The organism is Corynebacterium sp. MSK019, assembly GCF_030232425.1.
Lineage (GTDB): Bacteria > Actinomycetota > Actinomycetes > Mycobacteriales > Mycobacteriaceae > Corynebacterium > Corynebacterium jeikeium_D.
The window spans coordinates 1-57,475 of record NZ_JASPJT010000009.1; the positions used below are offsets into that span (position 1 = coordinate 1).

Below are 57,475 nucleotides of genomic sequence, written 5' to 3' on the forward strand. Positions count from 1 at the left end.
ATCCGGAAAGGGCCCATGAGATAAAAAGGGCCCACCCGGCGACACACCGAGCGGACACACTTTTTGTCACTTAACCCGCAAGAACGCCGAGTTACTGACTGCGTTTATGTCAAAAATGGCCTGAAAAATGGCTTGAAAGTGTCATAAACTCGCACAGTTTCACATTTGCAGCCCGTCTTTCTGAAGTTGTCAGGTTTGCTGCTTAACCAAAAACGCCCGACCGCCTGCGCATCTACTGCACAGAACGATCGGGCGTGAAAAGGCTTTTGGTTATATAACCGCCTATTTACTTCTTACGAGCCTGACCCGGCTTCGGAGCTGGCTTGGACGGCTTGGAAGAGATCTTCTTAGCGTCCTCAGCGTTCTTCTTCTCGGTCTTGACCTCGTCGACCTTGATCTGAGCCTGCTTGGAAGCCTCAGCAGCCTTCTCCTCAGTAGTCTTCTTGGCTTCAGCAGCCTTGTCCTTGGCCTCGTCGGCCTTGTCAGCTGCCTTGCCCTTTACCTCTTCAGCCTTTTCCTTAGCCTCGGAAGCCTTCTCCTCAACGGTCTCCTTGACCTCGGAGGCCTTTTCTTCGACCTTGTGCTTAACTTCCTGGGCCTTCTGCTGGTACGGAGCCGGGTCGACCGGGAGCTTGTCGTCCTTGCGTAGCTTCCAGACGATGACGCCGACGATTGCTGCAACAACAGCGAAGACCAGGGAAGCGGTTGCAATGCGGCCGTTCTTGGCGCGCTGCTCTTCCTTACCGGTTACCTTGTCGATAGCCTTCTGGGTACGCACCTCGAGGTCCTTGCGAGCCTTCTTGGCCTTCTTTTCCGCCTTCTTAGCTTCGCAGCGAGCCTTGCAACGGGTCTTCTTGCCCTTGCGCTTCGCGTCCTTCTCGGCCTGCTTCGCGGCCTTCCTAGCCTGCTTCTTGGTCTCCTTGGACTTCTTCTCAACCTTGCCGGTCAGTTCTTCAGCCTGCTCAGCGAGCTGATCGCGAGCGTCGGAAACCTTTTCCTTAACGTCTTCTGCCCAATCGGATGCCGCGTCCTTTGCGGCCTCGTTCTGTGCAGCTGCCACCTTCTTAGCCTCCTGCATCGTGTCGTAGAGCTCTGCAGCCTTCTTGTCCCGGTAATCCGAGTAGCTGTCGTAAGCGGACTTCAGTCCCTTGACAGCCAGCGAGATTGCGTTGGGGTTCATGACTCTCCTTAATTAGTGCATCGCCAACAGGCATCGCCTTTAATTTTCAATCAATGATTAATACTGCTGCAGCGCCAGTGCCTCTGAGACCAAGATGCTTCTAAGTCCAAGAGCTAGGGCCCAGTTAGGTCTAGCACCAAAATATTTGCAGCAGGCTCACATTCCAGCTTAGGCACTATTTGGCCTCCATGGGGGTCAACGAAGAACTCTTTTCCTTATCTTGGGAAAACATTTTCGCTGGTTTCTGCCACGGAGAAACTCACCAGTAGGAGCAATTGGCCACCAAGGTCGGTATCCTAAGGAACGTGACTATTAAGACTGCTACTGCAACTGTGCACACCAACCATGGCGATATCGTGATTGACCTGTTCGGCAACCACGCGCCGAACACTGTCGACAACTTCATCGGCCTGGCAGAGGGCACGAAGGAGTACAAGGGTCAGAACGCCTCTGGCACCGAGTCCGGCCCGTTCTACGATGAGGCCATCTTCCACCGCATCATCGCCGGATTCATGATTCAGGGTGGTGACCCGTTGGGCACCGGCACCGGCGGCCCGGGCTACATGTTCGACGATGAGATCCACCCGGAGCTCCAGTTTGATCGTCCGTACCTGCTCGCTATGGCAAACGCCGGCAAGCGTGGCGGTCGTGGCACCAACGGTTCCCAGTTCTTCATCACCGTGGTTCCGACCCCGCACCTCAATGGCGCTCACACCATCTTCGGTGAGGTCGCTGATGACGCCTCGAAGAAGGTTGTCGACGAGATCGCTCGTGTGGCCACCGATCACTGGGATCGCCCGCTGGAGCCGGTCGTGATTACCTCCATCGACATCGAGAAGTAATCCACTAGCTTCTACGCTATTTAACCCGTCCGGTTGTTCCGGGCGGGTTTTTTCATGCCCATTTTCGCTTTACGACAGCCCGTAGCTTCAATGTTGTGTTTAGGGGTAGCGGGGGTAGTAGCAAATTGGGTTGATTCTCCACATGTCCACAGCCCTGTGGACAAAATGCTCCACTGTTCACCTAGGTGAACACGGGCCAAGAAGCACGTTACGGGCCCCAATTTTCACAAATTACAAGAATCCACAGTTGTCCACAGACTTGTGCACATGTGTGGATAATTCCATTCTTGTAATTTACGAACCAGCGTTCGAAAGTGGTCGAACTCCGCAGAATATTGGAGTTACGCACAACTTGACTTGCAACTATGTTACTTGTTCACAGAGTTATCCACAGGCTGTGGATACTGTGGACACAGGGGATAGAACCAAAGTTGTCATGCTTTACGGTTTCTGTCACGTAACCCGTGAGAAATTTGGGACGAAATCTCTCCACAGTTATCCACAAATTACATGATTGTTACACAGGTTTCTGTGGATAACTTTTTGCGAGATCAGTAGGAGGGAAAACCTCATTCTCCGAAAAACGTGTGGGAAACGGGTGTATTGGCGGGGGTGTATTGACCTGGGTTTTTAGGTATGAAAAAGGCGCATCCAAAAGTGGATGCGCCTGAGGAGTGCGGTGTATTAGAGCTGACTAACGCCAACCCATAGTCATCAGCAGACCAACAATGAAAAGACCAAAGCCGATGACGTAGTTCCATGCGTTCAAAGTCACCATGAACGGAATATGCGGACCCGCGATGTAGTTGACCAGCAGCCAGCCCAAACCAATCAGCATGAACCCGAACATCAGCACCTTGTACCACACCGGTGTCTGAGTGCTGTTGATCTTGACCGGGGTACGGCTGACGGAGGAGCCACCGGATTGTGGTGAATTAGTGCTTTCAATCTTTGCCTTAGGCATAGCGCTTTAAACTCCTTAGGTTGTGGTCAGCAGGTTGCGATCAGCGCGGTATCTACACTCCCGCGATATATGCATAATTGTAAACTTTGCATCCGAACTTACCAGTGAAGTTCGCAGGCAGTAGAATTCCCAGTTATGCAGATTCTCGTCGTCGATAACTATGACAGCTTCGTATTCAATCTGGTCCAGTACATAGGCCAGCTCGGCGAAACGGTGACTGTCTGGCGCAATGATGATGCGCGTCTCCGCGATGTTGACGACGTCGTAAAGCAATTTGATGCAATCCTACTGTCGCCCGGTCCCGGTGAGCCGTCCAATGCTGGATGGACAGAGGACATTATTCGCGCGGTGAGCAGGCAGGACGATCCGACACCGGTGTTGGGTGTGTGCTTGGGTCATCAGGCGATTGGTGAGGTCTTTGGTGCGCAGGTCGTACGTGCCGACGAGCTCTTGCACGGCAAGACCTCCCCGGTCACTCATGACGGCACGGGTGTGCTGGCCGATGTGCCCAGTCCTTTTATTGCCACGCGCTACCACTCGTTGACGGTGAATCCGAAGACACTGCCGGAGGAACTCATTGCCACGGCATTCACCGATTCGGGAATGCTGATGGCGATGCGCCACCGCGACCTGCCGATTCACGGCGTGCAGTACCACCCGGAGTCGGTGCTCACCCAGTACGGGCACCGCATGCTGGTCAACTGGCTGCGCCTGGCCGGTGGCGAGTACTCCGAGGAACTCCTGGCGGAGTTGGAGGAACAGCAGGCCGTGTACCAGCGCGCCTTCTCAGATGTGCTGGCACACTAGCCGTTAGTTAGGCAGCAAATCCGGCAGCCTTAGGGGAGGTTCCGGCGCAGGCTCGTCCTCAGAACCCTCCGGAGCAACCCCAAGCCGGTAGACACGCAGGGTGACCTCGCCGTCCTTGTTCAGCTTAGACCCGGCCGACGGATTGGCCTTCTCCACGTGGTCGACCTTGGACAGATCCAGCGTGGTGACTTCCTCGGTGCGGATAGTTCCCTCGAATCCGGCATCGGCGAGTGCCTTCTCCGCATCACTGAGGGTCTGTCCTTCAACCCGTGGCATCTTAATTTGGTTACCACGCGAAACGTGCAGCTCAACCGTCGTACCGACAGTGAGCTCCGAGCCCTTCTGCGGAACCTCAATGACGGTTCCCTGCTTCTCAGCGGAGTCCACCTCTACCACTTCGACAACGAAACCAGCGGATTCGAGGGTCGTGCGGGCGGAATCCAAAGTCTGACCAGTGACATCCGGAACAGTCTTGGTCTCGATACCGGAGGAGACAGTCAAGGTTACGCGGGTTCCCTTCGATACCTGAGAACCGGCAGCTGGAGACTGCTCGATAACATTGCCGCGCGGAACGTCCTCATTCGGTTCCTCTTGTAGCTTTGGATTGACGACAAGCCCCGCCTCCTCGAGCAGGCGGCGAGCTTCCTCGGCCTGTTTGTCGCGCACATCCGGCACATTGGTCAACTCCGGGCCCGAAGATACGCGCAGCTTGATGCGAGATCCCTGCGGCAACCCCGATCCGACACCCGGTTCGGTGGCGATCACCGTGTCTCGGGGGACATCTGGGTTCGGCTCATCGACGCGGTTGACTACAAAACCAGCCTCCTCGAGAACCTGCGTTGCCTCATTGACATTTAGACCCTCGACCTGCGGAATGGCAACGGTCTCGACCTCGGTGGACGAGTTGAAGAGCTGGTAGGCGCCGTAGCCGACACCGCCGAGAGCGACCAGTGCAGCAGCCACTAGCGCGACAGTTTTTCCTGCGCCGCCCTTCTTTTTCTCAGGCTCGTCAGTGTTAGCGATCTGAGCAGGGGCTTCCGGCTGGGCAGCTGCTTTCTCCGGTTCCGGCGTCGGTGCAGGAGCAGGGACAGGGGCCGGAGTTGCCTGCTGTGCAGGGGTCACCCGAGTCTCAGCATCCGACGGAGCTGCCGGAAGGAATTCGGTGGTCTTCGCGTCGTCGTCATGCGCGCCGTGGTGCGCCAGCGCCAACGGATCCTCGCCGCGTGCAAGACGACGCAAATCCTGGGCGAAGTCCTCTGCGGTGTCGTAGCGCTCCATCGGATCCTTGGCCATCGCGGTCAACAGCACCGCGTCGAGGCCCTGAGCCGTGTTCGGGTCGGTGTTGAGCTTCCCCGAAGGGCGCGGCGGCTGATCCTGAACATGCTGGTAAGCGACAGAAAGAGGGGTTTCACCGGTGAATGGCGGGGCGCCCGTGACGGCCTCGAAAAGTACGCAACCGACAGCGTAAATATCAGAACGTGCATCGGCGGTCTTACCGCGCGCCTGCTCCGGCGAAAGGTACTGCGCGGTACCCAGCACGGCCGCAGTCTGCGTCATCGTGGTGGAATCACCGAGCGCGCGAGCGATGCCGAAGTCCATCACCTTCACCTTGCCGGTGTTGGTCAGCATGATGTTCGCCGGCTTGATGTCACGGTGAATGATGCCGGCATGGTGGGATGCCGTCAGTGCGTCACACACCGATGCCATTATCGACGCGGCTTTCTTCGGGTCGAGCCGCCCCTCACGACGAACAACGTCACGCAGCGTCTCACCCTGAATCAGCTCCATGACAATGAAAGGCACGCGCCCCATCGGGCTATCCGTCTCGCCGGTGTCATACACCGACACGATAGACGGGTGATTCAGTAGTGCTGAGTTTTTCGCTTCACGACGGAACCTTGCGAGGAAGTTCTCATCCCTGGCAAGGTCGGCCCTCATCATCTTGACCGCGACAGAGCGACCGAGAACAGTATCTTCAGCGCGGTAGACATCGGACATGCCGCCAACGCCAATGAGCTCGCCGAGCCGATAACGGCCGGAGAGGAGATCGTCATTGCCAGACATTGTTCGTCAGTCCCTTCGGAAGGATTTCCACCAAAACATCTTGTACCTGAATATTACTGTGCATCTGGAGTCCCCAAGGTATTACCGGAGTCATTTCCCAGGGGCAATTGAATACCGGGCAGAACGCCGCCACTGGAGTCGTTGCCATTGTCGTTGCCCGAATCCTGGGTCGGTTCGGACGTATCCGGAGCGGTCTCGCTGGTGTCCTGCTCAGTGGAGCTGTCAGAGGCACCGTCATTGTTGCCGCCGTAGTTTTCCCCAGAGTTGCCGCCGTCGTTATTTCCCCAGTTACCGGAATTGTCGCCCGACCAACCGTAACCAGAACCGTCGTTGGGGTCGGTGTTTTCCTCTGTGGTTTGCTGCTGTGACTGGTTCGGAATGTACTGCTCCAAGTTCGGAATGGTTGGTAGTGAACCGGTAGTCGACAGCGAATAGACGACTGCGATAGCACCGGCCAGCAACACTAGCAGCACCAACAGCACAATGCTGCCGCAGCCACAACCGCAGCCACTGCGCTTCTTTGCCGGCTTACGCTGTCGGGCGGGTTGCTGCGGTGGTCGCTGCGGTTGCTGCGGTGGCTGCGACACCGGCATGGGCGGTCGCGTCATGGCACCGAGTTCGGTGGTCGCCGGGTTGGCAGCGTTGGACTGGCGGTGCACCGTTGGGGTCACACCACGCGGCTGCGGTGGGCGGTGCCCCGCGCGCACTCGCAAAACAGCCTGTGCCAGCTCACGGCCATCGGCATAGCGACGCTGCGGATCCTTGCGCAGCATAATGCCAATAAGTTCGCGGATATGCGGATTGACCGTCGGCGCCAACGCAGGTGGTGCCTCGTTGATGTGTGCCACGGCAACCGCAACGGTGGAGTCGCCCTGGAAGGGCCGGGCGCCGGCCACCATTTCGTAGGCGACACAGCCAAGCGAGTAGATGTCTGTCGCCGGACTCACCTGTTTGCCCTGCGCCTGCTCCGGTGAGACATACTGCGCGGTGCCGACGACCATGCCGGTACGCGTCAGAGGCACCGCTTCAGCGGCTTTGGCAATGCCAAAGTCGGTAATCTTCACGGTGCCCTCCGGCGTCACCAGGAGGTTGCCTGGCTTAATGTCGCGGTGGACAAGGTTCGCAGCGTGAATTGCCGACAGGCCGTGTGCAGTCTGCTCCAGCACGTCGAGCATCAGGTGCTCTGGCAGGGTGCGACGTCGCTGCAGCACCTGCGACAGAGATTCGCCACGGATGTACTCCATGACGATGTAACACGCGCCGTGGCTGCCGATGTCGCCTTCCTCGTAGGTGACAATCTTCACCACGTTTGGGCTGTTGACGCTGCGCGCAGCGGCGGCTTCGTTCTGGAAACGCTGCCGGAACTCGTAGTTGTCCGAGTACTCCTGGTTCAGAAGTTTGATTGCAACCAGTTCGCCGCTGGTGGCGTCGTCGGCAAGCCAGACGGTGGACATGCCGCCACGGCCGAGCAGACGGCGAACGTGATATCGGTCGCCAACGATGTCTTGAACTTGGTGGGCATCCATGCTTATCGACCCGCCTGTTCGACCGCGTCAATGAGTGCACGGCCAATCGGGGCAGCAACGGAGGCGCCGGTAGCGCCCTGGCCTTGGCCGCCACCGTTTTCCACGACGACAGCCACGGCGACATCGGAGTCCGGCGCGAAGGCGATGTACCAGACGTGCGGTGCGTACTCGCCGCGGACGGCACCGTGTTCGGCGGTACCGGTCTTGGAGGCAATACGCGAACCGTTACCGCCCGAGTGCGACTCGGAGCCGCGCATCAGCTCAGTTACGGTCTCCGCGACCTCCGGCGAAATCGCCTCGCCGGCTTCAATCGGCTTAAAGGACTTGATTTCGGAGAGGTCGGCACCGCGCACCGATTTGATGATCTGGGGTTCCATGCGCACGCCGCCGTTGGCAATCGTGGCGGCGATGATGGCGTTGTCTAGCGGCGTGAAAGACACGTCGCGCTGACCAATGGAGGTCTGACCCAGCGAGGACTGATCCGGAATATCACCGACAGCGGAGGGCTGAATCGGCAGGCCCGCGTCGTCGTGGGTCTCACCGATGCCGAATCGCTTAGCGACGTCCTTGAGCGCATCGGCCCCGTACTGCATACCGAGCTCAGCGAATGCCGTATTACAGGACTGCGCGAAAGCCTGGCGGAGAGTTGTAGTAGCCCCACCACAGGTCGAGCCACCGTAGTTCTCCAACGTAGTGGTGGTATCCGGCAGCGTAATCTGCGGTGCGCCAGTGACCGAGGTGTCCGGGGAAGCGCCTTGCTCCAGTGCCGTGACCGTGGTCAACACCTTGAAAGTGGAACCCGGCGGCAGCGGACGCTGAGTGGCGTGGTTGAGCAGCGGTGCGCCCTCATTGTTATTGACGGACTGCCAGGTACTCTCGTCGCCGGCAGCGATGTCATTCGGGTTGAACGACGGTGTGGAGGCCATCGCGAGAATTTCACCCGTCGATGGGCGAATGGCGACGGCGGAGCCGACGTAGCCGCGTTCAGCGAGTTGTTGGTACGCAGTCCGCTGAGCGTTCGGCAACAGCGTCAGCTCCGTGGAGGCCCCAGAGGGTTCCTTGCCCGTGACCATGTCGAGGGCGCGGGAGGTAAACAGCGAAGGGTCGCTGCCGTTCAAGATCTCGTTCTGAGAGCGTTCGATACCGGCGGAGCCGTAGATGTCCGACAGGTATCCGACCACCGCGGCATATGCCTCCGGGTCGGTGTCGTAGCTGCGGTCATAGAAGCCGCTCTCGCCCTTGACCGAGTGGGCCAGAATGTCGCCGTCAGTGGTGATTTGGCCGCGAGGTTTGGACTTTTCCTCCAGGAACTGGCGGCTATTCAGCGGATTGTGGGCGTACTTATCCTGCTGGAAACCCTGGATGTAGGTCAGGTTCGCCAGTAGAAGAACGAAGAGTCCGAGAACGACAACAAAGATTTGGCGAATGGTCTTATTCATCTACTGGTTCACCTCCTGAGATGCGGTGGCATTGTCGTTGAGGCCCGAAGGGTTGCTTGGAATACCCCAGGGGCGGTTGGCCTCGTCAGAGACGCGCAGCACGATGGCCAACATGATGTAGCTGGCCAGCAGTGAGGAACCACCGGCTGACATGAACGGAGTAGTCAGACCGGTCAGCGGCATCAGCTTGGAAACACCGGCTGCAACCACGAACAGCTGAATGGCCATCGAGAATGCGACACCGGCCGCCAGCAGCTTGCCAAAGGAATCACGTACCGCCAAGCTCGCCGAAATACCGCGGGAAATCAGAATCGCGAACAGCAGGATGATGGCACTCAGACCGGTAAAACCTAGCTCTTCACCAAAGGCCGAGAGGATGAAGTCAGAGTGTGCCACCGGAATGTTCTGTGGGTAGCCCTGGCCCAGACCGGTGCCACCGATGCCACCCCAGCTCATGCCGAACAGACCCTGGGAGAGCTGATAGCCGCCCTCGTCGTAGGAGCCCAACGGATCCAGGAAATGCGTGACTCGCGCCTGAATCTTGTCCGAAACCATGTAGACACCGACAACGCCGACGGTCACCAGCACCATGCCGATGATCAGCCAGGAACCACGACCGGTGGCAGCGTAGAGCATTGCCAGCACAGTGCCGAAGAGCACCAGCGCCGGGCCAAAGTCATTCTGCAGAGCCATGATGACGGTAGCGATGCCCCAGATCAGCAGAATCGGACCCAGGTCGCGAACACGCGGGAAATCAATGCCCAGGAAACGCTTGCCCGCCACATTGAACAGCGAGCGCTTATTCACCAGCAGCTGAGCAAAGAAGATCAGCAGCATGACCTTGGCAAACTCACCCGGCTGCATGGAAAACGGGCCGATGGAAATCCAGATGCGGGCATCAGCATTAATCGACGACGGCCACACCAGCGGTAGCGCCAACAGAATCAAGCCGCCGAGACCCAGCAGATACGAGTACTGCGACAGCGAGTGATGGTTGCGCAGCAGGACAATCACGCCGATAAACAGTGCGACACTAAGTACGGTCCACATGATCTGGTTGCGCACCAACGAGGTGTCATTGGCCAGGTCGAGGCGGTGAATCATCACCAGCCCCAAGGCATTGAGCGTGGCTGCAACCGGCAGCATCACCTGATCGGCGTTGGGCGCCACAAAGGTCAGCGCGATATGCGCCACTGCAAAAATCACAAAGAATCCGCCAATGATGTAAAAGACATCTCCGGTCAGAGAGTTGCCCTGAGCCAGTTCCAGCGAAATTAGTGCCAAAAGCAACAATCCTGCCGACAGCAGCAGCAGGAGCATTTCCTTCATCCGAAGCTGTCGCTTCGTGGTAGTTTCACTCATTTTCGCACCTGCCTACAGTTGACTCCTGGCTTCGAGCCCAGCTTTTCATCCTTCTTGTCATCGTCGGAAACGGACAGACATACCGGCAGTGCCGACTCCGCCAAACGTCCAATCTGGTCGCTGACACCGTCGTAGGAATCAGCCGGCAGACCTTCCAGCGAATTGCGTGCCGCCGGTGAGAGATCTTCCGGCGTCATGATGTGGCAGTCGACCTTCTCCTTCGGCGTCCCAGCCGGAGGTAGTTGAACTTTATTGTCATCGGTCAAACAGATGAACTGATGTGGCTCTTGCAGATCGAAGCCCAGCAAACTACCGGGCACGCCGTGCATCAGCTGCACCTGCCCGTCGACCACCGCGAGATGGTACATCGACTCCTTCTTCTGCCAGCCCCAAATACCAAGGCCGACCAACCCGGCCACCAGCACCAGCACCACAGAAATAACTAGCCACTTGCCCTTGGAAGCTTTCTTCTCCGGCGCCGAAGTCACTGCAATTTCCTGCGACTTCCGCGGGCGGAGTGCCGCCGCGCGTCCCGCTGACGTATTGGGGCGGGGGAGTTCCTCCTCCGCACTCTGTAGGGCACCGGCCAGGGCGGGCTCGTAAGGCGTGCGTGCCGACGAATCGACAACATCGGCAACCACCACGGTGATGTTATCCGGACCACCGGACTTCAACGCGTAGTCAATGAGCTTGGTAGCGGCCTCGTCCGGAGTGCCCTCCGAGAGCACATCCTTGATGGTGTCCGCGGACACTGGATCGGATAGACCATCCGAGCACAGCAGGTAGCGATCGCCCTCGTGAACATCGCGATAAGACAAAGTAGGCTCCACCGGGCGACCGGTGAGAGCCTTCAAAATCAGTGAGCGCTGAGGGTGAATTGCCGCTTCTTCTTCGGTGAGATTGCCCTCATCCACCAGGGACTGCACATAGGTGTCATCCCGGGTAATGCGGATGAGCTCTCCGTCGCGCAGCAGATAGCCACGCGAGTCACCGACATGGCACATGCCCAGGCGGGTGCCGTCGAAAAGCAGAGCAGTCAGCGTAGTGCCCATGCCTTGCGTAGAGGGGTTCTGCTCAATTTCATCCGCAATGGAGTTATTGCCCTCCATGCAGGCGCTGCGCAGGGACTCGAGCAAATCGGGGCCGGGCTGATCATTGTCCAGCCGAGAGACGGCCGCAATCATCAGCTGAGATGCGATTTCTCCGGCGGCGTGGCCACCCATGCCGTCGGCAAGCGCGAGCAGACGCGAACCCGCATAGGCGGAGTCCTCGTTGTTCTGTCGGATGAGGCCGCGGTCAGAGCGGGCCGTGTAATTCAGAGCAAGACTCATGGTTGCAACCTCAAAGTTGTACGGCCAATACGAAATTCCATACCCGAAGCCAGGCGTTCCGGCTGTTCCACGCGCTGGCCATTGAGGAATGTGCCATTGCGGGAGTCCAGGTCTTCCAGGTACCAGATGCCGTCGCGGTTGATGACGCGAGCGTGCTGGCCCGAGGCGAAGTCATCGTTGAGGACGAAGGCATTCGACTCTGAACGGCCAATAGTGATGTCGCGTTGGTTGTTTAGGTTCATGCGCGAACCCGCCAGCGGCCCGGAGGTGACAAGGAGCTGATGTGGAGTCTGCGAGCGCTGGAAACGCTTGGCCGGAGCACTGCTGGCCTGCCGAAGTGGGCGCAGCGGAGCCGAGCCTGTTGTTTCTGTACGCAGGGTGCGAAGCGTCATCCAAATGAAAAACCACAGGACGACCAGCACGCCGATGCGCGAAAGCAGAAAAACGATAGCTTCCACGTCCGAGGAACCTCCTTATGTAGAGCTGGTGGGTCCGCAAACCGAACACACGGACGTAATTATTCCAGGAATGTGTCGGCAAACCTAGGGCAGTGGCATGTGAACCTGGTGAACCTCACTACTTAGCGGATCTGAATCAGCGAATCTGAACTTCGAGAACAGAATGTCCCAACGAGATTTCGTCGCCGTCGGCCAGCAGCCAGTTCTCAATGGGTTCGCCATTGACAATGGTGCCGTTGGTCGAATGCAAATCGACGAGCACAGCGTCCTGGCCGTCCCACGTGATCTCGGCATGCTGGCGGGAAACACCAGTATCCGGGAGACGGAAGTCGGAAGCGGTGCCGCGGCCGATGATGTTCGAACCATGGCGCACCTCAAATACGCGCGAGGAGCCGTCCTGCAACAGCAGGGTGACGGTCTTTTCCTGGGACTGGTCTTCGCCCACGGTCGCGCTGCTCAGCTCAGTTGCAGCCTCTGGGTCGACCGCGGGGATGGGGCGGGAAGCGGTGGGGAACTGCTCAGCTTCAGGCTGCGGGTGGTAGGCGGCAGAGGTCTCTGCAGCTTGGGGTTCATCATCGCTTTGCGACGGGGCTGCGTCAGTGTTGGCATCATCGGCACTGTCCTCGAATGGGGCGAACTCCGAGGTGCCCACGGTGTCCTCGGTGAAAGTGCTGGCCGTCTTCAACTGGCCGGTGTGGAGAGACTCCACTGCCTGCAGGTGGACGCTAATGGAACCGGTGAAGCCCCAGCCGTTGTTACGGCAGTAGCGTGTCATGCGGTCAGCCAACTGATTCGGCAGGTTGGGCTCGGACGCAGAAAGGTTCTTGTAGTCGGCAGCGCTGATGCCAATGCGGAAATCATTGGGTGCCAAGTACTGACCGTTGGCGTCCTGCATCAGGAAGTCTTCAATTTCCTGCTTCAGGCATTCTTCTAACTCATTCGGGACAACCTTGCCGCCGAACACGCGCGCAAAGCTGTTATCGAGCCCGCGCTGAAGCGAGCTATCGAGCTTGCGGATGCGTCCTAGGAAATCCATCTGACTAAAGAAATTCGCCTTCTCCCGCCAACCCGCGGCGGGTTACGTGAAAAAAATGTGCACAAAAATTATCGATACTTAAGCAACAGTATAGAGCCCTACACCTTCAGTTAAGGGCTAGGAACTACTGAGGTTTATCAAATAGTGACGACGGTTGTGGAGGAAGTTGCTATTGCTAAGTGCTGAAAAGTGATGGAAAACGTGCGCTGGCCTGGGGATTTGGTGGTGTATTAGCGCGGGGTGTTATAGTTCTATTCGTTCCCACGGGCGAGTGGCGGAATGGCAGACGCGCTGGCTTCAGGTGCCAGTGTCCTTTACGGACGTGGGGGTTCAAGTCCCCCTTCGCCCACAGCGAAGATCCTCGGAAGTGTAAAAGCTTCCGAGGATTTTTTGTTTGTGGGGTTGGGGTTTGGGGTGGGGCTTGGGTTGAAGCAGAGGCAGATGCTGAGCTGAGGTTGTTGGCTTGTCCTTTACCCCCCCCTTTAACCCTGTCCGGCACTTATGGCCAGGTTTCGGGGACTTATCGATGTATTCTCGACTTATCGATGCTTTTTCGGCACTTATGCGCACGCTGTGGGCCAGGCTCTTTCACTTGTCGATGCGCTATTCACTTGTGGACACGCTGTAGCGCATCGATAGGTGAATAGCGTGGCCATAAGTCGTCGGATGCGTGGGCCAGCGAGCATTGCAGCCAGCTCGCGAGAAGAAATGTAGAAATCTCAAAACTCATTTTGTATTGAAAGTAGAAGAAAACTTGAATAGTTTTGAGATGAGCATGAGGGCGGTCGGCCCCCATCTGCGACATTGGTATAGCGGTGTTCAGTCATGAATTTGGCTCACGGCCATATTTTAACGATTGTTTGGTACCTGTTTATATCGTGAAAAATCAACTCAAGAATGTGTAAGAAATATTAAGAGAGAGCTTGCATGGTGAGGAATCTTCTTCCGAGGAAAGCCTGTCAATTCATAGTCGGAATGTAGGCATGAAAATTATATTTAGAGCAATTCTGGTTACCGCAATTATTCTTGAAGCAGTTCTTTTCCTTCTTATGAATGTGGTATCTGGTTTGCCGGGTTGGGTATTCCTGTTACCACTTGCCGTGGTGGTTGCGGCTTTTCTCTTACTGTTTGGAGGTATGTGGCAAGACTATCTCAGAAATGGCAGGTCATGGGCTGCTTCGCTGTCCGAGACGTCAAAGAAATTTGGCGTACCTCGAAAAATACTAGCGTTACTCGTTTCGGAAGTTGGTTCGCTGCTAGCTGCTTTCACCTTTTTTAAGCCTCAGAGAAATGTCGACAGTGAAGTCAGATCCTTCACTGTACATAGAAACCTTCGAACTGTTGTTTTTATGATACTGGCGCTGAGCGTTGCAGAAATAAGCATAGTGCATTTTGCTATTTCTAATGCATTTTGGCGATATTTATTTCTGGTAATTAGTGTTTATGCCGTAGTTCTTTTATCTGGATTTTACGTAACTGTTCGGGACCATCCCCATCTAATAACACCGCAAGGACTCGTACTGCGAAATGGGCGAAGGCTTATTTGTGAAATTCCGTGGTCACACTTACGTCATGCGAGCTCCGTAACGGCAGGTGAAGGAGGGGACGTAGCAATTGACGAGCACGGCAATCTCAGGGTGCCTGTTTTGAGTGAAGTGAACGTCAGGTTAGAAGTCGATTCGCAGGTCGTGGCAGAAGATCTTTACAAGGGACCAATGATGGTTTCCTCGATTGAGATTTACTGCGACGACAAAGACACATTCCTGCGCGATCTCGCTGAGAAAAGGAATGCTCATTAAGTGCTTGGTAGCTTCCAGGGCTGGTAATCGACCCCGACCTATCGCCAAAACTTGGTCATCCCGCGCTTGTCCTCGATGTTGAACTCAATCATCTTGGCCAGCAGGTCCAGCGGCATGGACTCGGCTTTGCCATCTTTTGGCCAGGGGAAACGGACCATCATTTTGCCATAGGAGAGGCCGCGGTCATCGAACTCGTCGGAGAACTTCACAATGCCGTCGCGCTCTGGGGCGATGGACATGTGTTTCTTGGCGTAGGAAAAACCGATGATAAAAGTGCCATCGAGCGTGAACATCGGCTGATTCCAGGCAATGCGAACGCCGAGTTCCGGGTACTTTTCATGAACCCATTCCAACACCTCGAGAGCGACAGCGCGCTGCGTGTCATCATCTACCCGCGAGAGGTGATTGGCGAAGAACTCGGCGATGGTTTCATCGGTCATATGCTGAACAGCCATAGCCTGGATTTTACTGTGCCATCAACTAACACCCGAGCCATCAACTAACATAACTCCGAGTGGCTACAGATTTGAATACTCAGTTTGATCCCAAAAAGGCGTGGCCAGCGCTATGGACCGTGTTACTCGGCTTCTTCATGATCCTGGTCGACGCCACCATTGTCACCGTTGGTATCAACACCATCCAGCATGAACTGGGCGGTGAGCTCAACCAGGTCATGTGGGTGACCAGTGGTTATCTGCTGGCCTATGCCGTGCCGTTGCTCATTACTGGCAGGCTCGGTGACCTCTGGGGAGTCAAGCACACCTATGTAGCGGGCCTGGTTATCTTCGTGTTGGCGTCGCTGGCGTGTGGGTTGGCGCCGTCGTTAAGCATGCTGATCATTGCCCGCGTGGTGCAGGGACTGGGGGCCGCGCTGCTGACGCCGCAGACGATGGCGCTGATTACGCAGATGTTTCCGCCGGCGCATCGCGGTGCGGCGATGGGCCTGTGGGGTGCGGCGGCCGGAATTGCCTCGCTGACGGGGCCGCTGGCCGGTGGCGTGTTGATTGAGCTGCTGAGTTGGCGCTGGATTTTCCTCATTAATGTGCCGATTGGGCTGATCGGGCTCGTTTTTGCGTTCCGCTATCTGCCGACCTTTGAGACGCACCGCAACAAGATTGATTATCTCGGTGTTGTACTCAGCGCGATTGGTATGTTCCTGCTGGTCTTCGGCATTCAGGAGGGGGAGAGTGCCGGCTGGTCCGGTTGGATCTGGGCACTGATTGCCGGTGGCGTGGTGGTCCTGGCCCTGTTCACCCTGTGGGAGGCCAAGACCACGGCCGAACCGCTGATGCCGCTGTCCCTTTTTAAGGATCGCAACTTCACCATCTCCTCGCTGGCCATTGCCGTGATGGGCGCGCTGGTGGTCGCGGTCGGTTTCCCGATTATCCTCTTCGCCCAGAACGCCCGCGACCTATCGACCATCCAGGCCTCACTGCTGCTCGTGCCGCAGGCGCTCATCTCTGGTGTCATGGCGCCGTGGACTGGGCGAATGCTAGACCGGCTGAAGTTCCGTGAGTTCGCGCTGATTGGTTTTGGGTCCTCACTGGTGGGCATGCTCGGGTTCCACTACCTCATCCACGAGGACCTTTCCGTGCTGTGGCTGCTGCTGCCGGGCGCCGCATTCGGTGTGGCAAACGCGTTTATTTGGGGCACGCTGTCGACGGCTGCCACCCGCAACATCGACCCGTCCCTCGCCGGTGCCGCCTCCGGTGTGTACAACACCATCCGCCAGATTGGCAGTGTGCTGGGTAGCGCACTGATTGCCACCGTCATGGCCGCAGCGCTCAGCAGTAACCGTGGCGACTTCACCACCGCCATGAGTGACGCGATGTGGTTGCCGGTGGCACTGTCGGCCGTGGGTGTCGTGGCGGCGCTGGGGCTTAAGAATCCGAAGTAAAACGCTCCACCATGTAGTCCGCGATGCCGACCGGATCGGCCAGGAAATCCCTGGTTGCCCGTACCGCGAGGGTGTCTTCGAAGTGGGTGGTGTCGGCGTCGTCAAGCGAAATAATCGTTGCTTCTGGCGCGGCGAGCAGGATGGGGGAATGCGTCGCCATGATGATCTGTGCGCCGGCTTCCGCGAGCGCGCCGAGGCGGCCGAGGAGCTCCAGTTGGCGTAGGACCGACAGTCCCGCCTCGGGTTCGTCAAGGAAAACCAGTGATTCGGGACTGAAGCGGCGTTCGGCCAGCGTCATGATGGATTGGCCGTGGCTCATCTGGGTGAGGTCTGCCATTTCTCTGCCACCTGGTAGCTGCCCAAGCGACTCGTAATAGCGCGCGAGGTTCAGGTGCGCGTCGCCGCGAAAGAAAAACGTATCCGGGGGATTGCGCCTGGTCAGCGCCAGTGGGACCGGGGAGGTGCGCTCTTGCGTCTTGTACCGCGAGCCGCCGTCCGTATCGACACCCATCGCCGACGCTAACGCCTCCAGTACCGTCGACTTTCCCTTGCCGTTTTCGCCGGTCAGGATGGTAATCGGCGTGGTGAAGGTCATGGGGAAGGGCAGCGCGAGCTTTACGACGTACGCCGGGAGCTCGGCATCATCGTGAATACGGGCATGGCGGAGGTAGATCATGGTTGCGGCAGCTGGTCAATCTGTTTGAGCAGTTCATAGCCGTCGGCGCCCTCGATGAACGGGACCTCCTTGTTCTCCAGCTTTTCAATTGGCACCGCCGTGCCGTGAGAGAGCACGTGCTCGCTGGGAGTGAGGTTGCGGATTGCGATGGCCGCGACCTTGTCCGGATGCTCCGCCGCGGCCGTGCCGTAGATGAGCGGGTCGTACTGGCCATCATCGCCGACGAGAATCCAGTTGATTTCGGGGAAGTCAATAAACAGGTCGCGAAGTCGCACCTTCTTGTGTTCCTTGCCCGAGCGGAACAGGCCGGTGGGCGTTGGCCCCCAGTCGGTGAGCAGCAGTGGGCCCTTCGGCAGGTTGTTGCGGTGTAGGAACTTTTTTAGTGTGCTGAAGGTGTTCCACGCTCCGGTGGAGAGATAGATGACGGGAACGTCCGTGTCCTCGTCGGTTTTGCTCGCGTAACGACGGCGAAGTTGCGCATAGAACTCGCCGAAGCCAGCGACGGCCTTGCGCTCATCTGTCTCCTTGACCCAGGAGTTGTAGGCGGCGATGAGGGCGCGCGGCAGCATAGTGACCAAAACGGTGTCATCAATATCGGAGACGATGCCGTATTTGGTCTCCGGGGAGAGGATGAGGACCTCTGCAGGAGTGTCGTTGATGGTGATTTCGTGCCAGCCGGGTTCCAGGCCGTGATTCCTGATTAGTACCTCGATATAGCCGTTGCTATCCGTGGTGGTTTCCACCGTGCGGTCGCCGGCAGTGATGGTGACGGGAAAGTCCGCGAGTTCGACGGTAAAGAACTGCCAAAATCCGCGTTTTTTGTTTCGTTCTTCGTCTCGTTTTTTGGCCGGATCCTTCAGGAGGACACGGCCGAATACGCGCACGCGCTCTGCATTTCCGTACCCGGTGAAACCGATGATTTCCGGTTCCCAACCAGCGTTTTTGGAACGCTTGGCGGCCAGCGCGTTGATCCTTCTCTCGGTCTTGCGGACGACATCTGCCACGGACATGCTTTCCAGGATACGGGTTGACAGGACGGGGGAGGGTGCGCGTAGGTTGGTCGCCCAAGAGAAAAGTCAACCCTTTAGGAGTGTTCTCTTTTTATGCGTTTTTCCGGTAAGTTCATCGCATCCGCCGCTGTGGCAGCAGGCATGATTGCTGCCCCGACCGCGGCCGCTAACGCTGCATCAGTTAGCGCCTGGGATCAGGTTGTGGCTTGTGAGTCCGGCGGAAATTGGCAGACCAATACCGGTAACGGCTACTACGGCGGACTGCAGTTCTCGCAGCAGACCTGGAGCGGCCACGGCGGTGACCAGTACGCACCGACGGCTGACCAGGCCACTAAGGAGCAGCAGATTGAGATTGGCGAGCGCGTGCTTGCCTCCCAGGGTGCTGGCGCATGGCCGAACTGCGGTGGTCCGCTGGGTTAATCCTCCCCATCATCAAAGACCAGATCTGGCACAGCCGCGAATGACAGCCACCACTTCATGTAGTGGTCATGGCGTGCTTTCGTCTTCTGGGTAGCGCGTTTGTCAAAAGTCTGTCGGCCGAACCCGGCTAATGGTCCGGCCGGGACGGTCGCCGCGGTAACGCCGTCGGCAGAGGACCACACCTCTGAGCCGTCCTCATAAGCGGTGATATCCCAGAGCTTGTGGGTTTTCAGGTTGTGGTGCTTCCTGCATAGGCAGTGCAGATTCTGCGTGTCGGTGGGACCACCGGCTTCGGGGTCTTCCTGGTTGTACGGCGCGATATGGTCAATATCGCACTTGTACGCTGGGACTTCGCAGCCGGGGAAGCGACATGTTCCATCGCGACCGTGGACGCGGGCGACCTGCGCTGGAGTTGGGCGGTAACCATTGGTGGCGCTGTCTGCTGAGAGGCGGACATGCGTCACCTTTTGCATCCACTCCTCCGTGACCAGCGCGCCTAGCCAGCCGGCACCGTCCAGCCAGGCGTCATCACTGTGGGGCTCGCGGAAAACATTGAGCACAACTTCCGCATTGGTGCGCTGGTGGATGAGTTCCACAAATGCATCCGCCTGCGTCATTTCCTCATTCGCGCGGAAGACCGTTTCAATTGCGCACATGGCGAAATAGGCGCGGTCCGGCCGCAGTGTGAGAATGATTTGGGAGTAGCTGTCGGGACGTTCCACCAGAGTCACCGATTCCGTGTCGGTGATGGTGGGAATTGTGCCGTCGGCGCGAGCACGGTCATCCAAGTCCGCAGCAATATCACCAATTTTGGTGGTGAGCGTGCGAGGACCAATCATTGCTTGACGACGCTTCCGTGGCGTAACCAATGCCAGAATCTTCTTCTCTGCATCGGGTATTTGATCAGGCTCGATGCCGACTACGCCATGTGCAATGATGCCGAGTTGCCGCATGGATAATGCGCAGCTTTCCCGGGCGTATTCCGCCAACTGTGGCATTTTCTCCAGCAACAGGCCAATGTCACAGATACGCAGTGCTTCACTGCGGGTGATTCCCAGCCGAATGCTGATGCGAGCGGCATGGTTTTCAACGTCATCATCACCTGCAGGGCAGCAGGCTTCAATCAACTCAAGTTGGGCGCGGTTGGTAGCCCGCGCGAGTGCTGAGAGCTCATCTTCAGGATTTTCGTGAGCCCAATATGGTTCGGGTACTTGTTCGGACTTCATTGGATCCCCCTGGTGCTCCAATGGTTGTCGGTTTTCTTTCGAACTTACTTGCTATCATACGGGCATGTTTCTAGTTTGTAAAGAGAAATGAAAAGAAATATTGGGGAGTTTTCGAAGATGGTTAGCCGACTATAAAAGCACATGTTACCTGGGTGTTTGTGGGTTGTTCGCGGGGTAGCGTACCAAAATACAAATAAAACACCCGTTCGAAATTGAAAGCTTGGTAATCTCGCTTTCATAAAAGCGGAGTTGTAGAAAACAGCACAGAAACAGCGCAGACAGCGGGGAGTAAAACCATGATCATCCGACAGGCAACGCGGGAGGACGCCGCAGCAATCGCGGAGATCTACAACGAGGCCGTGATCAACACCGTCGCCATCTGGAACGATGACACCGTCAGCGCGGAGAATCGCATCGCATGGCTGGAGGCGCACTGGGACAAGGGCTACCCGGTTTTCGTCGCCACGCTTGACGACGAAGTCGCTGGATATGCCACCTTTAGCGATTTCCGTGACTTCGACGGGTTTCAGTACACGGTGGAAAACTCCATCTACGTGCATCCGAACTTTCAAGGCAGGGGAATTGGAGGCGCACTGTTAAGCGCGACCATCGATGCTGCTCGTGAGGCGAGAAAGCACGTCTTGGTTGCGGCGATAGAAGGCAGCAACGAGGGGTCGATTGCGCTGCACAAAAAGTATGGCTTCCAGCGCGTTGGACTATTGCCGCAGGTGGGGGCGAAGAACGGGCGCTGGTTGGACATGCTGTTGATGCAGGTCATGCTGACAGACGGGCAGCCACCCGCTCGGCCGCGCGCTTAGCAAAGGGGCCAACACCCATGATCGTGGCGGCACCGGGGCCAACCCAGTCGCCGTAGCCGACGAACTCGATGAGGTCAGAGTCGATGCTGCGGAAAGGGTCGAGCGCTGGGCGGAAACCGGTGCACCAGATGAGGTGGTCCGCGTGGACGTCGTCAAGCGAAGAAAACATGGGTGTCCAGGTGAGTGCGCCGGAGTCGCGGGCTTTGCGGACGGGCGGTAGGGCAACGATGTCGCCAATGCTGTCGGTGGCGCCCTGGCGGTAGCGTTTGAACAGGACGCGGCCGTCGACGTCGTCGGGCATCCAGCGTGGTTCGTGGCGGGTGAACCAGGTGGTGTCGATGCCGGAAAGCACCAGTTCAGAGGCTATTTGGGCGCCGGAGTTCGCCGCGCCGACAACGGCAACGCGGGAGCCTTCGAATGGCTCGGGACCTGGGTAGTTGGCCGAATGCCACTGTTTCGCGGAGGTCGTGCCGGGGTAATACGGGACGAAGGGCCGGTTGCCGGTGGCGGCGATGAGCTGGCGGGATTCGAAGTCACCGGCATCGCTGGTGAGGTGGAAGGTGCCGTCGTGGGAGACGTGCGTGACGGCGACCGGGCGCTGAACGCGCAGTTCGTAGCGCTTTTCGTAGGAGTTGAGGTAGTCAATCACGTGGGAAGCGGGCGGGAAACCGTCATAATTGGGCATCTGGATGCCCGGAAGGTTGGAAAAGTCCGGGGTGGAAAAGAGCGTCAGTGAGGGCCAGACATTGCGCCAGGAGCCGCCGGGAGCGGGCTGATTGTCCAGAATGAGCGGATCAATGCCGCGTTTGTGCAAGTAATAGGCGGTAGCGAGGGTAGCTTGGCCGCCACCGACGATGATGACATCCTCAAGCATGTTTCCAGCTTAACGACGAGTGCCGCACCTCGAGCTGTACTACCGTGGAGCACCATGAGCTCGCTGTTTGATCTTTCGGACAAGCCCATCGACGAACTACCCGGTTACCAGCGCACATTCGCGCCGGGCCGACTCACGGTGGGGCTCAGCCTGCCCATCGAGCAGGACGCCGAAGCCGAGCCCAAGGACGCGCTGAGCAACCAGATTCGGCTGATTCAGAAAGTCGAACGCGCAGGCATCGCGGCGGTGTGGGCACGCGACATCCCGCTGCGCGTGGAAACATTCGGCGACGTCGGCCAGGTCTACGACCCCTGGATGTACCTCAGTTACATCGCCGCACACACCACCGATATCGCGCTCGGCACCGGCGCAGTCGTCGTGCCCTTCCAGCATCCGCTGGTGATGGCCAAGCGCGCTGCCACACTGGACAGGCTTTCCGACGGTCGTTTCCTCTTCGGCGTTGCCACTGGGGACCGACCCGAGGAGTTTCCCGCCTTTAACCAGGACAAAGGCAAGCGGGGTGAGCGTTTCCGCGAGCATATCGAGGTCTATAAAAAGGCCCTGAGCACTAGCTACCGGCCTATCCGGTGGTCCGAGGGCAAGATGGGCGGATCCGATGTGGTGCCCAAGCCGCTGGCCCGCCGAGTTCCGCTGTTGGCCACCGGCTCCTGTCAGCAGAGCCTGGAGTGGAAGGCCGCGCATACCGACGGGTGGTTCATGTACCACAAAGGCCTGGAGATGCAGAAGAAAAACATCGCCAACTGGCAGGAGGCGGTGGCCCAGGAGTGCGGCGAGGGCGTGTTCAAGCCCTTCTTGGAATCACTGTGGATTGACCTGCATGAAGACCCCGACGCCCCCGCGCAGGGTGGCCACTTCGGGTACCGCCTTGGCCGCAACAAGCTCATTGAACTGCTGCAATCCCAGCGCCAGCTCGGTATCAACCACGTCAGCATCAACTTTCGTACCTCGAAGCGGGATGCGGAAGAGCAGATTGATGAGCTGATTGAGTATGTGCTGCCGGCGCTCGATGAGCTCCCTACACAGACTCCGTAGCGCCCTGCCACTGATTAATCCCGCGGTCGACGGCCCACTTGTCGATCTCCGCGAGTTCTTCATCGCTAAACGGCGCAGCCTCCAGGGCGCCGAGGCTGTTCTTCAGCTGCTCCACCGACGATGCGCCAATCAGGGCGGAGGTCACTTCGTCACGGCGGAGCACCCACGAGATGGCCATCTGTGCCAGGGACTGGCCTCGTCGTGAAGCAATGGCGTTGAGCTCGCGGATGGCGGTGAGCGTGTCGTCGTTGAGGAACCCCGAGTTCATCTTGTGCGCCCCGAGACGCGAGGATTCCGGCACGCCATCCAAGTAGCGGTCGGTGAGAAGCCCCTGCGCAAGCGCGGAAAAGGCGATGACACCCATGCCTTCGTCGGCGCAGGTTGCCAGCAGTTCGTCCTCGATCCAGCGGTTGAACATGGAGTAGCTCGGCTGGTGAATGGTCAGCGGTGTGCCCAGCTCACGGGCGATTTTCTGCGCGCGACGAGTGAGCTCGGGGGAGTAGGAGCTCACGCCGACGTAGAGCGCGCGACCGGAGCGGACGAGGAAGTCGAGGGCGGCGACGGTTTCCTCGATAGGCGTATCCGGGTCGGGGCGGTGGTGGTAGAAAATGTCCACATAATCCAGGCCCATGCGCTTCAGCGAGGCATCGCAGCTGGCCACGAGGTACTTCCGCGAGCCGCCGAAGCCGTAGGGACCATCCTGCATGTACCAACCGGCTTTGGAGGAAATGATCATTTCATCGCGGTAAGGAGCGAAATCCTTGGCCATGATGCGACCGAAACTCGCCTCCGCAGAGCCCTGCGGTGGGCCGTAGTTGTTGGCGAGGTCGAAGTGTGTGACGCCGTGGTCGAACGCGGTGCGCAGGATCTCACGCTGCGTCTCGAGCGGCCGGTCATCACCAAAGTTATGCCAAAGTCCCAGCGTAATGGCTGGAAGCTTCAGCCCCGTGCCGCCGGAGCGGTTGTACGGCATCGTCTCATAGCGGTTGTCATTGGCGTGGTACACGTCTGGATAAGCCATGTATTCGAGGGTACGCGGGCTTTACGACGAGTAGTTGTGCACAAGGTGGCCGACAACGAGGCGCGTGGCCGAATGGCTACCCCTGGAAGTAATAAAAGTGAGCTTGCTGGGGAACAACTGGGGCAGTTCGTCCGACTAATAAGGCATGACTTCAATAGCCACAGGCGATGCCGCTGGAACGCCAGCCGCAAACCCCGTCGCACAGACTCAGAAAAATGGTGGGCCACGAGCATTACTGCACCGAATCCATGTCGTTGCAGGCATCCTCGTTGCGCCACTACTTGTTATTGCAGCTATCACAGGCGTGGCGTATGCCCTCGCCCCGAGCATAGAAAAGGTGGTTTACCACGAAGAGCTAACCGCAACATCAAGCCTTCCCGCACAACCGCTGGAAAAGCAGGTTGAGGTCGCGCAGCGCGTGCACCCTGACCTGCCGGTGACCGCAGTGCAGGTCCCGGAAAAGCCGGGGCAGACAACGCGAGTCATGTTCAATGACGAGCAGCTGAAGTCGGAGTCCTACCGACATGCGGTGTTCGTTGACCCAGGCGACTTGAGTATCAAGGGTGACCTGGTGCAATACGGTTCCTCGGCGGCGCTGCCACTGCGGGCGTGGATCTCGGAAGGGCACCGCAGGCTCTGGATTGATAGCAACTTTGGTCGCCTCTACTCCGAGACGGCAGCATCCTGGATGGGCGCACTGGCTATTGGTGGCCTCTGGCTCTGGTGGGATCGTTCGCGTCGCAAGCGGACACAGGGAACGAGTAAGAGGGCGCATCATATGCGTCGTCACGCGAATGTTGGCGTGGCGGTTAGCGTTGGACTTCTGTTCCTGACTGTCACCGGCCTGACGTGGTCGTGGGTGGCTGGAACGGGCATCGCAAAGCTGCGCGAGACGATGGACTGGTACGCGCCGAAACCAGCCATGACTGCGACTGCGCCAGCGAATTACGACTGGTCAGAGGCAGATAATGTTATGAACCTCGCACGTTCCGAGGGCCTGTCCGGGAAAGTCGAACTGACACCACCGGAAGCTGGCACGGTGTGGATGGCCAAGGAAGCCCGCGAGGAATGGCGGATGGGTATTGAGACCGTCACCGTTGACGGGTCGACCGGAACGATGGTCGATCGGATTCACTTTGCGGACTGGCCGCTGCCGGCGAAACTGACCGAATGGCTGATTAACGCGCACATGGGCATCTTGTTCGGTTGGGTGAATCAGCTGGTCCTGGCACTGATCGGTGTCGCTCTGTTGGCGATGATTGTGCGCGGGTACGCCATGTGGTTTGGGCGCGGTCGAGGTGGCCGCCCTGGCAGGCTCCCGGCGCCGACGCGTTGGCGGGACATTCGCCCGGGTGTTGCAGCAGCTGTTGTGGCGCTGTTGATTGCCTACTCGGTGGTTGCACCACTGTTTGGTGTGACGCTTGTTGGCTTCGTGATTGTTGATTGGGTCTGGCGGAAGCTGCGGAGAGGTTAGTGTAGGTTCTGTCGCCTTCGGGTTCCCTGCGTGAGCGGGGATGTTCCGGTTTTATTGTGAGGGGCGATGTTATCCCCGCGAAAGCGGGGATTTTTCGTGTAAGCGACACTTGTAGATGAGTCTATTTGATAGATATCAACGTTTTATTGTGTGGGGTTAATAAGGGGTAGTTTCCATATTGAATGAAATTAATATCTCGGCTATCTTGGAGATTAGAACAGAGGCCGGATAAGGGTTCGGCCGGACAGGGTCGATATGTCGAACATGGGCTCGAACTTGGCAGATGTACTGTCTGAAATAGCTCGCTTGCAGTGGGCTAAGTGGGATTGGCAAAGTGAAGAGGCATTGAGTCTCGCACAACATTTGAATGATGCCCAGGATGTGGCTTTTTATCTCTGGGATGAGTGGTTGCCGGAATCACTAAGGCAAGTGCTTACCGATGAGTTCGGCTCGAAGGAACGAGCCCGTGCATGGGTTGCTTTCTATGCTGGTGGGCACGATATTGGTAAGGCGTCTTATGCTTTTTCGGTTAAAGTTCCGGAACTGTATGACCGTGTGCGCTCGTATGGGCTAGGCGCTGCGACAACACTTTCCTCCAAGGAGTTACGTGGAGCGCCCCACGGCGCTGTCGGCGCATATGCATTATGGGTTTGGTTGGTGGAAAACCATAGATTCGATGAAGATGCTGCCGACACATATGTTGCGCCAATTGGTGGCCATCACGGCAAGTTTCCCGATGAGAATCTGTTGCATTCTGCCGAAGACTTCGTCGAAGAACTCGAAGATGAAAAGTGGCAACACATTCGTTCTGAATTCTTCGACGCCGTGGCCACAAGGGCAGGTTTAACGGCGACTGATTGTGAACAACGCCGAGAGCAAGAGCTGTCAGCGCAAGCGCAAATGCTTCTGACGGGAATTGTGGTCATGGCTGACTGGCTTGCTTCGAACACTGATTTATTTCCACTGTCGATGTTTGATGCATCGTCGACAAGCAGAAGCGATGATGCGATTGACAGATTGAATCTTCCGGATCCGTGGGATCCTCGCCCGGAAAGTAGTGCGGATGACTTATTTCGCGCTCGGTTTGACCTGCCTGCTGGTGCCACCCCATACCCAGTTCAGCTGGACGCAGTAAAGCTTGCTGAGGAAGTGGAAAAACCAGGCCTGTTGCTGCTAGAAGCACCGACTGGTGAGGGTAAGACAGAGTCTGCACTTGCGGCTGCGGAAGTTCTTGCAGCCAAGTTCGGCTGTGGTGGTGTGCAAGTCGCCTTGCCTACTTGCGCCACATCAGATGCCATGTTTTCTCGTGTTTTGAAGTGGCTCGATCGTGCGATTGCAGAAGACCAGTTGGCCTCTGCGATGCTCACACATAGTCGCGCGCAGTTTAATGATGAATTCCAAGGTCTTAAGTTTCCGTCACAGAGTTTTTCGGCTATTTATGACGAAGAATATGGTGCCAATTCTAAAGAGCCTGCAGTAGAGGCTCATTGGTGGCTACGATCTCGAAAAACTGCAGCGTTAGCAGACTTTACTGTTGGCACGATCGATCAATTCCTTTTCTCGGCACTGCAGTCAAAGCACGTGATGTTGCGACACCTAGGGCTTGCCGGAAAGGTACTGATTCTTGATGAGGTGCATGCTGCGGACATTTACATGCAGCAGTATTTGTACCGCGCATTGGAGTGGTGTGGCGCGTATGGAGTCCCAGTCATTGCTCTATCAGCCACGCTTCCGCCGGATACTCGTTTCCATTTGATGGAGGCTTACGCGTCGGGAATTGCACAGTTAGGAAATGCGCAAATTTCCAACAAGATTCTTGGCGAGATGGAAGTTGCCAAAGACGAACGGGCTTATCCGCTTCTGACCTTTGTGAACGAGGATGGTGTCACGGCCCGTAAGCCAAACGCTTCATCTCGCAGGCAGGTGGTATCGCTCGAATTCTGTGATGACTCATCTGTTGTGCACATGCTGGCAGAAGAACTTCGTGATGGTGGTTGCGCCGTAGTCGTATGCAATACAGTTCAGCGTGCCCAAACGCTTTACGACGAAATCTGTGCTGTTGGTAGCTTCACTGATGACGAAGTGTTTTTGCTTCATTCACGCTTCGCTGCGGCAGATCGACGGGCTAAAGAAGAAGAGCTCGTTGCCAAATATGGCAAGTCTGGTGTGCGTCCACGGCGGGGAGTGGTGGTGTCAACACAAATTGTTGAGCAGTCCCTTGACTTGGATTTTGACATTATGTTCAGCGATTTTGCGCCTTCGGACCTGCTGATCCAGCGAGCGGGTCGTCTCCATCGGCATAGTCGTAAAAGCCGTCCGGAGCGACTTCAAACGCCACGACTGGTGCTCTTTGGGGTCACTGAGATTGGGGATAGCAATGCTCCAGAGTTTGTGAGCGGTAGTAAACGGATTTATGGCACTGCGTTGCTGATGCGGACGGCCTCAGCGTTGATGGGGCGTAAGCAGTTTATTTCACCAGATGATGTCGCAGGAATAGTTCGTGAAACGTATGACGCAGATGCGCAGTGTCCAGTCAGTTGGCGAAAAGACTGGGATGAGGCGGTGAAGGAGAAGCAAGCGAGGGGAGAGAAGCTTGCTGAAAAAGCGAAACGTTCACTCGGTCCATCGCCAAACGAAAAAGACATGAGTCTGTGGTTCCAGCATGGATCTGCAGAAGAGTTTCGTGGGCAGTCGCAGGTGAGAGATATCGAAGAGACAATTGAAGTAGTTCTTGTAGAACAGCGAGGCAGCGAACTCTATTCATTGCCGTGGCTGGAAAACCGCGGTGGTGAGTCACTGAGTAATGCCAATGGAGTCGACGACGAATTAGCACGCGAAGTTGCTAAATGCACCATTTCGCTGCCTTGTTGGCAAGTCGGGGGAGTGGACGAGTTCATCGCTGAATTGGAGCGGTTTGGTAGCCCCTCTTGGCAACTTAGCTCCTGGCTAAAAGGGCTTCTGCCATTGCCGTTGAACAAAAGTGGGGAATGCCATGTTAACGGAGTTAGTTTTTCATACGATATGAAGTATGGATTGCGGTCCGTTCGAGAAAAGGAGTCGCAGTGAGCGGAACTGAACCAAGTTTTAATCTGCTCGACGAGCCCTGGATTAAGGTCACGGGGCACGATGGCAATGGTCGGGAATTAGGCCTTCGAGATATCTTTGCGCAGGCTGGTGAGTTAAAACGGATCTCTGGTGAATCGCCAGCGCAGGACTTTGCGATTTTGCGCGTGGCTCTTGCGGTTCTTTATCGCGCATTCGACTTTGGAGAAGATGTCAAGGAAAACCGCAAACAATGGGCGGCAGCATGGGAGGACAAAAAGCTGCCGTTAGAGCGCATCAGCCGCTATTTAGATGAATATTCGCACCGATTCGATTTGCTCGATCGGGAAGCCCCTTTCATGCAAACTCCTACGCTTGCTACAAAAAGTGGAGAGTGGAAGAGCCTTGAGGCAATCATTCCGGACTCACCGGAATTAGGTGACCTCTTCTACCGGCGTTCAGCACTAGCGCCCCTTCCACTGGCGGAGGCAGCACGTTGGCTTGTTCATTGTCTCGCCTTTGACTTTTCCGGAATTAAGTCGGGTGCAGTTGGTGATTCCCGCGTCAAAGGTGGGAAAGGTTATCCCATTGGTATCGGTTGGTCAGGATGGCTAGGCGGAACCGTACTTGAAGGACACAGTCTTCTTGAAACACTGCTGCTAAATATCGTTGATCATAAGCCTGTGGCCTGGGCTGGTGTCCCTATTTGGGAACTCCCGGTTCCGACATCCGCAGTCTCTGACACGCCGCCTCCGAAGGGTCAGCTCACGCTATTTACTTGGCCGCAGCGGCGTATTCGTCTTCACGTGGAAAATGGCATGGTCACCGGTGCACTCGTTTGTAATGGCGATCCAGTGGATTACTTACATCAAGATGCAGTCGAAATGATGTCTCCGTGGCGCTATAGCGGGCCGCAGTCGAAGAAAGCCAAAGAAGATATCTACATGCCAAAGGCAATCAACCCTGACCGAGCCCTTTGGCGAGGTCTTTCGGCTGTGCTGCCCGCGGCAGAGGTCGATACGACTAAGGGACGTACGGGCAGTGAGGTAAGAGTCTCAAAACCTGCTGGTGTTATGGAAGCTTTGAAGACTCGGACGGGGCGTCGTGGTGGAGTCGTGCCGCAGAACTACCGGCTGAGTCTTCGGATGGTTGGTTACGAATATGGTCCCCAAATGGCTTCGTACAACCGTCTATTAACAGATGATTTAGCGTTCCCTGCGCTTTTGGCTGCTGATAAACAGACCATCCAATTCGTATTGTTGGCCGCAAACCGAACACAAGATACAGCAGCCGAACTGCGAAAATTTGCCAATAATTTGGCCATTGCGTCTGGTGGCGAACGCGGGGCCGCAGGCTTTAGCGCAGAGGGGTCCTTCTACTCGGATGTAGACCCAGTATTCCGTCAATGGGTTAGCGGACTTACGTCAGAAACAGACCTTAGTGATCACCTTGCAACTTGGACAGAACAGTTGCGACGTTTGGCTCTCGCCAGAGCTGCGGAGTTGATAGCAAGTGTGCCCGACAGCGCATGGCCAGGTCGTGAGGTTGATGAGCGTCAGTACAACGTGGGGCACGCTGAGCTGTGGTTTCGGCGAGGGCTCGGAAAAGTTCTGCCACGACCCGAAGAACAAAAACCTCGAGAGAAAGTTAATTAACAATGGCTGATACGAATAAGTCGCAGTCGCGCAGCTCCCTGCTGTACAGCTTTGTTGCCGGCAAGGCACAAAGGTTAGCAGGTGGTCTGGCCAACGAAAGCTCGGAAGCTCGTGCCTCCCTTGCGGTGCTTCGCCGCTCCCTGAGCGCGTCGCTGGCAGATCAGCCCCAGGTGTGGTCAGAGGTATTCAATTCGTTCCCGGCGGAGCTTGAAGGCCCTCGAGATGAGCCGGGGGTCTACGAAACTGCAGCACACCTTGCATTGGCCTTTTTTGCACTCCATCAGCAATCGAGAAATGAGCCTATGCATAAGGCCAATGAAGGATTCGGAGTGGCTATTTGCCAGCTTCATCAAGTAGCAGGTGAAAACCAGAAAAAGGGTATTGAGCGACGGTTTAACGCAGCGCTTACTGCACAGACAACCGATGAGTTAGTGCACCATTTACGCGGACTAATTCAGATGCTGAGGAGTTACAGCGTTCCGATGGATTACGGCCGTTTGGCTAATGACTTGGTGGCGTTGAACTACTCAGATTCAGCTCGCCGTGTACGACTTCGTTGGACCCGGGATATGAACAGAGTTCCGCAATCCGAAATCGATGACCATGACCGCGCAGTAGAAAACTAATAACAGCAGAAAGGCTTATCATGACCATCTACATTGATATTCACGCACTCCAAACTGTCCCGCCATCAAACCTGAACCGAGATGACACGGGTAGTCCAAAGACAGCCAACTACGGCGGTGTGCGTCGGGCCCGAGTTTCCAGCCAAGCATGGAAGCGCGCAGCACGTAAGGAATTCGAGAACTTACTTGACCTTGATAAGTTGGGACAGCGTACTCGCTTCAGCCCGTCATTGATTGCTGCGGAAATCATTTTGCAGGCTCCGGAGCTGGAAGAAAGCGCTGAGCATCTAGCGCTGAGTGTTCTGCAGAAGACGAAGTTGAAGCAGGCAAAGCCCAAGAAGGGTGAAGAAGACACGCGTATCCGTACTGAGTACCTGCTATTTGTTTCCCGCGCGCAAATTAAAGCGCTAGCTAATCTGGCAATTCAGTACCAGGACGATCCGGCCAAAATTCCTGCGAAGGAAGCGAAGGAAGCGCTAAATAACGAGCACTCAGTCGACATCGCCCTCTTCGGTCGCATGTTGGCCGATGCTCCAGACCTAAATGTTGATGCGACGTGCCAGTTCAATCATGCTATTTCTGTTCATCCGACCGTTACGGAGTTTGACTACTTCACTGCGGTTGATGACAACGCGGCGGAGGACAACGCTGGTGCTGGCATGATTGGCACGGTGGAATTCACCTCGTCTACGTTGTACCGCTACGCAACGGTCAACGCTAGTGAATTGGCTCATTCTTTGGGGTCGAAGGAGGCAGCATCTGAAGCTGCTGGCGCGCTACTCAAGGCATTTGCGCTTTCGATGCCAACTGGTAAGCAGAACACGTTTGCTAACCGAACGCGACCAGATTTGATTGTGGTCCAAGTTCGTGATGATCAGCCTGTCAATCTGTCAGAAGCTTTTGAAGACCCGGTGGAAGCTACTCGTGGCCGCACAGAAAACGCATCTATCAAGCTGGCAGAGTATGCCGCTGAGCAGGACGGTGCGTACGACTCTCATCCACTCGGAGGTGCGTATCTTGCCACTGGTGGCGCAGCTACTGAAGCTGCAATGGAAAAGCTGAATGTCTTTGGCGATCGCACCGACATGGCTGGTTTGGTCAACTTAGTTGAGCAGGCCGTCATGGAGAAGGTCGAGCTCTAATGTCGGTTCTCCTCTTGAGGCTCGCTGGACCTATGCAAGCATGGGGAGACTCGAGTCGATTCAATCACCGTGGTACGCGGCGAGAGCCAACGAAAAGCGGGGTAGTTGGTTTGCTTGCAGCTGCAAGCGGACGACGCCGTACTGATGTGATTGAAGATTTGGCATCACTGGGCTTTGGTGTTCGTACTGATCAGATTGGAAAGGTCGAGCGAGATTTCCAGACTGAAATTGATTGGCGCAACAATAAATCCAAGCCCCTGACGTATCGTGATTACCTCACTGATGCCATCTTCATTGTTGCAATTGAAGGTCCACGCAGTGTTCTTGAAGGGCTTGCCGACGCGGTACAGCGTCCAGCGTTCCCTCTCTACTTAGGCCGCCGTGCATTCCAACCGACAGGAAGAATGGTTCTAGGAATTGAGGAAAAGCCACTGGAAGACGCTCTGCGTGAGGCTCCTTGGCAAGCATCGACTTGGTACCGGAAACGTCAGCCAGACGTAGTTTCGCTGCCAATTGTTCGAGATATGCGCGATGGTGAGACCTACGATGAGCTAATTCCGGATACTCCAGTCAGCTTTGATCCGAGAGAACGAAAACACGAGATGCGACCAGTGGTTCATGGATGGCTAGAGATTGAAAACAAAGAAGGAAAGCGTCCTGTGTTCTCTCACGATCCTATGTCCCTACTGGGAGGTGACTAGTTGATGTACCTTTCACGCGTGTTTCTCAATCCGCAACGGCGGGGGACTCGTAAGTTGTTAGCCAGCCCAGAGGCTATGCATGCTGCGGTGATGTCAGCTTTTCCACCAAATAGTGACCTCATCACTGAGAACGGTCGCGTTTTGTGGCGAGTTGACCGCGAAGCCCATTCCCTCGCTCTATACGTGGTGAGTCCTGAAAAACCATCATTTGAGCATCTGCAGCAGCAAGCAGGCTGGGAAAATCAAGAGTCGTGGGCGATACGTGAATACGAACCGGTTTTGGGAAGTATTTCCGTCGGAAAGCGATTTCGTTTTAGGTTGGTAGCGAACCCTGTGAAATCAGTGCGCGACGCCCAGACGGGTAAGTCTAAAAGGCTTGCGCATGTAACTGCAGCTCAACAGCGAAATTGGTTGTTAGAACGCGCCGAAGTTATGGGTGTGCGATTTCTGCCAGCGGAGTTTTCACATGCAGATAGTCACGACGCCTCCAGTGATGACTTAGCTGTTTCCGTTACGGGTAGGGAAGTGATGAAGTTCCGCCGACAGGGACGAATGGTCACAATCGCCCGGGCACAGTTTGATGGAGCCATTGAGGTAGTTGATGCTGAGAAGTTCCGTCGTGTTTTGACTAACGGAATTGGCAAAGCAAAGGGATATGGGTGTGGATTGTTGACTGTCGCTCCAATGACTTCTAGAAGTGACTAGTCATGGCCAATTTTCCAGGAGCGCGTCCGTCGAAACCGATCGAATTGTCGAGGGCTGAAGACCGGATCTCTTTTCTCTATCTTGAGCACTGCACCATCGGTCGAGATTCTAATTCTCTCACTGCGACTGACGACCAGGGCGTCATGCATATACCCAGTGCTGCACTGGGAGTGCTTATGCTGGGCCCTGGTACACGGGTTACGCATCAGGCGATGGTGGTTATTGCAGATGCCGGTTCAACAATCGTCTGGGTGGGAGAAAACGGTGTGCGATATTACGCGCATGGTCGGCCGATAGGTCGTTCGACCCGGCTTCTGGAACAGCAGGCAAAGCTAGTGAGCAACCGAAAAACCCGACTAGCCGTTGCGCGCGAAATGTATGGGATGCGCTTTTCCGGCGAGGATGTGGAATCCCTGAATATGCAGCAATTACGGGGCCGAGAGGGTGCTCGGGTTCGTTCGGTTTATAGGGAATGGTCAAAGATAACTGGGGTTGAGTGGTCGCGCCGTGAATACCGCCCTGACGATTTTTCGGATGGCACGCCAATCAATCAGGCCCTTTCAGCAGCACATTCTTGCCTATACGGTGTTGTGCATGCCGTGATGGTTTCCTTGGGAATGAGTCCTGGCTTGGGGTTTGTGCATACGGGGCACGACCGAGCATTTGTTTATGACATTGCGGATTTGTATAAGGCAGACATAACGATTCCAGTTGCTTTTACTGTGGTTTCTGAGCTTGGAACCGAGGTTGATACTCAAACACTTAGCACTACGGTTAGGCGACATGTGCGTGATCGAATTCGTGAAGAAAAAGTTATTTCGCGCTGCGTTAAGGACCTAAAGCTCTTAATGAAAGAGCCTCTTGAAAACGAGGAATTCGGCGAAGTTATCGAGTTGTGGGATTACAGCCGTGGCGCGATTAGAGGTGGTACAAATTACTCCTCCGGAGAACCGCCATGGTGACAATAGTTTTGACGAGCTGCCCTGCCGGGTTGCGGGGCCATTTAACTCGATGGCTTGAGGAAATCTCCCCAGGTGTATTTGTTGGGAAAGTTAACTCTCGTCTCCGTGACATCTTGTGGGGACTCGTCATCGAAATGGTTGGCAATGGTCGTGCAATTATGGTTTATCCGGATCGGAATGCCGAACAAGGGTATGCCTACAAGGTGCATCGCCATGATTGGGAGGTTGTTGATGTTGAGGGGCTGTCCCTGATTCGGCGTCCGTTCAAAAACAGGACTAAAGGTGATGTCGGATTACAACCGGGGTGGTCAAATCCAGCCAAGCGGCGTCGTGCTCGACGTGCTCGTCGAGCTGAGTGATATAAAATTCTTCACTGGGAACTGAAATCTGCTGGTTATTAAGTGTTTTCCCCGCGCGAGCGGGGATGTTCCCGTTGACCCGGCAACAAATGTCTGCACCACGTCGTTTTCCCCGCGCGAGCGGGGATGTTCCGGGAACAAAGAAGATTCCCACCAGGCCGCAAAAGTTTTCCCCGCGCGAGCGGGGATGTTCCCCCCTGCGCCGCCGACGCCGACCCCGCCGCATTGTTTTCCCCGCGCGAGCGGGGATGTTCCCACTCCCGCGTCCGTGTACATGATGTAGTCAGCGTTTTCCCCGCGCGAGCGGGGATGTTCCCGCCAGGGGCCCCGACCAGTTTTGTAGATAAATGTTTTCCCCGCGCGAGCGGGGATGTTCCGTATGTTCGGAAAAATGGCCGGAAATGCTGTTTGTTTTCCCCGCGCGAGCGGGGATGTTCCGTCATGGGCAACCGTGTCGATGATCAACACAGTGTTTTCCCCGCGCGAGCGGGGATGTTCCCAAATCGAGTCCCTAGGCACCGTCGAGCCAGACGTTTTCCCCGCGCGAGCGGGGATGTTCCGTTAAAACCGCACAGCACCTTCATCGAGTGACTGTTTTCCCCGCGCGAGCGGGGATGTTCCCTTTAAGTACTGCTAAATAGCCATGGAGTAGCCGTTTTCCCCGCGCGAGCGGGGATGTTCCTCTCAGAAGCCTTACGATCCTTAGACGTCTCCAGTTTTCCCCGCGCGAGCGGGGATGTTCCTGTCTGCCAGGCGTTGCCGACCATCTCCACCAGGTTTTCCCCGCGCGAGCGGGGATGTTCCCGACAAAATCACCGTCGAATGCAAAAACACCGCGTTTTCCCCGCGCGAGCGGGGATGTTCCCCAGCTCATGCAGGCCATGGGGACAGCGCAGAAGTTTTCCCCGCGCGAGCGGGGATGTTCCTGCGGAGAGGACGCGGGGGTTAGTGATGATTTTGTTTTCCCCGCGCGAGCGGGGATGTTCCCTCGTGCGGGAAGTCCGGCAGGTTACCCTCGTAGTTTTCCCCGCGCGAGCGGGGATGTTCCTGCCCTCCCACACCTGAGAAACAGTTTCCTTAAGTTTTCCCCGCGCGAGCGGGGATGTTCCGGCCTCCGGCAAGATTTCCGGTTCGGTTTCTACGTTTTCCCCGCGCGAGCGGGGATGTTCCCTGGGGTGACTGCTCTGGTACCGCGTCGGCGTTGTTTTCCCCGCGCGAGCGGGGATGTTCCCGTCACCGAGGACAGCGCTGGCAACATCATTGTGTTTTCCCCGCGCGAGCGGGGATGTTCCCAAGAGAAATTAGTTGGATTGGAGCGTCGAAACGTTTTCCCCGCGCGAGCGGGGATGTTCCTCTGCGGCCACGGCTCACCATTCGGCATCCGCTGTTTTCCCCGCGCGAGCGGGGATGTTCCGAACAGCGCGGCAGTCGCACCCGTCGTGGTACCGTTTTCCCCGCGCGAGCGGGGATGTTCCGTGGTCGATGACCGTGGGCGACCCGCGCACCGAGTTTTCCCCGCGCGAGCGGGGATGTTCCGCAGAAGTGGGCTGACCTCGGGCCTGCGATGGGGTTTTCCCCGCGCGAGCGGGGATGTTCCCCAAGGGCTGCTTAGGCAGCGCCGACAGTGAGCGTTTTCCCCGCGCGAGCGGGGATGTTCCTCCTGCGTTGGGGAAGCGCATGTCGTTTGAGACGTTTTCCCCGCGCGAGCGGGGATGTTCCACACCTACCCGGTTTCTGAGGCTGACTACGGCTCGTTTTCCCCGCGCGAGCGGGGATGTTCCGCCCTCAAGGGTGGACTGTTCAGCCATTGCTGTGTTTTCCCCGCGCGAGCGGGGATGTTCCCGAAAACGCGAAGGTCTGGGTGTGGTCGTTCTGGTTTTCCCCGCGCGAGTGGGGTAGTTCAAGTTTGATTATGAGGGGATACTGTCCCCATAGAAACACTCAGGAGGGTAAACGCATGACAAGGTATAGGGACCACAGCGGCAGTATCTACAAAGACGACGGTCAGGAAGACTCGTTCGACCCCATCACCGAGCAACAGGCACTCGCTGAGATCGCAGAGCAGCAGGAACAGCATGACGAAAGGGCGAAGAACAAAATCAAGGAACTGCGCGCAAGAATGAAAGCTGTCGGCGCGCAGGCAAGGCAGGCTGACGAACAGCCGTATCCAACTTTTTCTCAGCAGTCCGCCGCATACCGTGAGGGCGCGCAGGCCTACAACGAAGGCAAATCTTGGCGCGATAACCCGCATGCCCCCGAGTCAGGTCTAGCCGCCCCGTGGCGCATGGGTTTCAATACCCGCAAGCAGCAGGTAGCGGAGATCAGGGCACAGCGAGCCGCCGCTGCGAAAGAGGAAAACTAGGCCCTGGCCACAAAAACGCTCAGCCAAAGCTCTAAATTCCCACAAATTCCCGGTTTCAGCCCCGCGCAATCTGTTACACTTAGCAAAACGAAACCCAGGAGCTTGGTGTGCAGTACTTTTTCACGGTCCATGGCCGCAGAGATATCAACGCGTATGACTCTGATGAGGAAATGCACGCTGCCTTTGAACGGATTGGACGCTTCAATCAGAAGCTCCAGGACGAAGGCCACTGGGTTATGTCCGGCGGGCTGGTACCGCCGGAGGATGCCATGACGGTGCTGCCGGATGGTTCACATAGCGATCTGCCGTACTACAACGCGATGACGTTCCCGTCAGCTTTTTGGATTGTCCAAGTCGCAGACGAGCAAGAGGCCATCAACCTAGCCCACGAAGCCGCGGAGGCGTGTGCACAGGCCGTTGAAATGCGCGCCGTCGCCGATTAACTCACCGCAGCCCGTGCACCCGGCGCATGATGGTCAACACCGCTTGCGTCGGGATTCGTCGCATGAAGGGCACTGCAACGCTTGCCGACGACCCCCGCGCCACCAGAGCCAAAGGTCGCTCGGCAGATACCTCGCGCATAACCACCTCAGCAATCTCCGAAGCGGGAATGCCATCTTCCTCATTGGCGTTCAACTTCGTCAGCATGCGGTGGACATCAGCAGCGTAAACGGAGCCCTCATCGCCATACGTCGTCCGACGTGTAGAAATCCCCGTGTTGATGGCACCCGGTTCGACAACCGTCACCCCAATACCGAACTGCGCGACTTCACCGCGCAACGAAAGCCCAAAGCCGCGGATAGCGGCCTTCGTCGCCACATAGGAAGAACGGTAGGACAGCGGCAACCCGCCGAGCATCGAGCCAACCAGCACAATTCGGCCACGACCGGCCTCGCGCATGCCAGGCAGCAGCTGCTGTAACAGCTCCACCTGCCCCAGAACATTGACTTGGAAGAGACGCTCAAGCGCCTCGCGGGGTAGCTCCTCGAAAGCGCCCGACTGGCTCTCACCGGCGTTGGCGACGACGACGTCGTAAGGCCCGTGGGCGACCACAGCAGCGATGTCGTCGGCGCTGGACATGTCGAGTGCCACCATCTGCACGCCCTCGGGGTGCGGCGCCTCGGCGCCCCTGCGGGACGTGCCAACGACCTCGAAACCGTCCTTGACCAGTGCCTCCGCGCATGCCCAACCGATGCCGGAGGAAGCGCCGGTCACTAACGCACGGCCGCCACCTACACTCGGCAGTTTCGGTCCGCGGGTGAGATTCGCAAAAGCACCGGTCAGGCCATCAGTCATCGAGCCTGCACCGCCTCAATGGTCATGCCGCCCGCGCGGAGACGGCGGGACAGGGCGTCGCCAAGCGCGACAGTAGGAGTGAGCACGCCGGTAGCGTCCGGCAGATCGTCGTGGACGAGTGCGAGGGCGGCGCTGGAAATCATAATCGCGGTGCCTGCGTACCCCGGGTCTTCCTCGAGAGACACCTTGGAACGCCAGTGAATGCCGGAGGTATCGACAGTGTAGGCCTCGATGGTGAAGCGACCCTCGGCCTGTTCTTCAGCGCTCGGGCCCTCACCCGGCTTCGGCAGCTTCTTATCAATGAGCTTGGCCGTCGGCCCGAACGCCATCGCCGCCAGCGCCAACCTGCAGACAGCCGCAAAAATATTTGCGCGGACGAAAGCCCTCGGGCCACGGCCGACATTGAGTAGCTCGCGGTAGCGGAAGGAATCACCGTAATCCGCCAGCATCGCCGAGCGCTGAACAATTCGGGTGTTGAACGGCGACATGAAGAAGGGCGCTCGCCAGTGGCGGCGGAAGCGCGCCGGGCGCAGGTCGACGCCGAACTTACCCTGGTCGGGACCCGGCTCAGCCAGGGCGTACTGATCGGCGATGATGCGACGCAGCTTGGGGTCCTTCTTGGCCTGTGCAAGCTGGACGCGGACCGAATCGATAGTGCCGCCGGAGACACCGCCCTTGACGTGCTTGAACAGCAGGGTTGTTTCACCGAGCTTGGTGTGGGCCGCCTCGTGGAGCTCGCGGACAGCGACGTCGGAAGGAATCGAGTCGAAGCCGCAGGAGTGAACAATCTTCGCTCCGGTCTGCTGTGCCACCTCGTGGTTATTCGCGATGGAGTCGTGGACGAACAGCACCTCGCCACACAGGTCGACGTAGTGAGTACCGGCCTTGGCGCACTCGGCCACCAGGGTGCGACCGTACTTCGCATACGGCCCCACAACGGTCAGCACCACCTTTGTACTGGCCGCAAGCTCAGCCACCGCCGGCTGGTCGGCAGCATCCGCAACAATGACCGGCCAGTCCGATACGCCTGCGTTCTCCGCGACGTCGGCAAGCTTCTGAGCGTTCCTGCCTGCGAGCGCCACCTTCGTCTGACCGGCGTGTTTAGCCAGATAGTCCACAATCAAGCGGCCCACGAAACCCGTGGCACCGTAGACGACGATGTCGTACTCGCGGTCGTGATTGCGACTCTGTGGCTGTGCGGAAGAAGTAGTCATGCCTACGAAACTAATAAAACGAAAGCGATACCGCGGGCGAATTAAAAAGGTTTTCTGAATCCGTGTATTCAGCGAGGGGTTTGGAGGGAGGGCTAACGTAGGACAAGTGACTAGCGCTAACGAAAACCCCGAACAGATCGAAGGACTGCGGCCAGAAGATCCCGGATTCCGTCGCGCGCTTATTGCTGTGCTTTTCGCTGGCCTGGCATCGTTCCAAGCGCTCTATGCAACGCAGGCGCTACTGCCCACGCTTTCCGACGAGCTATCGGTCGACCCCGCCACCGCGGCGCTGACGGTATCCGCCACCACCGGTGGCTTGGCCTGTGCGATTATCCCGGTGTCCATCTTGTCGGAGCGCTTTGGACGCAGGCGCGTCATCGTCATCAGCGCATTTGTGGCAACGCTACTGGGGCTCGTGGTGTCAATCGCGCCGGGCATCGGTTCGATGATTGCGCTGCGCCTGTTGCAGGGCATTGTCATTGCCGGTGTGCCCGCAGTGGCTATGGCGTATGTCAGTGAGGAAGTCCACGCCGACCACGTCAGTCGCGTGATGGGGCTGTATATCTCGGGCACGACGGTCGGTGGCCTGCTCGGCCGTATCATTCCGTCCATTGTGCTGGAGTTCGCCTCCTGGCGGGTGGCGATTGCGGTCTCGGCGACGGTGGCGTTCATCTTCGCCATTCTGACCTGGTACTTCCTGCCGCAACAGCGCAGGTTTAAGCCGAAGAAACTGTCGTTTGCAGGGGAGGGGCAGGCCATTGCGCGACACTTGCGCGACCCGCGCATCCTGGCGCTGTGCGCCCTGGCGTTCCTGTTTATGGGGTCATTTGTCTCCCTGTACAACTACCTGGGCTTCCGACTGGGCGATAAGTTCGGACTCTCCCCGGCACTGGCAGGGTTCGTATTTATTCTCTACCTGTCGGGCACGTGGTCGTCGGCACGCGCGGGTGTGTGGGCGAAGACGGTGAGCCGCCGTCGCCTCATCGCCATTGCGACTCTGGCCGCGTGCGTGGGCCTGGGGCTGGCGCTGCTGCCGTGGCTGCCCGCGCTAATTGTGGGCGTGCTAGTTTTCACGGCCTCGTTCTTCGTGGCGCACTCACTGTCCTCGTCCGGCGTGGGGCTGGTGGCTCAGCGCGACCGCGCCGAGGCATCATCGATGTACCTGTTCAGCTACTACGCGGGTTCGTCCATTGTCGGTTGGGTCTCCGGCATGGTGTTCAGCCGCTTTGAGTGGGCAGGGCTGATTCCGTGGCTGGTGGCGCTGTCCTTCGTCGCGGGCGCGTGTGCTGTGGCGGGGCTGAAGCCGCGGCGATAGGTGGCGAAACCGGCAGCAAGGCGCATTTAGGCACCGCGTAAAGAACCCTTAATGTAAAAAACAGTGATTTTTTACATTAAGGGTTAGTTTTTAGGGCACTATATGTAAAAAGCATCATGTAAAGAACACCGGGGAAAGAAGAGAGCTCGCCGTGAAGCACTATCCGCTTAAGAGGATCTTCCACATGTCCGCACATGATGCGGAACAGACAGTGGAAGGCGAATACCAGTCACGCAAAGACTCCCCGTCGACGATTCAGTGGCACTTTCCGCTGGGGCAGTGGCCGCTCTTTTGCTGCATTACAAGCGATCTCGCGGCCAAGATTGAAAAGATTCTGTCTCTAGAGCTACAGATCTCACAGTTGTGGAATCGCCTGCCGGGTGCAGCGCGGACTCACTATCTTTTCAATCTGCTCCTGGCCGAGGTGGTAGCCACCAATGAAATTGAGGGGATCCACTCCACACGGCGAGAAGTCGCGGAGGCGTTGGACAACACTTCGGGAACCCAGTACAAGCGCTTCCATGAATTCAGTCAGCTCTATTTCCGGTTGGCCAACGATGAGCGGATTGAGTTTCCGACAACGCTCACAGAAATCCGTCAGCAGTACGATAAACTTCTCGGCGATGAAATTGCCGCCGAAGATGAGTTAGACGGTGAACTCTTCAGGGCAGCAACGGTCACGATTACCGATGGGCAACAACAGGTTCATCGAGGTGTTGAAAGCGAAGCTGCCATTCACCAACTCCTCAATGAGTTCCTGGCAACGGTGAATTCCGCAGAGGACAATCGGCTGATTCGAATCTTGGCAAGCCATTTCATGTTCGAATTCGTTCACCCGTTTTATGACGGCAACGGCCGGATGGGACGTTTTCTACTGTCCGTGGCTTTGCGGGAGGCACTCTCGACCGCCACAGCGCTGACTATTTCCCGCCAACTCGCTGAGGATAAAGCGAAGTATTACAAGGCTTTTACCACTACGGAAGACCCAATGAACCGGGGAGAAGTCACTTTCTTCGTCGAGGCGATGGCTGATGTCATTCTGAATGCACAGCAGTATTTGCTGGAAGAGCTGCAGATGAAGTCTTACCAGTGCGAAAGGCTTGAACAGCGGATAGCTGAGCTATCTAACTCGCCCGAGCGGGTGCTGCCTGTGTCGCTTACAGGAAACGAGATTGGCACGCTATACGTCCTGGCACAGGTTCGGTTGTTCGGGCCCGAATATGGAATCAAGCTCGAACACGTCGCTGACACCGTCGGCAAGGAAAAGCGGACAGCGCGAAAGTATCTCGCCGAGTTAGAGGCGGCAGGATTGGCAATGCCCACGAGCCGCCGCCCGCTGCGATTCCAGCTGGCACCGGCGGGAGTAGATCTCTTAGGCCTTGAACCCGCCGACCATGAATCTGCTTCCAGAACCTACTTCTGACCCACAATCAGCTCAGTGCCATCGGCTGACAGCGGAGCCTGGCCAGCGGGCTTACGCGAGGGGCCAGAAACAACCTGACCAGTAGCAATATCAAAGTGGGAGTTGTGGTTCGGGCAAATCATCACACCATTGCTGACCTCAGTGATGCGACCATTCTGGTGCGGGCACGAACTGGAGAAAGCGGCGAACTTGCCCTCCTCCGGCTGCGTGACGACGTAATTGCCGATAACCACACCGCCGCCAACCGGAATGTCGGCAGCGTCAACCTTCTCCACCGCAGACTTTGGTGCACAAGCGGCTACGAGTGCGCCAGCTGCAGTGGCGGCAGTTCCCAGGAGGAAACGACGACGGGAGCACGGGGAGACATCAGAACTCATGGCACTGAGATTACCTTCATTTGATTACCTTTATTTCTTATACGAGCGTTCACCGAAGATAGCGCGTCCCACACGCACGGTGGTCGCTCCCTCGGCGATGGCTTCGCGGTAGTCGCCGGACATCCCCATTGACAGTTCGTCGAGGCTGACACCCTCCGGCAAATCCCCGAGCAGACTGTCGCGCAGCTGGCGCAGCTCCGCGAATGCCTTGCGGACATTCGGGTCATTCTGGGCCGCGATGGTCATAAACCCGCGCAGGCGCAGGTTCGGGTACTCGCCATCGGGGCCGAACATGCGGACAAACTCCGCTGCGTGGCTCGGCGCCAGGCCCGACTTCTGCGGCTCGCGGGAGACATTGACCTGAATCAACACATCGAGCGTGCGATCGGCATCAGCCAAGCGGCGCTGCAGCGCTCCGGCCACCTTCGGTCGGTCCAGCGCCTGAAACTCATCAGCACAGCTGACCAAGTGGCCGGCCTTATTCGTCTGCAGTGGACCGATGATGGCCATATGTGGTGCTTTCTCGCCGAAGGCCTCCCGGAATACCTCCGCCTTGGCCACCGCTTCCTGGACGCGGTTTTCCGCCAGGCCAGCGCAGCCGGCTGCCGCGAGCTCCGGCCAGGATTCCACCAGGGCGTCGACAGGCACAGTCTTGCTGACGGGCAGCAGGCGGACCTCGGAGGGCTGGCGCCCAGCTCGTCGGCAAGCGTCGTCGATCTCGGAGCGAACCTTGCGATAGTTTTCCACGAACATACCTCCCACTCTAAGGCCTGAGTAGGAAGAACTGTGCGGTAGTGTCGAATCATGCTCATGGACAGACTCTCGACGCTTTCCGTCATGCAGAGACGGATCTTGGCAATTGTATTTGGGCTGGTGTCGCTGGTCGTTGTCATCGACCTCATCTATCTTGCGGCAACTGCCTACATGATGGACCTCGAGGTCTTCCAAGACGCCGGCTGGGCACTACGACGAGACCAGGATCTCTACTCACCAGAGTTTCCCACCAGATCGGGTTTCCGCTTCATCTACCCACCGTTTGCGGCGCTGCTGTTTTACCCGCTGACCTGGGCGGGGCCGGTGACCCTGCAGATCATCTGGACGTTCGCCACGCTGGCGGTGGTGTGGGCGATGCTGTGGATGGTCTTCACTCGTCTCGGCTCTGAGCGTCCGAAGCTGATGGCTACCTGCGTGCTCGGTGTTGTGATGCTGCTCGACCCGCTGCGCGCCAACGTGCTCTTCGGGCAGATCAACGTCTTCCTCGCGCTGCTGGTGGTCTCCGATGTGCTGGGCTTTTTGCCCAAGAAACTGCGTGGACTGGGCGTGGGTATCGCGGCGGGAATTAAGATCACCCCCGCGGCATATGCGCTGGTGTTCCTCATGCGCCGTGACTTTGCGGCCGTGGCCAAGAGCTTCTGCTGGTTCCTGGTAACCGTCGCCATTGGTTTCGCCGTGCGCTTTAAGGAGTCCATCTACTTCTGGACCGATGAGTTCTTCGCCGGCAACCGCGGTGGCGCCCCGACCTATGAGGCCAACCAGGCGTTCAGTGGTCTGCTCGCCCGCGCCGGGGTGGAGGGTACCGCGCTCGATATTGGCATCTACGGTTTCTTCCTCATCGGTGCCATCGCTGCTGCTTTCGTGGCGTGGATCTACCACCGCAACGGCTATGATGTCGCAGCCCTTGGTTTCGTTGCGCTGGCGGTCAGCTTCGCCGGGCCATACGCGGTCAGCCACCACTGGTCGATCGTCATGGTCTTCGTGCCGCTGGTGCTCTTCGTCCGCGAGATTGGGCACATTATTGTCGGTGTCCTGTTCATGATCGCCCACTGGTGGGCACCGTACAAGGTGTTCGTGGGCAATGACTTCGGCCACGCTGCCAATGTGGGGCAGTGGTTCTACGGCAACATGCAGGGAATCATGGGGGGCGTGCTCTTCTTCACCTGCCTGGGCTACGCAATCTACCTCTGGCGCAAGCCCAGTCGCGTGCGGGCACAGGCAGCTGCTTAACGACGGGCTTGCTTAACGACGACGCTTCGTCCTCGCAGTAGCCTGCTCCTCCCACGGGTTCTCCGGCCACGGGTGCTTGGGGTAACGGCCCCGCATCTCGGAGCGAACCTGTGCGTAGGCGCCATTCCAGAAACTTTCCAAGTCCTGAGTGACCGCGAGTGGTCGCTGAGCCGGTGACAGCAAATGCATTGTCACCGGCTTTTCCAATACCTGCGGGGTCTCCGCCAGGCCGAAGCACTCCTGCAACTTCACGGCGAGCACAATCTTTGCCTCAGGGTTCGTGGGGTCCTCCGGGTACTCCAGGCGAATCTTCGAACCGGAGGGGACCTCTAGGCGTTCGGGCACCAGCCGGTCGAAGTCCGAAGCCTCCGGCCAGGGCAGCAGGCGGCGGAGGTGCTCGGCATCTAGCTTGGGTGGGGTCGGGCGGTCCAGCTCGCCAGCAAAGAGGAGCTCGGCCTGGGCCGCGAGCCCTGCGGGGGAGACATCCGGCCATGGGGCACCGCGATGAGTGTGGAGAAAGGCCATGCGGCGGCGGAGTTGTTCGGTGTCGCGGTCGAGGCTGGGGGAGGCGTCGGCAAGCGCTTTGGCAAGCCAGGCGGAGTTGGCGGCAATGCACTGCTCGGGCGTCGGGGAGACCTGGCGGGAGGACAGCTCGATGGCGCCGAGCAGGTCGCGCTCGCGGGCGCGAACGCGGCCCTGTTCGACGCGCGCCGTGGTTTCCGTGTGGGCGAGGTGGCCGGCGGCGAGCATGGCGATTTCCAGGTCAATTGCCTCGCCGTCGCGGATGAGCGCGCGGCCGTGTGAGAGCCGCGAGATGTCGGCGGCCGCAATCCACTCGTGGCCGCGCAGGTCAGAACCGCGGGCGAGTTCCGCTGCGGTGCCGCCGGTGAAAAGGTACTCGTCGGAACTCGCACTGCGCCGTCGCCCGATGAAATCCGGCCACGCCAGGGCCGTGACCAGCGCGGGGATGTCCGAGGGCAGCAGATTGGCGGGGGCTTCAGTATCCAGCTCAATGCGGCGCACCTGCTTGGCCAAGCCGCGGGCATCGGTGAGTTTCTCCACCGCGCGTGCGACCGCGTCGGCGTGCTGCGGCATCATGGCCGTGGCGGTCAGCAGCGCGCGTCCCATGCGCGGATGCACCGGCAGGGTAGCCAGGGTGCGGCCGAGTTCCGTGATGTCACCGGCCTCATCAACAGCGCCCAGGCCAGCGAGAATGCGGTTTGCAGCCTCGGCGTGGTGGGGTGGTGGGGCGTCGAGAAGCTTCAGTCCCTGCATCCCCGGCGTGCCCCACGCGGCGGCGTCGAGGAGCGCTTGGGTCAGGTCGGCGACCTCGATTTCCGGCGCGGGCCAGGCGGGAAAGGACGCGAATTCCGACTGGGAGACGCAGCGCACCACGATGCCCGGGCCCTCACGTCCCGCTCGGCCAGCGCGCTGGTTCGCGGAGGACTGCGCACACGAGCTGGTGACCAGGCCGGAGAAGCCACGCGCAATGTCGAGTCGCGGTCCGCGCGCGAGGCAGGCGTCGACAACGGCGCGCACGCCCGGCACAGTCACGGATGATTCCGCAATCGCGGTGGACACAATTACGCGTCTACCATCCGCTTGCCGACGGAACACGCGGTCCTGCTCCTCGGAGCTCTGCTGGCCGTGCAGCGTCAGCACCGCCACCTCCGAGGAATCCGCGATATAACCCGCGCAGCGTTCCACCTCGCGGATGCCGGGGAGGAAAACCAGCACATCACCGGCGGCTTCTTCCGTGAGTGTGCTGGCCTGGGCGGCAACGTGCTGCAGGAAGTCGTCGGTCACACCGCGTGCATCCAGCCGTTGCGGAAAGGGCGCGTAGCGGATGTCCAGCGGGTGGATTGCCGCCTCCGCAGCCACGATGGGAGCCGGGGCAGAGCCACCGAGCAGGGTCGCGAACTTCGGCGCGTCCACCGTTGCCGACATAGCGACAAGGCGCAGGTCATCGCGGATATCCCGCAAGTCGCGCACCATCGCCAGCACTAAATCGGTATCCAAGCCGCGCTCGTGCACCTCGTCGATGAGCACCGCGCTGGCATCCACGTCGCCGTCGCGCAGCAGTCGACGCAGCAGCACACCGGGAGTGACAAACTCCACGCGGGTGGCGCGGGAAACTTTTGTGTCGCCACGCACCGAGTAACCAACTTCCCCACCGAGCTTCGTGCCCGACAGCTGTGCCAACCGCCGCGCTGCCGAGCGCACCGCCACGCGCCGGGGAGTCGTGACCACAATGCGGCCGCCCAGGGTGTTGGCCACTGCCGGTGGAACCAAAGTGGTCTTGCCGGTACCCGGTGGGGCCTGGACTACTACGTCGTGGTCGCGCACGGCGTCGGCAAGCGAGGCGAGCTGCGACGCGAACGGCAGGCCTGCAGAAATGTTCTGCAAATTGAACTGGAAATCGGTGCTCATAGAACTGGTAGTAACTCCGGAAAGGCGGGTAAAGTGCCTGCATATGCAGGACTTATCTCGTTTTGGTTGGCTTTCAGTGGGGGCGGCGGTCGTCACCATCGCGCTGAAGTTTTGGGGCTACACTCTGACCGGATCGGTGGGCCTGCTTTCCGACGCGACGGAGTCGATTGTCAATCTGGTTGCGGCAGTTGTCGCAATTATTGTGCTCAAGGTTATCGCGCGGCCCGCGGACCGCGATCATGAGTTCGGCCATTCCAAGGCAGAGTACTTCTCGGCCGGGCTGGAAGGTGCCATGATCTTCGTGGCGGCGGTGGCCATTATTTATGTCTCCATCGAGCGGTTGGTGAACCCGCAGCCGATTGAGCAGATTGGCCTGGGCCTCGTCGTGACCGTAATTGCCTCGGTGATCAATGGTGCGGTGGCGCTGATTCTGCTTAAGGCCGGGCGCCAACACAACTCCCTGGCGCTGACCGCCGACGGCAAGCATCTGATGACCGACGTGTGGACCTCCGCCGGTGTGCTTGTAGGTGTGGCGCTGGTGTGGGCTACCGGCCTGTGGTGGCTCGACCCGATTATCGCGCTGGCCGTGGCCGTAAACATCCTGGTCACCGGCTACAAGCTGCTGCGCGATTCCGGTAACGGCCTGATGGACAAGGCCATGGAGGGCGACGACCGCGTGGCGGTGGATGAGATTTTGGCCTCGCACCGTGACCGGAGTCGTGGCATCGACGTCCACGAAATCCGCACTCGCGAGTCGGGGTATCAGAAGTTCATTGAGTTTCATGTGCTGGTGCCGGGCGCGTGGAGCGTGGAGCGCGGTCACGATGTGCTTACCGCGATGGAAGATGAGCTGCGGGAGCGTTTCCCAGGTGTGCATATCTCCTCGCATCTGGAGCCAATTGAGGACGAACGCGCCTATGGGGATGTGCAGTTGTAACGCGTGTGAGGCAAATTCCACGAAAGCGCTGAAAGTGATGAGCCTTACACTTTAAGATTGTGTATACAAAATCATGCACTGTTTAAGTCCACTCGAAGGAACTGCATAAATGACCTCCGAAGCCTCAACCACTTCCACTGGGGATAGCCGTTTTTCCGCGAAGAGCCCGAAGTTGCCGGAGCCGTGCCCTCGGCAGGACATCATTATTCCGGCTAATGACCGCGTCCTGCTGCGCGGAACCATGTTCCGCCCGAAGGAGAACCCAGAGAACATTCCCAACGGCATCATCACCGTTCACTCCGGTACCGGTGTGCCGCAGGGTTTCTACCACCGTTTCGCTGAGACCGTGGCAGAAAAGGGCTACGGCGTTATCACCTATGACTACCGCGGAATTGGCCAGTCCGCTCTGAAGACTGACCAGAACAATGAAGACATCCGGATGTCGGACTGGATCACCAAGGATATTCCGGGTGTGATTGAGTGGGCCAAGGAGACCTACCCGGACGTGCCGCACTTCGCTGTCGGCCACGCGGTTGGTGGTCACGGCATCGTCTACGCCGGCTCCGAGGGCACCTATGACGCAGCGGCGTTGGTCAACTGCCGCGGTATGCGTATTTCCAAGGTGCCGTCAGTGGCGGGCAAGGTCCGCGCATTCTTCATCTTCAATATTCTCGGCCCGATTAGCGGTTTCATTACCGGCCATATTCCGGCGTCGGCGTGGCGTCTGGCTGTTGAGCCGCCGAACGGTGTCATGCGTCAGTGGGCTCGCTGGGCTCGCAAGGAAGGCTACTTCTTCGACGACTCCGAGTTCGACTTCGCTAACCGCTTCTCCAAGGCTCCGCAGCCGTTCCTGTCCATCCGCGTTCCGGATGATTACTGGACTGAGGAGTCCTCGGCAGACCTGATCACCAATGTGATGAGCTCTGCTGAAAAGATTGAAAAGCGCCAGGCTCAGCCGGCTGGCGGCAAGGGCGTGGGCTACGGTGGTTACTTCCGCTCCGGTCACGAGAAGGAGTGGGACGAGCTGCTGGCCTGGTTCCAGGCCAACAAGGGCTAAGTAGGAGGTTTTATGGCGATTTCCCAGGTAGAAACGCCTTTCGGCGTGCTTGGAATCGCCACCTCCGCTCGCGGGGTCGTCGAAGTCAATCTCTTAGGCCCCGTGCTTGACGACGACCCCAGCGCCGCCGACCCCGAAGCGCAAGCGGTGGCGGAACAGGCAGCGCAGCAGTTCCGCGAGTACTTTGCCGGGCAGCGCCGCGAGTTTGCGCTGCCGCTGGACTGCGACATATTCACCCAGGATTCTTTCCGCGCTCGTGCGCTGACCGCACTGCGCGACGTGCCGTATGGCCAGGTTGTGACCTACGGTGAGCTCGCTGAAATGGCCGGATCACCCCGTGCCGCCAGAGCTGCTGGCTCGGCCTGTGCCACCAATCCGCTGGGCATTCTGATTCCCTGTCACCGCGTGGTGCCCGCCAGTGGGGGAGCGGGGTCTTTCGGATCCTATGCCGGCGGCCGCGAAATGAAGCGCTGGCTGCTCGAACTCGAAGGTTGGCAAACAGTTATTCTTTAATGCATGACTTCGCATTCTCCGCGCGACCAGTTCGCCACCGAATTTGAGAACATCATCCGCAACCGCCGTGCCACGCGCGTCTACGCTGACGAACCGCTTGACGACGCTGACGTGCGCCGCCTCCTGGAGCTATCTCTGGAAGCTCCCAGCGCCTTTAACATTCAGTCTCGGGCTATCGTGCGCATCGAGGACCCTGAGGTGCGCCAGCAGGTAGTGGAAGCTGCCGGTGGTCAGAAGCAGGTTGCCAATGCGCCGCTGCTGCTCGCCTTCATTGGTGAGCCGACCGGCTGGAAGCGCGGTATTCCACGCCTGGTTGAGGCCAACAAGGCGACTGGCCTGTGGGACGAAGTTGCCGCTGCCGAGCGGGAAGCCTCGATGACCTCCTTCCATAAGGTCCGCGAGGAAAAGGGTCTCTCCCGCGAGTTCGCAATCCGCGACGCCATGATTGCCGCTTCTTTCGCTATGGTCACTGCCAGCGCCTTTGGTTGGGCTAGCTCCCCGATGACGGGCTTTAGTGAGCAGAAGGTCAAGGAAGCTATCGGTGCCGGTGACACCGATGTGGCGGTAGCGCTGTTGCTGGCCATCGGTGTCCCGGGTGAGTTCCCGGCTCACCCGGGCCGTTTCGAGTTCGAGCAGCGCGCCTACACCGACCGCTACGAGGCGTAGCAGCCCTAGCCCTACAGCGCGAGCGCTACCTCAACGGCCTGGCGGATGGCACGCTTTGCGTCCAGCTCAGCGGCCACGTCCGCGCCGCCGATGATGGTGACATTGGAGTTATCGCCGGTGACGCTCTCGCGATCCTTGCCGCCCAGGCAGTCCAGATTGGATACCTGACCAGTACAGACAATCACGTTGTCAACCGCGATGACCTGTTGCTTTTCATCGATGGTGATGTGCAGGCCCTCGTCATCGATACGGTTGTAGGTGACGCCGGTGTACTGCTTGACACCGGCCTTCTTGATCTCCGCACGGTGAACCCAACCAGTGGTCTTGCCCAGGCCCTTACCGATGCGGGAGGTCTTGCGCTGCAGCAGGTGCACCTCGCGCTCAACCTCAAACTCCTCAGCCGCGCCAGAGACCGTGCCCGGCTTGGTCAGACCCGCGCGGAACTCCGCAGGGTCACCGACGCCCCAGGCGTCCTTCCAGGCTTCGATGGTCTGGTTCGGCTTGCGAGTGAGGTATTCACACACGTCCACACCGATACCGCCAGCACCGATGACGGCCACCTTGTTGCCGGCCTGCTTCGCACCCGAGAGCAGCTCGTCGTAACGAATGACCTTCTCGTGGTCGATACCGTCAATGCCCGGGATACGCGGGGTGACACCCGTGGCCACAATCACGTGGTCAAACTTGGTCTTGAGCTCGTCGACGTCGGCACGCGTGTTCAGGTGAACCGGAACTTCGAGGACCTCCAGGCGACGGGAGAAGTACTTCAGCGTCTCGCCATAGTCCTCCTTGCCCGGAATCTTTGCGGCGAGGTTGAACTGGCCACCAATCTGGTCGGCGGCCTCGAAAATCTCTGGGTGGTGACCGCGCTGAGCTGCGGCTTCCGCGAAAGCGAGTCCAGCCACACCAGCGCCGATGACGGCGATGCGCTTGGCCTTGTCCTTCGCAACCGGCACGGATACCAACTCGGTTTCGTAAGCAGCCTTCGGGTTGACCAAACAGGTGGAGCGCTTGGCCGCGAAGGTGTGGTCCAAGCAGGCCTGGTTACAGGCGATACAGGTGTTAATCTGGTCAGCTCGACCATCGCCCGCCTTGATGGCGAAGTCCGGGTCAGCCAGCAGTGGGCGGGCCATGGAAATCAAGTCCGCATTGCCGTCAGCGAGGATCTTCTCCGCAACCTCGGGGCGGTTGATTCGGTTGGAGGCTGCCACCGGGACGTCGACAAGCGAACGGAGACGACCCGTCAGATCCGTGAATGCGGCGCGCGGCACGGACGTGACGATGGTGGGGACGCGTGCTTCGTGCCAGCCGATACCGGTGTTGAAGACATCGACGCCAGCCTCGACCAGACGCTGCGCGAGTTCAGTGGTCTCGGACCAGGTCTGGCCGTCTTCCACCAGGTCAAGCAGCGAAATGCGGTACTGCAGTAGGAAGTCCTCGCCCACCTCGGCGCGAATGCGGCGGACAATTTCGATGGGCAGGCGCATGCGAGCCTCGGCGCTGCCACCCCAGTTGTCCGAGCGGTGGTTGGTGCGCTCGGCCAGGAACTGGTTGAGCAGGTAACCCTCGGAACCCATAACCTCGATGCCGTCGTAACCGGCGCGCTTTGCGAGCTTCGCGGCGCGGACATAAGCGCCGATAGTGCGTGAGACATCAAAGCCGGTGAGGCGGTGAGCCTTAAACGGGCTAATCGGCGACTGACCGGTATTGGCGGAGCGAGCCAGCGGGCTGTAGCTGTAACGACCGGCGTGCAGCACCTGCAGCACGATGTGGCTGCCGTGGGAGTGCACGAGGTCAGTAACGCGGCGGTGATTGTCCGCCATGCGCTTCGACGCCATCATCGAACCGGCCGGAGTCAGCCAACCCTCGATGTTGGGAGCATAACCGCCGGTGACGATGAGCCCCACGCCACCTTCGGCGCGCCGACCCAGGTAGGCAGCCAGCTTGGGGATATCACGGGTGCGATCTTCCAGGCCGGAGTGCATTGAGCCCATGATGATGCGATTGCGCAGAGTTAGAGGACCGACGTCGAGAGGGGAGAGAAGATGTGGGAAGTGAGGCTGGTCAGACATGCAACCAGTATCGCGGTTTTAGCGGCTGTGTATGAGGTGAATCGGAAAAATTCCGGCACAGTTTTATATACGTTTCACGTGGAACATCAGGTGTAAAGCACACGCAGTCTTCGGCGCAGGAGGGTGTCGTATGACTACAGTCGGGGATATTAGTAGACGCATGTAGCAAGGAGTTGAGCCCCCATGACCTCTGAAACTTCAACTAATGGCAAGAAAGTAGCTGTAGTTACCGGTGCTTCTTCCGGTATTGGTGCAGCCACTGCCAAGCAGTTCGCAGCTGAAGGTTTCCGCGTTGTGCTGGGAGCCCGCCGCGAGGACAAGCTGGAGGCTGTCGCGGAGGAGATTCGCGCTGCCGGTGGTGAAGCGACGGTCTACAAGGTTGACGTCACCTCTGACGCCGATGTGGCGGCGCTGGCTAAGGCCGAACCGCGCGTCGACGTGCTGGTTAACAACGCCGGTGGCGCCTGGGGCATGGAATCGGTTGAAGGCGCTGTCGAGGAAAAGTGGCGCTGGATGTACGAGGTCAACGTGCTGGGCACCCTGCGCGTCACCCGCGCGCTGCTGCCCGCATTGAAGTCCACTAGCGGCATTGTGCTCACCGTCGGCTCGATTGCCGGCCGTCAGGTCTACACCGGCGGCGCCGGTTACAACGCAGCCAAGCACGCTGAGCGCGCGCTGGTGGAAGTCCTGCGTCAAGAGGTTGCTGCCGATGGCGTGCGCGTCACCGAAATCGATCCGGGGCGCGTCCACACCGACTTCTCACTCGTGCGTTTCGACGGCGACGAGACCAAGGCCGCAGCGGTCTACGATGGCGTTGAGTCGCTGACCGCCGATGATGTTGCCGACATCATTGTGTTCGCGGCCACCCGTCCGAAGCGCGTCAACATTGACTTCCTGCAGGTGACCCCCATCGACCAGGTGGGCGGCGCGAAGCCGAAGAAGTAAACCGACTACATAGAGGAGCCGTACATGAGCATCGATATTGCCGCTGACACCAAGATTGCCCTGGTCACGGGTGCAAGCCGTGGTATTGGCCTGGCGGTCGCCAAGGATCTCTCCCGTGACCACCATGTCATTGTGGGCGCTACCAGTGCTGAGTCTGCCGAGAAGGTGGCGTCGCAGTTGCCGTCGGCAAGCGTATTCGTTGCTGATCTGGGTGATACCGACGCCGTAAACGCGGAAGTGGCAAAGCTGTTGGAGGCGCTCGGTGGGCGCGGGCTGGATGTGCTCGTGCACTCGGCGGGCGTGTACGTCGATGGGGACGTGGCGGAGGTTTCGCGTGCGGACTGGTCGCGAATTATGGACATCAACGTCGTCGCCGTCGCCGACCTGACACGCCAGCTGCTGCCAGCGCTGCGCAAGGCGGAGGGCACGCTGGTAACCATCAACTCGGGCTCGGGATTCCGCGCTTCAGCTGGTACTTCACCGTATGCAGCGTCGAAGTTCGCGCTGCGGGCCTTCACCGATGCGCTGCGCGAGGAAGAGCGTGGCGCGGTTCGAGTCAGCTCCGTGCACCCCGGGCGCGTCGATACCGATATGCAGGTTCAGCTGCAGTCGAATTGGCACCGCGATGATGCTGATTGGCGTTACGACGGCACGAAGTTCATGCGGCCTGAATCGATCGCAGCCGCAGTACGTCTGGCCGTTGATACCGGAGCGGATGCCAACGTGGATGAAATCCAGGTGCGCCCGCGCGGATAGCCGCGCAAAAGGTAGCTGAGACAAGCAAAAAGTGTGCCCACCAGGCGGATAGCCGGTGGGCACACTTTCGTGTGCAGGCTTCTTACTGAGCGTCCAGATTCAGGCGCTCGTGCATCGCCTTGACCTCGCGCGGGACAACCTTGCCGATGGCGTTGCGCGGCAGGGAGTCGACGAAGAAGACGCGGTCCGGAGTGGAGTGCTCGGCCAGAGTTTCGCGGACGTACTCGCGCAGCATGTCCTCGGTGAGGTTCTTGCCGGCCTCATTGTCCTCGCGGACAACGTAGAGGAACAGGTCAGCGAAAATCTCGTCGTTTTCGTTGCTGCCGTGGCAGAAGACATCGGCGATGCCCGGCACCGGGCCCAGAATTTCTTCGACCTCGCGTGGGAAGACGTTCTCGCCGCCCTTGATCACCATGTCGTCGGAGCGACCACAGATGTACAGGTAGCCGTCCTGGTCGATACGGCCGAGGTCACCAATCTGGAACAGGCCATCGACGGTGGTGAACTTGTCCTTCTTGTTCAGGTAACCGATGAAGGAGAGCTCCTGAGCGGTGTGGATCATGCCAACCTCACCCGGCTCGACTTCCTTGCCGTCGTCACCCAGGATGCGAACCTTGGCGCCAATTGCCGGGCGACCTGCGGAGTCCGGGCGGGCTGCGAGGTCCGCGCCGGATGCGATGGAGCACAGGCCGGCCTCGGTGGAGCCGTAGAAGTTACAGATAACCGGACCGAAGCGGTGAGTCAGCGCGGAGACGAGCCAGCCCGGGATGGCGTTACCAGAGGAGACAATGAAGCGGAACGGGCCAATCTTGCGGTTCGGCTCCTCATCCAGAACATCCTTGATCTGGCGCAGGAAGAAGGCCGCGGAAATCATGCCGTTACAGCCGTACTGTTCACACTGGTCAACAGCCTTCTTCGGGTCGAAGACACGCATGGTGACAATGGTGGAGCCGGTAGCCATGCCAATCAGCACATTTGCCCAGCCCCAGGCGTGGAACATGGATGCGGACTGGTGAATGACCATGTTGCGGCGCCACGGAATACGATCGGCGATTGCACCCACGGTTGCCGGTGTCTTGGGCTCATTGCGCAGGACACCCTTCGGGATGCCGGTGGTGCCGGAGGACATGATGATGATGCGTCCCTGCTCCGGCTTCGGATCTAGCTTGGCGTTCGATGTACGACCTTCTTCAATGAGGTCTTCCATGAACACGAAGTTCTTGCCCGCGTTCTTGCGGGTCTCCGGCTTGGTCACGGAGGTAATAACGACGGTGACATCGTCGAGGTCTTCTGGCAGGTTGCCCAGGAACTCGTCATCGACGAACAGGAACTTGGCCTTATTCTGGTCAACGACACCGCGAATCTGAGTCGGGCCGGAGCCGATGTTCATCAGCATAATTTCGGAGCCGATGAATCCCTTGATGGCCATCGGCAGGATGATGCCGCGGCCGTTGCGTGCGATAACGCCGAAGCTGGACTTCTGGGTCATGCCACGGTCCATCAAGGCGCGAGCCAGGGCGTGAGAGTTGTCAAGCAGCTGAGAATAGGTGAGTTCACCGTCATCGTCGACAAGGGCGAGGCGATCCGGGTAGCGCAGCGCACTCATGGAAATCAGGCTGGCGACGGAGAACTTCAGGCGACGCAGGTAATCGAGAATCTTCGGCGCCGTCTTCGGAGTCATGTACAGGGCACCAGTACGCAGGAGTGGTGGAATCGACTGGGCAAAAGCCTTGATTTGGAGCCCAAGTGGTACTTCCGGAGCCTTCATTTCAGCTGCCATGGGTGAGAATCCTCCAAGATGATGGACAAGCGATTAATAGCGCCAAGCGACTCTTTAGTCACACTGACACCATCAGTCACGGTAGTGCGATTTTGTAACAACCAGACTTTAACAAACCTGTGCCGCGTCAAAAAGTAGTTTCCACGAAGAAAAGTAAAAAATACGCAGTCGGCGTGCGCAATGCTTTACGACGGGTACCTTTTCGCGTACGGGCTCGAGGATACAGTGTTATCAAACAGTTATAAACCGACAGGAAGCAGTGAATATAACGAAAAGATAACACTACGGTAACGAATTCAATTCTGATATTGACGTATATAACTCTATGAACCCAGGGGTTTTCGGTTGGTTTGTTTGACGGGGCGGGCAGTAGCTGAATGGCGGTCGCCCCCAGAAATTAGGGGGCTAGGAATCTTCAGAAAAATAGAAATGTTCGCGACTAGGAGGGGCGGAGGTTGCGAACACGTAGCTAAATAGGTGACATATTCGCCGGCTTGAGCCTCGGTGTGTGGCATCGGTGAGCGCCGGAGGAAGTTGCCCTAATTCAGGGTTAGGGCGGCAAGTGCGGGCTCATCCTCTGGTGTGCAGGTAGAGAGCCAACGGTCGATGGCATCGTACTCCGCCTGTGTGAGCCACAGGTGGTATTTCTGTTTTACTGCCACCTGGCGAGCGACATACTGGCAGCGAAATGGCTTATTGGCGGGTACCCAGGATGCGGCATCGCTATCCCGCTTCTGTTGATTGGCGGGGCCATCGACGGCCAAGAGGTTGAGGGGGTCATTGGCAAAGTCCTGCCGAACCTCGGGCGGGAGTTGCTGTGCCCCCTTTTGCCAGGCGTCGCTTAAGGCTACGACATGGTCGATTTGAACGGCAGAAGAGGTATCGCGGCCACGCTGGAACTCAATCATCGTGCCGGTATAGGGATCCAGTAATTGCCCTGAAAGCACGACGCAATCGTGGCTATTTGGTTTGTACTCCTTATTAATAAGGTCACGATTCAAAATATCGTTTCGCGTGTCACATCCGTTGTGCCCAAACTCGGCAGAGATGTCGTCGCTCCAACGTTGCCCGAACTCATCGCGCGCATAGCCGGTTTTCGGTGCGCGCCCTTTTACCTCCAGCTGGTTGAGGGCGCTACGGATGCCGTCGATAGGCGATGTGCCGGGCGCTGGGGTGTCCGGGGCGGCGGGGGTGTGGGGCGCTTCGGGAATCTCGGGCGCGGGTTCCTCTGGCTCGGGCGTAAATGCGGGTGCCGGTGCCGGGCTGTATGACTGGCTCTCTGGAGTGGGGGCTGTGGGGGCCGTGCAGCCGCTGAGGATTGTCGCTGCGCCGATAAGGAGGGCGAGGCCCTGCAGTGGCGAGCGGAAACGACGGTTGGCGAGCATGGAGCTAACCATAGCGGTGGGGGCGGATTGGGTATGGAGGGAGGTTTGCTAAAGAATCGAACAATTGTGCGTAGTTAGCGGGGGTGGTAGCTCGATTAGGGGGTTATGGCGTTAAAGCGGGTAGTAAAAGCCCGGTTTTAGTCGAACGGGAAGGGTGTTCTAGCTCCTTCGGGGGTGGGTAAATATAGCTAGTTCCCTAAATACGTATTGCAATACGCCTAGATGAAAGTGCATTGTTAAAACAGTTGGAAATATAGATAACCCGTGTCCCCCAATTGGCACATTGCACCTACAAGGGGAAAACAGCCATGACAGCTAAGACAGCCATGACTCTGACCGAAATAGCGACCACATTGCCTCGTGGTCCTCAGAGGGAAGGTCTCTACCGCCCGTCGAACGAACACGATGCGTGTGGCGTGGCCTGTGTCGCCGACATTTACGGTCGCCAGACCCATGACATTGTGGAAAAGGGCA

General features: G+C 58.2%; 51 protein-coding genes, 1 tRNA gene and 1 CRISPR repeat array (1 of these 53 cut by a window edge). Of the genes, 29 read left to right on the forward strand and 23 right to left on the reverse strand.

Going from position 1 to position 57,475, the window contains the following annotated elements; translation table 11 throughout:
• Positions 1–286: 286 nt before the first annotated feature.
• A complete protein-coding gene (locus QP982_RS07505; RefSeq protein ID WP_070851560.1) occupies positions 287–1,180 on the reverse strand; it encodes a hypothetical protein in 894 nt (297 codons plus the stop codon).
• Between the two features lie 305 nt (positions 1,181–1,485).
• On the opposite strand from QP982_RS07505, the gene QP982_RS07510 reads away from it, so the two are divergent.
• On the forward strand, positions 1,486–2,022 hold the full coding sequence (locus tag QP982_RS07510) for a peptidylprolyl isomerase (protein WP_369707163.1): 537 nt from the start codon (positions 1,486–1,488) through the stop codon (positions 2,020–2,022).
• Between the two features lie 694 nt (positions 2,023–2,716).
• Here the strand turns inward: QP982_RS07510 and crgA are convergent.
• On the reverse strand, positions 2,717–2,986 hold the full coding sequence (gene crgA, locus QP982_RS07515) for a cell division protein CrgA (RefSeq protein ID WP_005511903.1): 270 nt from the start codon (positions 2,984–2,986) through the stop codon (positions 2,717–2,719).
• Positions 2,987–3,121: 135 nt separating this feature from the next.
• Between crgA and QP982_RS07520 the strand changes: the two genes are divergently transcribed.
• Entirely contained in the window at positions 3,122–3,793 is a 672-nt protein-coding gene (locus QP982_RS07520) for an aminodeoxychorismate/anthranilate synthase component II (protein ID WP_284870368.1), read from the forward strand.
• Between the two features lie 3 nt (positions 3,794–3,796).
• Here the strand turns inward: QP982_RS07520 and pknB are convergent, their stop codons facing one another.
• The 7 genes from pknB to QP982_RS07555 form a co-directional block, all read right to left on the reverse strand.
• Positions 3,797–5,857 carry a Stk1 family PASTA domain-containing Ser/Thr kinase gene (gene pknB, locus QP982_RS07525; protein WP_284870369.1) on the reverse strand — a complete coding sequence of 687 codons (2,061 nt, stop codon included), beginning with the start codon at positions 5,855–5,857 and terminating at the stop codon, positions 3,797–3,799.
• Between the two features lie 53 nt (positions 5,858–5,910).
• On the reverse strand, positions 5,911–7,383 hold the full coding sequence (locus QP982_RS07530; protein WP_070439227.1) for a serine/threonine-protein kinase: 1,473 nt from the start codon (positions 7,381–7,383) through the stop codon (positions 5,911–5,913).
• A gap of 2 nt (positions 7,384–7,385) precedes the next feature.
• Positions 7,386–8,822 (reverse strand): penicillin-binding transpeptidase domain-containing protein, encoded by a 1,437-nt coding sequence (locus QP982_RS07535; protein WP_070439230.1) that lies wholly within the window; start codon positions 8,820–8,822, stop codon positions 7,386–7,388.
• Entirely contained in the window at positions 8,823–10,184 is a 1,362-nt protein-coding gene (locus QP982_RS07540) for an FtsW/RodA/SpoVE family cell cycle protein (RefSeq protein WP_070595876.1), read from the reverse strand. It abuts the gene before it with no gap.
• Positions 10,181–11,515, reverse strand: coding sequence for a PP2C family protein-serine/threonine phosphatase (locus QP982_RS07545; RefSeq protein ID WP_016421757.1), 1,335 nt, complete (start codon positions 11,513–11,515; stop codon positions 10,181–10,183). The genes QP982_RS07540 and QP982_RS07545 overlap by 4 nt, the downstream gene beginning before the upstream one ends.
• Positions 11,512–11,973 carry an FHA domain-containing protein FhaB/FipA gene (locus QP982_RS07550; RefSeq protein ID WP_016421758.1) on the reverse strand — a complete coding sequence of 154 codons (462 nt, stop codon included), beginning with the start codon at positions 11,971–11,973 and terminating at the stop codon, positions 11,512–11,514. The genes QP982_RS07545 and QP982_RS07550 overlap by 4 nt, the downstream gene beginning before the upstream one ends.
• A 136-nt stretch (positions 11,974–12,109) precedes the next feature.
• Positions 12,110–13,009 (reverse strand): FHA domain-containing protein, encoded by a 900-nt coding sequence (locus QP982_RS07555; RefSeq protein WP_070439233.1) that lies wholly within the window; start codon positions 13,007–13,009, stop codon positions 12,110–12,112.
• Positions 13,010–13,274: 265 nt separating this feature from the next.
• Between QP982_RS07555 and QP982_RS07560 the strand changes: the two genes are divergently transcribed.
• Both QP982_RS07560 and QP982_RS07565 read left to right on the forward strand, forming a co-directional pair.
• A tRNA-Leu gene (locus QP982_RS07560) sits at positions 13,275–13,358 on the forward strand.
• A gap of 634 nt (positions 13,359–13,992) precedes the next feature.
• Positions 13,993–14,808 carry a hypothetical protein gene (locus QP982_RS07565; RefSeq protein ID WP_049193411.1) on the forward strand — a complete coding sequence of 272 codons (816 nt, stop codon included), beginning with the start codon at positions 13,993–13,995 and terminating at the stop codon, positions 14,806–14,808.
• Positions 14,809–14,846: 38 nt separating this feature from the next.
• On the opposite strand, the gene QP982_RS07570 is transcribed toward QP982_RS07565, so the two are convergent.
• Positions 14,847–15,263, reverse strand: coding sequence for an iron chaperone (locus QP982_RS07570; RefSeq protein ID WP_070652678.1), 417 nt, complete (start codon positions 15,261–15,263; stop codon positions 14,847–14,849).
• Between the two features lie 59 nt (positions 15,264–15,322).
• Between QP982_RS07570 and QP982_RS07575 the strand changes: the two genes are divergently transcribed.
• Entirely contained in the window at positions 15,323–16,705 is a 1,383-nt protein-coding gene (locus QP982_RS07575; RefSeq protein WP_049172585.1) for a DHA2 family efflux MFS transporter permease subunit, read from the forward strand.
• Here QP982_RS07575 and QP982_RS07580 read toward each other — a convergent pair.
• Both QP982_RS07580 and QP982_RS07585 read right to left on the reverse strand, forming a co-directional pair.
• Positions 16,689–17,381 (reverse strand): AAA family ATPase, encoded by a 693-nt coding sequence (locus tag QP982_RS07580; protein WP_284870370.1) that lies wholly within the window; start codon positions 17,379–17,381, stop codon positions 16,689–16,691. The two genes, QP982_RS07575 and QP982_RS07580, sit on opposite strands and share 17 nt — an antisense overlap.
• On the reverse strand, positions 17,378–18,391 hold the full coding sequence (locus tag QP982_RS07585) for an App1 family protein phosphatidate phosphatase (protein WP_070549586.1): 1,014 nt from the start codon (positions 18,389–18,391) through the stop codon (positions 17,378–17,380). Before QP982_RS07585 ends, QP982_RS07580 begins: the two co-directional genes overlap by 4 nt.
• Positions 18,392–18,484: 93 nt before the next feature.
• Here QP982_RS07585 and QP982_RS07590 point away from each other — a divergent pair, with 93 nt between their 5' ends.
• Positions 18,485–18,811 carry a transglycosylase family protein gene (locus tag QP982_RS07590; RefSeq protein WP_284870371.1) on the forward strand — a complete coding sequence of 109 codons (327 nt, stop codon included), beginning with the start codon at positions 18,485–18,487 and terminating at the stop codon, positions 18,809–18,811.
• Here QP982_RS07590 and QP982_RS07595 read toward each other — a convergent pair.
• Positions 18,808–20,037, reverse strand: coding sequence for an HNH endonuclease signature motif containing protein (locus tag QP982_RS07595; RefSeq protein ID WP_070546993.1), 1,230 nt, complete (start codon positions 20,035–20,037; stop codon positions 18,808–18,810). The two genes, QP982_RS07590 and QP982_RS07595, sit on opposite strands and share 4 nt — an antisense overlap.
• Before the next feature lie 296 nt (positions 20,038–20,333).
• Between QP982_RS07595 and QP982_RS07600 the strand changes: the two genes are divergently transcribed.
• A complete protein-coding gene (locus tag QP982_RS07600) occupies positions 20,334–20,855 on the forward strand; it encodes a GNAT family N-acetyltransferase (RefSeq protein WP_070827235.1) in 522 nt (173 codons plus the stop codon).
• Here the strand turns inward: QP982_RS07600 and QP982_RS07605 are convergent.
• Positions 20,812–21,729, reverse strand: a complete 918-nt coding sequence (locus QP982_RS07605; RefSeq protein ID WP_070853995.1) for an FAD-dependent oxidoreductase — start codon at positions 21,727–21,729, stop codon at positions 20,812–20,814. The two genes, QP982_RS07600 and QP982_RS07605, sit on opposite strands and share 44 nt — an antisense overlap.
• A gap of 54 nt (positions 21,730–21,783) precedes the next feature.
• On the opposite strand from QP982_RS07605, the gene QP982_RS07610 reads away from it, so the two are divergent.
• On the forward strand, positions 21,784–22,782 hold the full coding sequence (locus QP982_RS07610; RefSeq protein ID WP_049193400.1) for an LLM class oxidoreductase: 999 nt from the start codon (positions 21,784–21,786) through the stop codon (positions 22,780–22,782).
• Here QP982_RS07610 and QP982_RS07615 read toward each other — a convergent pair.
• Positions 22,766–23,803: an aldo/keto reductase gene (locus tag QP982_RS07615; RefSeq protein WP_070853996.1), complete on the reverse strand. Its 1,038-nt coding sequence runs from the start codon at positions 23,801–23,803 to the stop codon at positions 22,766–22,768. The two genes, QP982_RS07610 and QP982_RS07615, sit on opposite strands and share 17 nt — an antisense overlap.
• Positions 23,804–23,948: 145 nt before the next feature.
• Here QP982_RS07615 and QP982_RS07620 point away from each other — a divergent pair, with 145 nt between their 5' ends.
• From QP982_RS07620 to QP982_RS07670, 11 genes are all read left to right on the forward strand, one after another.
• A complete protein-coding gene (locus QP982_RS07620; RefSeq protein WP_069359349.1) occupies positions 23,949–25,277 on the forward strand; it encodes a PepSY-associated TM helix domain-containing protein in 1,329 nt (442 codons plus the stop codon).
• Positions 25,278–25,541: 264 nt separating this feature from the next.
• On the forward strand, positions 25,542–28,343 hold the full coding sequence (gene cas3, locus QP982_RS07625; RefSeq protein WP_168168140.1) for a CRISPR-associated helicase Cas3': 2,802 nt from the start codon (positions 25,542–25,544) through the stop codon (positions 28,341–28,343).
• The gene (gene casA / locus QP982_RS07630) at positions 28,340–29,974 is read left to right on the forward strand and encodes a type I-E CRISPR-associated protein Cse1/CasA (RefSeq protein ID WP_070853998.1); all 1,635 of its coding nucleotides are present in this window, start codon (positions 28,340–28,342) and stop codon (positions 29,972–29,974) included. The genes cas3 and casA overlap by 4 nt, the downstream gene beginning before the upstream one ends.
• Positions 29,975–29,976: 2 nt before the next feature.
• On the forward strand, positions 29,977–30,600 hold the full coding sequence (gene casB / locus QP982_RS07635; protein WP_070853999.1) for a type I-E CRISPR-associated protein Cse2/CasB: 624 nt from the start codon (positions 29,977–29,979) through the stop codon (positions 30,598–30,600).
• Positions 30,601–30,620: 20 nt separating this feature from the next.
• Entirely contained in the window at positions 30,621–31,742 is a 1,122-nt protein-coding gene (gene cas7e / locus QP982_RS07640; RefSeq protein ID WP_070854000.1) for a type I-E CRISPR-associated protein Cas7/Cse4/CasC, read from the forward strand.
• Positions 31,742–32,443, forward strand: coding sequence for a type I-E CRISPR-associated protein Cas5/CasD (gene cas5e, locus QP982_RS07645; protein ID WP_070854001.1), 702 nt, complete (start codon positions 31,742–31,744; stop codon positions 32,441–32,443). Before cas7e ends, cas5e begins: the two co-directional genes overlap by 1 nt.
• Before the next feature lie 3 nt (positions 32,444–32,446).
• Positions 32,447–33,148: a type I-E CRISPR-associated protein Cas6/Cse3/CasE gene (cas6e, locus tag QP982_RS07650; RefSeq protein ID WP_070854002.1), complete on the forward strand. Its 702-nt coding sequence runs from the start codon at positions 32,447–32,449 to the stop codon at positions 33,146–33,148.
• Positions 33,149–33,150: 2 nt separating this feature from the next.
• Positions 33,151–34,110 carry a type I-E CRISPR-associated endonuclease Cas1e gene (gene cas1e / locus QP982_RS07655; RefSeq protein ID WP_070854003.1) on the forward strand — a complete coding sequence of 320 codons (960 nt, stop codon included), beginning with the start codon at positions 33,151–33,153 and terminating at the stop codon, positions 34,108–34,110.
• A complete protein-coding gene (gene cas2e / locus QP982_RS07660) occupies positions 34,104–34,469 on the forward strand; it encodes a type I-E CRISPR-associated endoribonuclease Cas2e (RefSeq protein ID WP_083327106.1) in 366 nt (121 codons plus the stop codon). Before cas1e ends, cas2e begins: the two co-directional genes overlap by 7 nt.
• A gap of 44 nt (positions 34,470–34,513) precedes the next feature.
• Positions 34,514–36,372: direct repeats of the CRISPR family, unit length 28 nt; unit sequence GTTTTCCCCGCGCGAGCGGGGATGTTCC.
• A gap of 54 nt (positions 36,373–36,426) precedes the next feature.
• The gene (locus QP982_RS07665; protein ID WP_284870372.1) at positions 36,427–36,831 is read left to right on the forward strand and encodes a hypothetical protein; all 405 of its coding nucleotides are present in this window, start codon (positions 36,427–36,429) and stop codon (positions 36,829–36,831) included.
• A 107-nt stretch (positions 36,832–36,938) separates the two neighbouring features.
• Positions 36,939–37,274, forward strand: coding sequence for a YciI family protein (locus QP982_RS07670; protein WP_049189837.1), 336 nt, complete (start codon positions 36,939–36,941; stop codon positions 37,272–37,274).
• A 1-nt stretch (position 37,275) separates the two neighbouring features.
• Here QP982_RS07670 and QP982_RS07675 read toward each other — a convergent pair whose 3' ends face one another.
• The gene (locus QP982_RS07675; protein WP_070429086.1) at positions 37,276–38,127 is read right to left on the reverse strand and encodes an SDR family NAD(P)-dependent oxidoreductase; all 852 of its coding nucleotides are present in this window, start codon (positions 38,125–38,127) and stop codon (positions 37,276–37,278) included.
• Entirely contained in the window at positions 38,124–39,341 is a 1,218-nt protein-coding gene (locus QP982_RS07680) for a saccharopine dehydrogenase family protein (RefSeq protein ID WP_049193394.1), read from the reverse strand. Before QP982_RS07680 ends, QP982_RS07675 begins: the two co-directional genes overlap by 4 nt.
• Positions 39,342–39,447: 106 nt before the next feature.
• Here QP982_RS07680 and QP982_RS07685 point away from each other — a divergent pair, with 106 nt between their 5' ends.
• Together QP982_RS07685 and QP982_RS07690 are read left to right on the forward strand one after the other, a co-directional pair.
• Positions 39,448–40,656 (forward strand): MFS transporter, encoded by a 1,209-nt coding sequence (locus tag QP982_RS07685; RefSeq protein ID WP_284870373.1) that lies wholly within the window; start codon positions 39,448–39,450, stop codon positions 40,654–40,656.
• Between the two features lie 184 nt (positions 40,657–40,840).
• On the forward strand, positions 40,841–42,079 hold the full coding sequence (locus QP982_RS07690; protein ID WP_253688958.1) for a Fic family protein: 1,239 nt from the start codon (positions 40,841–40,843) through the stop codon (positions 42,077–42,079).
• Here the strand turns inward: QP982_RS07690 and QP982_RS07695 are convergent.
• Complete coding sequence (locus QP982_RS07695; RefSeq protein WP_016421777.1) at positions 42,070–42,456, reverse strand: Rieske (2Fe-2S) protein; 387 nt, start codon at positions 42,454–42,456, stop codon at positions 42,070–42,072. The genes QP982_RS07690 and QP982_RS07695 overlap by 10 nt on opposite strands.
• A gap of 30 nt (positions 42,457–42,486) precedes the next feature.
• Positions 42,487–43,209, reverse strand: a complete 723-nt coding sequence (locus tag QP982_RS07700; RefSeq protein WP_126107788.1) for a YggS family pyridoxal phosphate-dependent enzyme — start codon at positions 43,207–43,209, stop codon at positions 42,487–42,489.
• 51 nt (positions 43,210–43,260) lie between these two features.
• Here QP982_RS07700 and QP982_RS07705 point away from each other — a divergent pair, with 51 nt between their 5' ends.
• Positions 43,261–44,460 carry a glycosyltransferase 87 family protein gene (locus tag QP982_RS07705; RefSeq protein ID WP_070547007.1) on the forward strand — a complete coding sequence of 400 codons (1,200 nt, stop codon included), beginning with the start codon at positions 43,261–43,263 and terminating at the stop codon, positions 44,458–44,460.
• A gap of 12 nt (positions 44,461–44,472) precedes the next feature.
• Here the strand turns inward: QP982_RS07705 and QP982_RS07710 are convergent, their stop codons facing one another.
• Entirely contained in the window at positions 44,473–46,890 is a 2,418-nt protein-coding gene (locus tag QP982_RS07710) for an ATP-dependent RNA helicase (RefSeq protein ID WP_284870374.1), read from the reverse strand.
• A 43-nt stretch (positions 46,891–46,933) separates the two neighbouring features.
• On the opposite strand from QP982_RS07710, the gene QP982_RS07715 reads away from it, so the two are divergent.
• The 4 genes from QP982_RS07715 to QP982_RS07730 all read left to right on the forward strand — a co-directional run bounded on the left by QP982_RS07715 (position 46,934) and on the right by QP982_RS07730 (position 50,063).
• A complete protein-coding gene (locus tag QP982_RS07715; protein ID WP_284870375.1) occupies positions 46,934–47,827 on the forward strand; it encodes a cation diffusion facilitator family transporter in 894 nt (297 codons plus the stop codon).
• A 109-nt stretch (positions 47,828–47,936) separates the two neighbouring features.
• Positions 47,937–48,884, forward strand: a complete 948-nt coding sequence (locus QP982_RS07720) for an alpha/beta hydrolase family protein (protein ID WP_049189819.1) — start codon at positions 47,937–47,939, stop codon at positions 48,882–48,884.
• A 12-nt stretch (positions 48,885–48,896) separates the two neighbouring features.
• The gene (locus QP982_RS07725) at positions 48,897–49,397 is read left to right on the forward strand and encodes a methylated-DNA--[protein]-cysteine S-methyltransferase (protein WP_049172545.1); all 501 of its coding nucleotides are present in this window, start codon (positions 48,897–48,899) and stop codon (positions 49,395–49,397) included.
• A 3-nt stretch (positions 49,398–49,400) separates the two neighbouring features.
• Positions 49,401–50,063: a nitroreductase family protein gene (locus QP982_RS07730; protein ID WP_049172542.1), complete on the forward strand. Its 663-nt coding sequence runs from the start codon at positions 49,401–49,403 to the stop codon at positions 50,061–50,063.
• An 11-nt stretch (positions 50,064–50,074) separates the two neighbouring features.
• Here QP982_RS07730 and QP982_RS07735 read toward each other — a convergent pair whose 3' ends face one another.
• Positions 50,075–52,135: an oxidoreductase gene (locus QP982_RS07735; protein WP_049189818.1), complete on the reverse strand. Its 2,061-nt coding sequence runs from the start codon at positions 52,133–52,135 to the stop codon at positions 50,075–50,077.
• Positions 52,136–52,318: 183 nt separating this feature from the next.
• On the opposite strand from QP982_RS07735, the gene QP982_RS07740 reads away from it, so the two are divergent.
• Complete coding sequence (locus tag QP982_RS07740) at positions 52,319–53,080, forward strand: SDR family oxidoreductase (protein ID WP_049193380.1); 762 nt, start codon at positions 52,319–52,321, stop codon at positions 53,078–53,080.
• A gap of 24 nt (positions 53,081–53,104) precedes the next feature.
• Positions 53,105–53,836, forward strand: coding sequence for an SDR family oxidoreductase (locus QP982_RS07745; protein ID WP_016421787.1), 732 nt, complete (start codon positions 53,105–53,107; stop codon positions 53,834–53,836).
• Positions 53,837–53,918: 82 nt separating this feature from the next.
• Here the strand turns inward: QP982_RS07745 and QP982_RS07750 are convergent, their stop codons facing one another.
• Both QP982_RS07750 and QP982_RS07755 read right to left on the reverse strand, forming a co-directional pair.
• The gene (locus QP982_RS07750) at positions 53,919–55,616 is read right to left on the reverse strand and encodes an AMP-binding protein (protein WP_016421788.1); all 1,698 of its coding nucleotides are present in this window, start codon (positions 55,614–55,616) and stop codon (positions 53,919–53,921) included.
• A 539-nt stretch (positions 55,617–56,155) separates the two neighbouring features.
• Complete coding sequence (locus QP982_RS07755) at positions 56,156–57,001, reverse strand: HNH endonuclease family protein (protein ID WP_284870376.1); 846 nt, start codon at positions 56,999–57,001, stop codon at positions 56,156–56,158.
• Between the two features lie 326 nt (positions 57,002–57,327).
• Here QP982_RS07755 and gltB point away from each other — a divergent pair, with 326 nt between their 5' ends.
• Positions 57,328–57,475 carry the start of a glutamate synthase large subunit gene (gltB, locus tag QP982_RS07760; RefSeq protein WP_502870639.1) on the forward strand. Its footprint extends 4,475 nt past the window's final position, so the window shows 148 of its 4,623 coding nt (coding positions 1–148); the start codon lies at positions 57,328–57,330; its stop codon lies off the right edge, out of view.

Coding starts and splice junctions, on each gene's coding strand:
- QP982_RS07545 (WP_016421757.1), bottom strand. CDS start 11,515: ATGAGTCTTGCTCTGAATTACACGGCCCGCTCTGACCGCGGCCTCATC.
- cas3 (WP_168168140.1), top strand. CDS start 25,542: ATGGGCTCGAACTTGGCAGATGTACTGTCTGAAATAGCTCGCTTGCAG.
- QP982_RS07610 (WP_049193400.1), top strand. CDS start 21,784: ATGAGCTCGCTGTTTGATCTTTCGGACAAGCCCATCGACGAACTACCC.
- QP982_RS07725 (WP_049172545.1), top strand. CDS start 48,897: ATGGCGATTTCCCAGGTAGAAACGCCTTTCGGCGTGCTTGGAATCGCC.
- QP982_RS07600 (WP_070827235.1), top strand. CDS start 20,334: ATGATCATCCGACAGGCAACGCGGGAGGACGCCGCAGCAATCGCGGAG.
- QP982_RS07555 (WP_070439233.1), bottom strand. CDS start 13,009: ATGGATTTCCTAGGACGCATCCGCAAGCTCGATAGCTCGCTTCAGCGC.
- QP982_RS07615 (WP_070853996.1), bottom strand. CDS start 23,803: ATGGCTTATCCAGACGTGTACCACGCCAATGACAACCGCTATGAGACG.
- QP982_RS07565 (WP_049193411.1), top strand. CDS start 13,993: ATGAAAATTATATTTAGAGCAATTCTGGTTACCGCAATTATTCTTGAA.
- QP982_RS07595 (WP_070546993.1), bottom strand. CDS start 20,037: ATGAAGTCCGAACAAGTACCCGAACCATATTGGGCTCACGAAAATCCT.
- cas6e (WP_070854002.1), top strand. CDS start 32,447: ATGTACCTTTCACGCGTGTTTCTCAATCCGCAACGGCGGGGGACTCGT.
- cas5e (WP_070854001.1), top strand. CDS start 31,742: ATGTCGGTTCTCCTCTTGAGGCTCGCTGGACCTATGCAAGCATGGGGA.
- QP982_RS07675 (WP_070429086.1), bottom strand. CDS start 38,127: ATGACTGATGGCCTGACCGGTGCTTTTGCGAATCTCACCCGCGGACCG.
- QP982_RS07620 (WP_069359349.1), top strand. CDS start 23,949: ATGACTTCAATAGCCACAGGCGATGCCGCTGGAACGCCAGCCGCAAAC.
- QP982_RS07585 (WP_070549586.1), bottom strand. CDS start 18,391: ATGTCCGTGGCAGATGTCGTCCGCAAGACCGAGAGAAGGATCAACGCG.
- QP982_RS07690 (WP_253688958.1), top strand. CDS start 40,841: ATGTCCGCACATGATGCGGAACAGACAGTGGAAGGCGAATACCAGTCA.
- QP982_RS07530 (WP_070439227.1), bottom strand. CDS start 7,383: ATGGATGCCCACCAAGTTCAAGACATCGTTGGCGACCGATATCACGTT.
- QP982_RS07720 (WP_049189819.1), top strand. CDS start 47,937: ATGACCTCCGAAGCCTCAACCACTTCCACTGGGGATAGCCGTTTTTCC.
- QP982_RS07580 (WP_284870370.1), bottom strand. CDS start 17,381: ATGATCTACCTCCGCCATGCCCGTATTCACGATGATGCCGAGCTCCCG.
- pknB (WP_284870369.1), bottom strand. CDS start 5,857: ATGTCTGGCAATGACGATCTCCTCTCCGGCCGTTATCGGCTCGGCGAG.
- QP982_RS07680 (WP_049193394.1), bottom strand. CDS start 39,341: ATGACTACTTCTTCCGCACAGCCACAGAGTCGCAATCACGACCGCGAG.
- QP982_RS07605 (WP_070853995.1), bottom strand. CDS start 21,729: ATGCTTGAGGATGTCATCATCGTCGGTGGCGGCCAAGCTACCCTCGCT.
- cas1e (WP_070854003.1), top strand. CDS start 33,151: ATGGCCAATTTTCCAGGAGCGCGTCCGTCGAAACCGATCGAATTGTCG.
- casB (WP_070853999.1), top strand. CDS start 29,977: ATGGCTGATACGAATAAGTCGCAGTCGCGCAGCTCCCTGCTGTACAGC.
- QP982_RS07730 (WP_049172542.1), top strand. CDS start 49,401: ATGACTTCGCATTCTCCGCGCGACCAGTTCGCCACCGAATTTGAGAAC.
- QP982_RS07715 (WP_284870375.1), top strand. CDS start 46,934: ATGCAGGACTTATCTCGTTTTGGTTGGCTTTCAGTGGGGGCGGCGGTC.
- QP982_RS07540 (WP_070595876.1), bottom strand. CDS start 10,184: ATGAGTGAAACTACCACGAAGCGACAGCTTCGGATGAAGGAAATGCTC.
- QP982_RS07750 (WP_016421788.1), bottom strand. CDS start 55,616: ATGGCAGCTGAAATGAAGGCTCCGGAAGTACCACTTGGGCTCCAAATC.
- QP982_RS07695 (WP_016421777.1), bottom strand. CDS start 42,456: ATGAGTTCTGATGTCTCCCCGTGCTCCCGTCGTCGTTTCCTCCTGGGA.
- QP982_RS07740 (WP_049193380.1), top strand. CDS start 52,319: ATGACCTCTGAAACTTCAACTAATGGCAAGAAAGTAGCTGTAGTTACC.
- QP982_RS07745 (WP_016421787.1), top strand. CDS start 53,105: ATGAGCATCGATATTGCCGCTGACACCAAGATTGCCCTGGTCACGGGT.
- QP982_RS07520 (WP_284870368.1), top strand. CDS start 3,122: ATGCAGATTCTCGTCGTCGATAACTATGACAGCTTCGTATTCAATCTG.
- QP982_RS07570 (WP_070652678.1), bottom strand. CDS start 15,263: ATGGCTGTTCAGCATATGACCGATGAAACCATCGCCGAGTTCTTCGCC.
- QP982_RS07755 (WP_284870376.1), bottom strand. CDS start 57,001: ATGCTCGCCAACCGTCGTTTCCGCTCGCCACTGCAGGGCCTCGCCCTC.
- cas2e (WP_083327106.1), top strand. CDS start 34,104: ATGGTGACAATAGTTTTGACGAGCTGCCCTGCCGGGTTGCGGGGCCAT.
- cas7e (WP_070854000.1), top strand. CDS start 30,621: ATGACCATCTACATTGATATTCACGCACTCCAAACTGTCCCGCCATCA.
- QP982_RS07710 (WP_284870374.1), bottom strand. CDS start 46,890: ATGAGCACCGATTTCCAGTTCAATTTGCAGAACATTTCTGCAGGCCTG.
- QP982_RS07700 (WP_126107788.1), bottom strand. CDS start 43,209: ATGTTCGTGGAAAACTATCGCAAGGTTCGCTCCGAGATCGACGACGCT.
- QP982_RS07590 (WP_284870371.1), top strand. CDS start 18,485: ATGCGTTTTTCCGGTAAGTTCATCGCATCCGCCGCTGTGGCAGCAGGC.
- QP982_RS07535 (WP_070439230.1), bottom strand. CDS start 8,822: ATGAATAAGACCATTCGCCAAATCTTTGTTGTCGTTCTCGGACTCTTC.
- QP982_RS07505 (WP_070851560.1), bottom strand. CDS start 1,180: ATGAACCCCAACGCAATCTCGCTGGCTGTCAAGGGACTGAAGTCCGCT.
- crgA (WP_005511903.1), bottom strand. CDS start 2,986: ATGCCTAAGGCAAAGATTGAAAGCACTAATTCACCACAATCCGGTGGC.
- QP982_RS07735 (WP_049189818.1), bottom strand. CDS start 52,135: ATGTCTGACCAGCCTCACTTCCCACATCTTCTCTCCCCTCTCGACGTC.
- QP982_RS07665 (WP_284870372.1), top strand. CDS start 36,427: ATGACAAGGTATAGGGACCACAGCGGCAGTATCTACAAAGACGACGGT.
- QP982_RS07705 (WP_070547007.1), top strand. CDS start 43,261: ATGCTCATGGACAGACTCTCGACGCTTTCCGTCATGCAGAGACGGATC.